The organism is Dinoroseobacter sp. S124A, assembly GCF_049801015.1.
GTDB lineage: Bacteria > Pseudomonadota > Alphaproteobacteria > Rhodobacterales > Rhodobacteraceae > Dinoroseobacter.
Genome location: NZ_JBNAGD010000008.1, coordinates 1 through 55,776, shown reverse-complemented (window position 1 = coordinate 55,776; position 55,776 = coordinate 1). Strand labels below are relative to the sequence as shown.

Sequence of the window (55,776 nt, the reverse complement as noted above, 5' to 3'; positions counted from 1 at the left end):
TGTTTGAGAATTCAATAAGAACAGCATGTTAGCACTCCATGGCAGAGGCTGCTCGTAAATGTCATGCACAACTTGTGCGCAAGATGAAGGTTCTGTTATACTCCAAAGGACTAAATATTGTGCCTCTGACATAGGAGTTCGGCCCACGTGACCGACACCCCGGAACCCCCTGAGAACATGGACGAAACCCCCGGCGGCGGGTCCGATTATACGGGGCCGACCATCTCCATCGCGGAGGAGATGAAGAGCTCCTATCTCGATTATGCCATGAGCGTAATCGTCAGCCGCGCGATCCCGGATCTGCGCGATGGGCTCAAACCGGTGCACCGGCGGATTCTCTATGCCATGCACGAAACCGGGAACTCTCACGAAAAGGCCTATCGCAAGTCGGCGCGGCCCGTGGGCGATGTCATGGGCAAATACCACCCGCACGGGGATGGAGCGATCTATGACGCGCTGGTGCGGATGGCGCAGGATTTCTCCATGTCGCTGCCGCTGCTCGATGGACAGGGCAATTTCGGCTCCATGGACGGGGATAACCCGGCGGCCATGCGGTACACCGAGGTGCGGATGGACAAACCCGCTGCCTCGCTGCTGGCGGATATCGAAAAAGACACCGTCGATTTTCAGGACAATTACGACGGCAAGGATCAGGAGCCGACGGTCCTTCCGGCGCGTTTCCCGAACATGCTGGTCAATGGGGCTGGCGGTATCGCGGTCGGTATGGCCACGAATATTCCGCCCCACAATCTCGGCGAGGTGATCGACGCGACGCTCGCGCTGATCGAGACCCCGGATCTCGAGGTTGAGGACCTGATGCAATACGTCCCCGCCCCGGATTTCCCCACGGGCGGGCAGATCCTCGGACGCTCTGGCGCGCGCAAGGCCTATCTGGAGGGACGCGGCTCGGTCATCATCCGCGCCAAGACCCGGATCGAGGAGCTGCGCAAGGATCGCTACGCCATCGTGCTCGACGAGATCCCCTATCAGGTCAACAAGGCCTCGATGATCGAGAAGATCGCCGAGCTGGTCCGCGAGAAGCGGATCGAGGGCATCGCCCATGTGCAGGACGAGAGCGACCGGATCGGGGTCCGCGTGGTGGTCGAGCTGAAGCGCGATGCGACGCCCGAGGTTGTGCTGAACCAGCTCTACCGTTTCACGCCCATGCAGACCTCTTTCGGCTGCAACATGCTGGCGCTGAATGGCGGGCGACCCGAGCAGCTGACGCTGAAGGATTTTCTCAGCAGTTTCATCACCTTCCGCGAGGAAGTTGTGGCGCGCCGCACGGCCTTCGACCTGCGCAAGGCCCGCGAGCGGAGCCATATCCTCTGCGGTTTGGCCGTGGCCGTGTCCAATGTGGATGAGGTTGTCGCCACCATCCGCGCCTCCGCCGATGCCGCCGAGGCCCGCGAGAAGCTGATGACGCGGCGCTGGCCCGCCGCGGACATCGCCGATTATATCCGTCTCATCGACGACCCGACCCATACGATGAACGACGACGGGACCTACAACCTGTCCGAGACCCAGGCCCGCGCGATCCTCGAGCTGCGTCTGCAGCGCCTGACCCAGCTTGGCGTCAAGGAAGTTACCGACGAGCTGCAGGAACTGGCGGGTAAGATTCAGGAATATCTGGACATTCTGCGCTCCCGCTCGCGGATCATGGCGATCATCTCGGACGAGCTGCGCGAGGTCCGCGCGCAATTCGCCGTGCCCCGCCGCACCGAGATCACCGAGTGGTCCGGCGACATGGAAGACGAGGACCTGATCGAGCGTGAGGACATGGTCGTCACCGTTACCTCGGGCGGCTATATCAAGCGCACCCCGCTGGTCGAATTCCGCGCGCAGAAGCGAGGCGGCAAGGGCCTGTCCGGGATGAACACCAAGGAAGACGACGTGGTCACGACGCTGTTCGTGGCGAACACCCACACGCCGCTTCTGGTCTTCACCACGGACGGAATGGTCTACAAGCTCAAGACATGGCGACTGCCCTCGGGTGGACGCAATGCGCGCGGCAAGGCCATCGTCAACGTGCTGCCGATCCCGACCGGTACCTCGATCGCGGCGATCATGCCCGTGGACCGGGACGAGGAAGACTGGTCCGACCTGCAGATCGTCTTTTCAACCTCTGCCGGAGATGTGCGTCGTAACGCCTTGTCAGACTTCACGAATGTAAAGTCCAACGGCAAGATCGCCATGAAGCTGCCCGAGGGGGTGAGCCTCGTGAAGGCGCGGATCTGTTCCGAGGATGACGATGTGATGCTGATCACCGCCTCGGGGCGTGCGATCCGCTTCCGCACCACGGATGTCCGGGTCTTCAAGGGCCGTGACAGCACGGGCGTGCGCGGTGTGCGTCTGGCCGAGGGCGACGAGGTCGTCTCCATGGCGGTGATCCGGCATTTCGAGGCCGACCCGCAAGAGCGCGCCGCCTATCTCAAGATGCGCCGGGCCGTGGCCGGGCTCGCGGATGAAGCCGAGAGCGATGATGAAGAGACCGTTGAGGCCGGGCAGCTCAGCCCCGAGCGTTATGCCGAGATGTCGGCGGCCGAGGACCTGATCCTGACGATCACCTCCGGCGGGACGGGCAAGATCAGTTCGAGCCACGACTACCCGGTCCGCGGGCGTGGTGGTCAGGGTGTGACGGCCATGGACAAGGCGATGCGGGGCGGCCCTCTTGTCGCCTGCTTCCCGGTGGAGCTTGACGACCAGATCATGCTCGCCACCTCCACGGGCCAGTCGATCCGCTGCCCTGTGGACGGGATCAGCTTCCGCTCCCGCGCGGCAGGCGGCGTGAAAGTGTTCAACACCGCGCCGGGTGAACAGGTCGTCTCGGTCGCCTATATCGCCGATCAGGGCGAGGACGAGGATGGCGCCGAGGACGAATAACCCTCGGCGCGGCCCGCGCGGCGGCGGATCGCACCCGCCGCCCCTCGGCCCGCCGGGGTCGTCAATCTGACATTTCCATCCCGCGCATGAGCCTCTATATCGAGGCCCATGAGCACAGCAGATCACACACTCCACATCATCGGCGGCGGCATGGCCGGATCCGAAGCCGCCTGGCAGGCCGCCCAGATGGGCGTCAATGTCGTCATCCACGAGATGCGGCCCAAGGTCGGCACCTTTGCCCACAAGACCGGGCATCTGGCCGAGATGGTCTGCTCGAACTCCTTCCGCTCCGATGATGACGAGCAGAACGCCGTGGGGCTCCTGCATTGGGAAATGCGCGCCGCAGGCGGTCTGATCATGGAGATGGCGGACCGCCACGCCCTGCCCGCCGGTGGCGCGCTGGCCGTGGACCGCGACCCGTTCGCGGCCTCAGTGACCGAGCGGCTTCTGGCCCATCCGAGGATCACCCTCGATGGGGATGAGATCACCGCCCTGCCCGAGGACGGAACCTGGATCATCGCAACCGGGCCCCTGACCTCGGGCGCGCTGGCCGAGGCGATTGCCGCCGAGACCGGACAGGAAAGCCTCGCCTTCTTCGACGCCATTGCGCCGATCCTCTATTTCGACAGTATCGACATGTCCAAGGCCTGGATGCAGTCGCGCTATGACAAAGGCGAGACCGAGGAAGAGCGGACCGCCTATCTCAACTGTCCCATGGATCGCGACCAGTACGAGGCCTTCATCGATGCCCTGCTGGCCGCCGAGAAGACCGAGTTCAAGCCGGGCGAGACGGCGGGATATTTCGACGGCTGCCTGCCGATCGAGGTGATGGCCGAGCGGGGCCGCGAGACCCTGCGCCATGGCCCGATGAAGCCCGTGGGCCTGACGAACCCGCACCAGCCGGACATCAAGGCCCATGCGGTGGTGCAGCTGCGCCGGGACAATGCGCTCGGCACGCTTTACAACATCGTCGGGTTCCAGACGAAGATGAAATACGGCGCACAAAAAGACGTGCTCCGGATGATCCCGGGGCTGGAGGAGGCGCGCTTTGCCCGCCTCGGCGGGATCCACCGCAACACCTTTATCAACTCGCCGACCCTGCTGGATGCGCAGATGCGCCTGCGCAAACGCCCCAACCTGCGCTTTGCCGGTCAGATCACCGGGGTCGAGGGCTATGTGGAAAGTGCCGCCATGGGCCTGCTTGCCGGTCGGATGGCCGCGGCCGAGATCCTCGGCCAGCCGGTCGAGGGGCCACCGCAGGAAACCGCCATGGGCGCGCTCATCCATCACATCACCGGCGGGGCCGAGGCCAAGACATTCCAGCCGATGAACGTGAATTTCGGGCTCTTCCCGCCCCTAGACGGGGTGCGCGGGGGGCGGCGGGGCCGCAAGGAGCGCTACAAGGGCTATACGGACCGCGCCAAGGCCGCCTGGATGGACTGGCTCGGGCAACCGCTCGCGGCGGAGTGATCCGCGCACCCCGAAACGCCCCATGAAGACGCGCTTTGCCCCCTCGCCCACCGGTCCGCTCCATCTCGGCCATGGGTTCTCGGCCTGCACGGCGGCGGAGATGGCCGAGGCGGCGGGCGGCACTTTCCTTTTGCGGATCGAGGATATCGATCAGAGCCGCGCGCGCCCTGAATGGGAGGCGCTGATCTATGAGGATCTGGCATGGCTCGGGCTGGCATGGCCGACCCCGGTGATGCGGCAGTCCGAGCGACAGGCGGCCTATGACGCCGCGCTCGACCGCCTTTGGTCAGACGGTCTGCTCTATCCCTGCACCTGCACGCGGCGCGATATCGCGGAGGCAACCCGCGCCCCGCAGGAGGGCGCGCCCCTGCTGGGTCCGGACGGGGTGATCTATCCCGGCACTTGCCGAGGGCGCTGCCGCAAGGGCCCCCGGCCTCTGGGCGCGGTGCTGCGGCTGGATATGGCGGCGGCGGTGGCGCGCTGCACACCGGAGGCACTGCGCTTTGTCGAGACCGGTGCGGGCCTAGCGGGCGAACAGGGCGAGATCACCCTCGCGCCCCAAGGGCTTGTGGACCGCGTCGGCGATGTGGTGCTCTGCCGGCGGGACATGGCGACCTCTTATCACCTTTCGGTGGTGGTCGATGATGCGGCTCAGGAGATCACACATGTGGTGAGAGGCCGCGACCTGTTCGAGGCCACGGCGATCCATGTGGTGCTGCAGGCGCTGCTTAGGCTGCAAGTGCCCGTCTATCACCACCACCGCCTGATCCGCGACGCGGTGGGCAAACGGCTGGCCAAGCGCGATGATGCGCGCGCCCTGTCGGCCTATCGGGATGCCGGACTGTCCGTGTCCGAGGTTCGCGCACTCTGGTCCGACCCGCAGGGGTGATGCGCCCGGATCACGGCCTCGCAGCGTTTGGCGAGCTCCTTGCGATTGGCGCAGGCGCGCACCGGGATCGGGTCGTGAAACATCACCTCGACGCGGCCATGGCGGGGTTGGGCCAGCATCTGCAGGAAATGCCCGCCGAACTCCATATCGCCCCACCAGCCGTAAAACCGCGGATCGACCCCGTCCGGCGCGTGATAGACCACCGTCACCGGCTGCACCGCGCTGTCCTCGCGCAGATCCGGTTGGAAGAACGCAGAGAAGAGCGAGGATTTGAAGGGCAGCACGCGGCGGCTGTCGCTGCTTGTGCCCTCGGGAAAGAGGATCAGGTGATGGCCCGCCCGCAGGCGCGCATGAAACGCCTGCGCCTGATCCGCGGTGGCGCTGCGGTCGCGACGGATGAAGAGCGTGCCCGTGGCCCGTGCCAGCCATCCGATGCCGGGCCAGCCCGCCACCTCGGATTTCGAGACGAAGTAGACCTGCTGACAGGAATTTAGGACGAAGATATCGAGCCAACTCGCGTGATTGGCGACCTGCGCCCCCTGGGCGCGCAGCGGGGTGCCGGTCACCTGTCGCGGCAAGCCCATCAGGGCCAGCGCAATGCGGCACACAAATGTGGTGATATGGGGCGTGAGGGGGCGGTGCAGTCCAAAGAGCGGGCGTTCAACCAGGCGCAGCAGAAGCAACAGCACGAGCCCGCCAAACACCACCAGCGCCATGGGCAGCCCGCGTATCACCACCCGCCCCCAGTCCGCAAACCCAAAGCGGCGGGGTGCGGGGGGCGGTCCGTCTCCGTCCCAAGTGCTCATGAGGCGCGCTGGGTGTGGAAGGCCTTGCGTTTGGCGGACATGCGATTGGTGTCCATGACAAGACAGACATCGGTGGTGTTGAAGGCATGGTCGATGAAGGCCCCCTCGCCCACGCCGCCGCCAAGCCGCAGATAGGCCTTGATGAGCGGCGGGATCGCGCGGCTGGCCGCAGCCATGTCTAGCTCGGCCTCGGGGATCAGGTCCATGGGCTGAAAATGCTCCGGCTGCGCCGAGACCCGCAAGCCCGAGGGGGCCAGATGCCGATGGTGCAGCAGGGACAGCGGCGCGCGCAGCGTCTCGATATCCGTGCCGTGAAAGCTGGCCACGCCAAAGAGAACCTCGACCGCGTTTTCCTCCACATAGGTTGCGAGACCGGACCAGAGCGCCATCATGGCCAGTCCGCTGCGATATTCCGCATGGACGCAAGAGCGGCCCAGCTCCAGCAGGTTGCGGCCCGAGCCCCGGAGCCGGTCCAGATTGTACTCTGCCTCGGAGTAGTAAGACCGTCCGGCCGGCAGGCGCTTGCCCTGCAGCAGCCGGTACACCCCGACCACCCGGTCCAGATCATCCGCAGGTCGCGCCAGATCGCGCAACAGAAGATGCTCGCAGATCGTGTCGTATTCGTCCCGTTCCAGCCGCGCGGCGTGATCGACCAGCGCGCCGGTGCCCCCAAGCTCGTCCACGAACACGTCATAACGGAGCCGCTGGGCCGCGCGCATGTCCGCCGCGGTCTCGGCCAACGTGACATCAAAACGGGGCGTATGGCTCAACATGGCACGCTCTTTAACGCATTCCCGAGAACATGCAACGGATCGGCGTCTTGGTTCGTTGACACAACCTCAGGTTGTTGTTAACCTTCACAAGTAGTCGGTTTAGGAAAGTCACTCCATGTCAAAAAGCCGATCCAATGCAATGCGCGTGGCGTCCATCACGACTTTGCCCTCATTTTCGAAATTGACCGTGATGCGACTGTTTATGTTTGACTGCACCTGCCCCACCCCCCACTCGGGTTGGTCGGGATTGCGCACGAACATGCCCGGTTCCAGAAGCGCGTTCATCTCTGACATGGCGGTGCATCCTTTCGTTGGAGGCGATCATGAGTGATCCGGGACAGGCAGGCCAAGCGCAGGATCTCAGCGCGCTCATAGGATCCAGGATCTGTCATGATCTTATTAGCCCGCTTGGGGCAATCGGCAATGGGCTGGAGCTGTTGCAGATGTCCGGCGCGAGCGAAGGGCCAGAAATGGCGCTGATCGCGGAGAGCGTCGAAAGCGCGAATGCGCGGATCCGCTTTTTCCGGATTGCCTATGGCGATGCGCAGGTCAATCAGATGATCAAGGGGGCCGAGTTGCGCGGCGCGCTCCATGGCAGCTATCAGGGCGGGCGTCTCGTCATTGACTGGCAGCCCGAGGATATGCTGCGCTCGGATGCCAAGAAGGCCTTCCTGACCCTGCAATGCCTTGAGACGGCGATGCCTTATGGTGGCACGATCCGGGTCACGGGACAGCCGGGCGCACTGGTCTATACGGGCACGGCGCAGCGCTTTGCCTTTGATGAAATGTTGTGGAACGGATTGGCGGGAACAGCGCCCCTTGATCACCTCCGGCCCGCGCAGGTGCAATTTGCCCTGCTGCGCGAGCTCGGACAGGTCACGGGGCGGCCGATCCGGGTGGTGCGGACCGACGAGACGACGCTGTCGGTCCAGACCTGAGGCAGTGCGACGATCCGGTCAGTTCCGGATCGTGCCATCCCCTTCGACAAGGTATTTGAACGAGGTCAGCTGCTCGGCACCCACGGGGCCGCGTGCATGCATCTTGCCCGTGGCGATCCCGATCTCGGCCCCCATCCCGAACTCACCGCCATCGGCGAACTGGGTCGAGGCATTCCGCATCAGGATCGCGCTGTCGAGCCGCTGAAAGAAGCGGTCCGCCGTGGCGTCATTCTCGGTCAGGATGCAGTCGGTATGCTGCGAGCCATGATCCCGGATATGGGCAATCGCCCCATCCACACCATCGACCACGCGGGCGGCGATGATCATGTCGAGAAACTCCCGGCCATAGTCATCGGCAACCGCCGGCACCGTGCCCGGCACCGCTCGCAGGGTCTCATCCGCGCGCACCTCGACCCCGGCCGCGATCAGATCGTTGAGGACCTGCGCGCCGTTTGCGTCGAACCACGCGCGATCGATCAGAACGCATTCCGCGGCCCCGCAAATCCCTGTGCGGCGGGTCTTGGCGTTGAGGATCACGGCGCGCGCCTTTTCCGCATCCGCGTCGCGGTCGAGATAAATGTGGCAGATCCCCTCGAGATGGGCAAAGACCGGCACGCGGGCTTCGGCCTGCACCCGGCCCACAAGCCCCTTGCCGCCGCGCGGGATGATCACGTCGATCGTATCCGTCATGGTCAGCATCTCGCCCACCGCGGCCCGATCCCGGGTCGGGACCAGCTGGATCGCTGCCTCGGGCAGACCGGCGGCGCGCAGCCCGTCCACGAGACAGGCATGGATCAGCGACGAGGAATGGAAGCTCTCGGAGCCACCGCGCAGGATCACCGCATTGCCGGATTTCAGGCAGAGCGCCCCGGCATCGGCGGTCACGTTCGGACGGCTCTCATAGATCACGCCAATCACGCCGAGCGGTGTGCGCACCCGGCGGATCTTCAGCCCGGTGGGCCTATCCCAGGCCGAGGTCACGGCCCCCACGGGATCGTCTTGTGCCGCCACGGCGCGCAGGCCCTGGACGATGCCGTCGATCCGTCCCTCATCGAGTGCCAGACGGTCCATCATCGCGGGGCTCAGCCCCTTGTTGCGGCCAAATTCCAGATCCGATGCATTGGCGGCGATGATCTCGTCGCGCCGGGCCCAGACAGCATCCGCCGCCTTGGTCAACGCCTCGGCCCGCTGCGCGGCTGGGGCAAATGCCAACTCCGCCGCTGCCTGTTTGGCTGCGGTCCCGATTTCAGTCATCAGGGCGGGGATATCGGCAAAGTCTTTCATGACAGACCCTCTGGGGTTGATTTGAACATTGGGGATACGGGGAAATCCCGTTTCGGGCAAGACCGGCGCTTCGTCCGGTCCCATGGGAACGGCTGGCTTACAGGACCATATCGTCCCGGTGCACCAGCACGGCACGGCCTGGATAGCCCAGCACATCGGCGATCTCGGCGCTGCGCTTGCCGCGAATGGCCCGCGCCTCGGCGGCCGTGTAGCGGGTCAGTCCCTTGCCGAGCGACTGGCCGTCCGGGCCGAGGATCGCCACGGGGTCACCGCGCCCGAACTGGCCCGAGACATCCGTGATCCCCGCGGGCAGCAAGCTCTTGCCCCGGCTCAGCGCCGCATGGGCACCCGGATCGACGGTGATCTCGCCGCGCGGTTTCATCGCCGCGATCCAATGTTTGCGCGCGGCCAGCGGGTCCGTGCGCGGCAGGAACCAGGTGACCGGCGCGCCGTCGATCAACCCCTGCAGGGGCCGCAGGCGCGAGCCTTCGGTGATCGCCATGGCGCAGCCCGCATCGGTCGCCGTGCGTGCGGCCAGAAGCTTGGTCTTCATCCCGCCCTTGGAGATGCCGGAGACCGCATCGCCCGCCATGGCCTCGATCTCGGGCGTGATCTCGTCGATCACGTCGAAGCGCCGCGCCTCCGGGTCAATCGCGGGATTGGCGCTGTAGAACCCGTCCACATCGGACAGAAGGACCAGCTGATCCGCCCCGGCCATGACCGCGACCTGTGCGGCCAGCCGGTCATTGTCGCCATAGCGGATCTCATCCGTGGCAATCGTGTCATTCTCGTTGACGATCGGCGTCACCCCGAGGCCGAGCAGCGTCCCGAGCGTCGCGCGCGTATTGAGATACCGGCGTCGATCTGTGCTGTCCTCAAGGGTCACCAGCACCTGGGCGGTGGTCTGACCATGGGGGGCGAGCACCTCCTCATAGGCGCGGGCGAGCCGGATCTGGCCGACGGCGGCGGCGGCCTGGGCCTGCTCCAACGGCAAGGGCCCGGTCCCGAGGCCGAGCACCCGGCGCCCCAAAGCAATCGAACCCGAAGAGACGAGGATCACATCCGAGCCCCGCGCCCGTGCGTCGGCCACGTCCTGCGCCAGCCCCTTGAGCCAGTCCTGACGCAGTGCGCCGCTCGTCTGATCCACCAGAAGCGCCGAGCCGATCTTGACGACAAGGCAGCGCGCGGTCTCTAGGGCTGCCATGCCTCGGGCTCCTGATTGGCGGCAATCTCGGCCTGCCGCGATCCCTCGATCCGGCGGCGGACGGCGCGCAGCACGTCCTGCACCCCCTCGCCGGTCACGCCAGAGAGTTGCAGCACGGGAAAGCCACTGGCCGCCTGCAGAGCGGCGGCTTTCTCGGCCCGCTCTTCGGCATCCAGCGCGTCGATCTTGTTCAGGGCAGTCACCCGTGGCTTGTCGGCCAAGGCACCGCCATAGGCCTCCAGCTCGTGGACGATCGTCTGATAATCCGCGACCACGTCCTCGGCGGTCCCGTCGATCAGGTGCAGCAGGACCGCGCAACGCTCCACATGGCCGAGAAACCGGTCGCCGATCCCGCGCCCCTCATGGGCCCCCTCGATCAGCCCGGGAATATCGGCCATCACGAATTCCGCCCCGTCGATCCCGACCACACCAAGATTGGGGTGCAGGGTCGTGAACGGGTAATCGGCGATCTTCGGGCGGGCATTGGAGGTCGCTGCGAGAAAGGTCGACTTGCCCGCATTGGGCAGCCCCAGAAGGCCCGCATCCGCGATCAGCTTGAGGCGCAGCCAGAGCGTGCGTTCCACCGCTTCCTGCCCCGGATTGGCCCGGCGCGGGGCCTGATTGGTGGAGGACTTGAAATGCAGGTTGCCGAACCCGCCATTGCCGCCCTTGGCGAGCAGGACACGTTGGCCGATGGTCGTCATATCGGCGATCACGGTCTCCTCGTCCTCTTCGAGGATCTCGGTGCCCACGGGGACGCGCAGCACGATGTCGTCGCCATCCTTGCCCGTGCGCTGCCGGCCCATGCCGTGCTGGCCGGATTTGGCAAAGAAATGCTGCTGGTAGCGGAAATCGATGAGCGTGTTCAGCCCGTCGACCGCCTCGGCCCAGACATCGCCGCCACGCCCGCCATTGCCGCCATCCGGGCCGCCCTGGGCGATGTATTTCTCGCGCCGGAAGCTGATGCAGCCGGCCCCGCCGCCACCGGAGCGGATATAGACTTTGGCGAGATCGAGGAACTTCATGTCTTTGCCTTTATGGGTTGCCGCCGCTCGTACAGGAACACGTCTGCGGGCTCAAGCCGGGCGCGCGAGGTCGCGATACCCTGCCCCACATGGGCAAAGCCGCAGGCTTCGAGGACCTTGCCCGAGCCGGGATTATCGGTGAAGACCTCGGCCCCGAGCACCGGAAGGTCGAACCGGGCCATGACCGCGTCGGCGACAGCACCCACCGCCTCGCGTGCATAGCCGTGCCCCCAGACCGCGGGGTCGAAGAAATAGTAGATATGAGGCTGCGCACTCACCCCGATGGACCCGATGAACCGGCCCGCCTCGGTCAGCACCGCCAGCCGAAACCCCAGCGCGCCGCGCCACATATCGCGCGCGATCAACGCTTCGGCCTCGGCGAGGGGCCAGGGCACAGTAGCCACGAAGATGTTCGGCGCGACGCTCGGATCCCCGGCAATCCGGGCCAGATCCGGCGCATCCCGCATTTCAAGCGAACGCAGGCGCAACCGCGCGGTGCGCAGGTTCGGTAGGTCTTGGTCAGCCATGTGTGCCTCCGCCCCGGGTCGCGTGATAGGTCTCCGGGCCCAGCCACATGCCATGGATGGTCACCACGCGGTCCACGGCGAGCGCATGGATCTCGCGATCCTCGCAAGGTGTGAACCCGAGCTTGCCCAACACATGGGCCGAGCGGTCATTGCCCGTGTGATACCCCGACAGGAGGCCCGGCGCAGCGGGGTCCGCGAAATGCAGGTCGAGCACCGCCTGTCCGGCCTCGGTCGCATAGCCCCGGCCCCAGACAGACCGGGCCAGCCAATAACCGAATTCGCGCTTGCGCCCGATACAACCGACCAGACCGCTGGCATCCTCGATCATCCAGACCTGTCCAGCGTGCCCTGCATTCTTGCCGATGAACGCCAACGCATCCGACCGGGTGTAGGGAAAGGGCGCGCGGGAGAGCCAGCGCACCACGTCGAAATCATTGATAGCCGTGACAATCGCATCGGCATCCGCCTCCAACACGGGGCGCAGGCGGAGCCGGGAGGTTGTCACGATGTGGCCCGGCGCCTGCATGGGATCAGTCCACCCGTTTGAGATAGGTCCAGGTTCGGACCTTGGCGTTACGCGCCACGGAGAAGGCTTCGGCATCGCCGAGATAGTCGAACCCCGCATTGGTCAGCACCCGGGCCGAGACCGGGTTGTCCTGAAAGACCGAGCCGAAGATCGTCTTGTTCGCCAAGGGGTTCGCCGCCACGAGGGCCGCCACGGCCTCGCTGGCAAAGCCCGCATTCCAATAGGCGGGCGCGACCCAGTAGCCGATCTCGGACTGGCCGCGATCCATACGTTGCAGGGACAGAACGCCCAAGAGCTCTCCACCGCCGAAATCCGAGGCGTCGATCACCCAGACGACCTCATCGGTCTCGGGCGCGAGCACCCGCGCGATAAAGGCCTCCGCCGCGCCGGGCGGCAGGGGATGCGGGATCGAGGTCGTCGCCTCGGCCACGCGCTTGTCGCTGGCAAACAGCGTCATGAGCCCGGCATCTGAGGGCCGGATCGGGCGCAAGACAAAGCGCTCGGCATTGATGGTCTGCACGCTCTCGGGCGCGGTCACGTCCATGGTCATGCTTGTCCTCCTCCGAACAAAACATACAGCACACTGGCCAGTGTCAGTCCTGCGAGCGCGTACATCAGGCCACGCTCCGCAGGGGTTCCAGCAACCCGCGACGCCAATGCGGACCCTCCCCAGGCCCAAAGCGGCTGCAACAGGATCTGGCAGGAGATCAGGCAAAGCGCGATCGCCAGAGTTGCCTGAAACGCCGGTGTTCCAGGGTCGGTAAAGCTCGTGAACCCCGCCGTGATCATCGCCCAGGCCTTTGGGTTGAGCGGGTGCACGATCAGCCCGGCGGCAAAGCCTGGGGCCGCGACATCGTCGCCCCGCGCGCCCGGTTGCAACCGGATTTGCGTCACCCGCCAGGCGAGCCAGCAGATATAGGCAGCCGAAATCCATTTCAGGGTCTCGAAGATCCACGGATGCTGGGTCCCCAGCGCCAGAAGGCCAAACCCCATGGGCCAGATGATCAGCTGCTTGCCCGCGATCACGCCCGCCACGAAGGGGAGCGCCCGCCGCAACCCGAACCGGGCCCCGGTCGTCATCAACGCCATGTTCGCCGGGCCGGGGGTTCCGACCTGACTGGCAGCGAAAACGAGGAAGCTGCCTATGGCAACACTCATAGCCTCGAACCCTGATGGGGCAGCGCGATGCTGCGATTGCAAAAAACGGGGCGCAAAACGAAAAAGACCGGCCTGGGAGGCCGGTCCGTCAGGAACCTGGGTCCTGAATTGGGAGCGGCTTACTCAGCGGCCTCTGCGGCTGGCAGAACGGAGACAAAGGTGCGGCCTTTGAAGCCTTTCTTGAAGGAGACATTGCCTTCCGCGGTCGCGAAGAGGGTGTGATCCTTGCCCATGCCAACATTGTCGCCCGGCCACCACTTGGTGCCGCGCTGACGCAGGATGATGTTGCCCGGAATGACGACTTCGCCACCGAACTTCTTGACGCCAAGACGGCGACCAGCGGAGTCGCGGCCGTTGCGGGATGAGCCGCCTGCTTTTTTATGAGCCATACCGTGTGCCTCCTATCAGCTGTTTGCCAGTTCCTGGGCCTGTGCGATCCAGCCTTCACGCTCGATCCGACCCTTGAACGACAGTTTCTCGTCCATAGCAGCCACGTCCTCTTCGGTCCATGCTGCAATCTGCGCGAAGGTGGTCACACCGGCTTCGAGCAGTTTCTTTTCCAGCGCCGGGCCAACGCCCGAGAGCTTCTTGAGGTCATCCGCGCCTGCGGGGGCCTCGGCGGCCTCTGCCTTGGGGGCGGCGGCCTTCTTCTTGGGCGCCGGTGCGGCGGCTTCGACAGCTGCGCTGGAGACCGAGCCCGCGCCGATCGCGGCCTTGACGCCAGAGGCATCGGCACCGGAGGCGAGGATGTCGGTGACGCGCAGCAGCGTCAGCTGCTGACGGTGACCCTTGGTCCGCTTGGAGCTGTGCTTCCGGCGGCGCTTGACGAAGTGGATGACCTTCTTGCCTTTGATCTGTTCGATCACTTCGGCCTGCACCCCGGCGCCCTCGACGAGGGGCGCACCAACGGTGCCGTCAACCATGAGAATCTCGTTGAACTGGACTGTGTCGCCAGCTTCAGCGGCAAGTTTCTCAACACGGAGGATATCTCCGCTGGAAACCTTGTACTGCTTGCCGCCGGTCTTGAGGACCGCAAACATATGAACTTCCTTCATTTTCTACCGCGTCCTGTGGCCCCGGAACCCCGGTGTTCGTGACCCGGTTCCCCGGATCGCCGCGAACAGCGCGCCTTGTCTTTGGCGTCATTCAATGCTCCGCCACCGGAACGGGCCCGGTGCGGATGGCGGCTTATCCTCGACACGCCCTTGCAAGTCAAGGCTATTCCGGGGCTCTATCGGCCCATGCGCGTGCTTTTCTGTCTTGTCGCGCTCGGGGCCTGCGGGACCGAGGCGAACCATCTGGGCAATCCCCTGCTCTGGCCCGTGACCCTGCCGGTCTCGGCGGTCGAGGAGGCGGTCTATGGCGCGCGCCGTGCGGAGGTATCCGACTATGTCGCCGACCAGTACCCTGCGCTTCTGGCCGATATTCGCGCCTCTGGCGGCCCGACGCTCGCCACGGGTTTCGATCTGGCCCGGGTTCCGCCCGAGACACGCGCGCTGGTCACAGCGCGCATGGCCGGGGATATCGCGCTTTACGAGGCCGACCGCGAAGCGCTGGTCGTGGCGCTGATGGTGTCGGGGCCCTGAGCGCTCAGAGCTCTTCGCTTGCCATGAACCGCGAGGCCGCCATGCCAAGCCCGCGCGACACCTCGATGAACATCTCGTCGAACCCGGCAAAGAGCGCGCGGGTAAAGGCCTGCCCGGCCTCGGAACGTGACAGGTCGAGATACGCCTCCATCCGGTCCGCCTCCAGCGGCAGATAGGCGGTCAGCAGAAAGGCATAGAGCCACTCGGTCGTGTTCTGGCGGATCTCGCCCTCCTGGCCCCAGACATCCGCCAGAATGTCCGACTCGCTCAGATCGCTGGGAAAACCGCCCCCCTCCATCAGCCCGACATAGAAGGCGTAGTTGGAATTCAGCGCGCCGACCACGTTTTGGTCCACCAGATCATTGATCTCGATGAAGGCCGTCACCTGATCAAAGGCCTCGGGATTGCTCGCCTGCAGCTCGGGGATCTGGGCCTTGGTCGCGTCCTCCAGATCCCGGTCCAGAAACGCCTCGCGCGCCGCGATCTCCAGCGCCACGATCTCGACCCCGGTCTCGGAGCCGTAGAACGCCTCCAACGGGCTCAGCATGTCTTCGTCGAAGCTGTCGGTGAATCCGGACTTGAGGGTCTCGCGCATCCGATCCGTGTCATAGACCGCGCTCACCGCCGCATCCCAGGATGTGCCTCCCGGCCCGCCCAGAAAATCCGCGGCGAGCTCGTCGCCATAGACAAGGCCCTCGGCCCGCATCAGGTCCAGCATCCGCTCCATGCCGACGGCATCCAGCAGGGCGTCGATCCGGGGCGAGGCCAGCGCGGCCAGCGGGGCGAGAGAGAGACAGGCGCTCAGGGCGATGGCATGACGCAGCATGGGACCTCCATTAGGGTGCTCCCCTAGAAATATGGAGCCGCGCCCGAGTTTCCAATGCAGGATTTGCGCAATTGCGTGAACCCGCTGCATGGGATCGCCCATTCCCTCTTGCACCCGCTTCGCCGCGCCGCTAAACGAGCCGCCACAGACCCTTCGCGGAGAGGTGCCGGAGTGGTCGAACGGGGCGGTCTCGAAAACCGTTGTGGGTGCAAGCCCACCCAGGGTTCGAATCCCTGTCTCTCCGCCACGGGCCGTCCAGAACGGACAACGCCCGACAGGCCCCCACGCAGTCCCCATGTCATTGGCGATAGAAACGCCCCGCGCGGCCTGATAGGTTTGGCGGTGCTGCGACACTGGTCGGCCCCTGAGGCGCAGCTTTGGTCGGGGTCAACGGATGCGCTCCGCTGGCCCCGATCCCACCTCCCGACATAGACGTGGCGCGGGTGAGTTGCCTCAGGCCGCCAGCGCGTCGTCGATCGCCCCCGCAAGCATGTCCACCAGCGCGTCGATCTGGATGTCCTCGATGATGAAGGGCGGTGCGAGCAGGATATGATCCCCGTGCTTGCCATCGATGGTCCCGCCGCCGGGATAGCAGATCAGGCCGCGTGCCATGGCGGCCTTCTTGATCTTCGGTCCCAGCTTGAGGTTCGGGTCGAACGGGGTCTTGGTCTCGCGGTCTGCAACCAGCTCGATCCCGCGAAACAGCCCCCTGCCCCGCAGATCGCCCACATGGGGATGTTGGCCGAGCCGCGCCTCCAGGTGCGCCTGCAGCCGCGCGCCCTTCTCGCGCACGCCGTCCATCATCCCGGGCGCGCGCAGCACCTCGAGCACAGCCCCCCCGGCCGCGGCGGCCAGCGGGTGGCCGTGATAGGTATGGCCATGCTGGAAACTGCCGCTCCCTGCGGCGATGGCATCGTAGATCCGCGACGAGGCCAGCATGGCGCCGATGGGCGCATACCCGGCCCCCAGCCCCTTGGCGATGGTGACAATATCCGGGCGGATTCCGTCCTGTTCGCAGGCAAAGATCGTGCCCGTCCGCCCCATGCCGCACATCACCTCATCGAGGATCAGCAAAACGCCATAAGCGTCACAGACCTCGCGGATCCGCTGGAAATACCCCGGCGCGGGCGGCACCGCGCCAGCGGTCGCCCCGACCACGGGCTCGGCGACAAAGGCCATGACGGTCTCGGGGCCCAGCCGCTCGATCTCGGCGCGCAGGGTTTCGGCGGCGCGCAGGCCGTAGGCCTCCGCGCTCTCCCCCTCCTGCTGCTCGCGATAGGCGTAGCAGGGCGGGATATGGGTCGTCTCGGCCAGAAGTGGCGCGTATTTCTCGCGCCGCCATGCATTGCCGCCGGCGGCCAGCGCCCCCAGCGTATTGCCGTGATAGCTTTGCCGGCGGGCGATGATCCGGTGACGCTTGGGTTCGCCGACCTCAAGGAAGTATTGCCGCGCGAGTTTCAGCGCGGCCTCGACGCATTCCGACCCGCCTGAGAGCAGATAGACCCGCTCGATCCCCTCAGGCGCGCAGTCGATCAGCGCATCTGCGAGCCCTTCGGCAGGCTCGGAGGTGAAGAACCCCGTATGCGCGAAGGCGATCTTGTCGATCTGCGCATGCAGTGCCGCGCGCACCGCAGGGTGGTCATGGCCGAGACAGGACACCGCCGCCCCGCCCGAACCATCGAGATAGCGCCGCCCCTCGGCATCGATGATGTAGCACCCTGCCCCCGCAACCGCGGTGGGCAGCGCGGCGGTACTGCGCCCGAAGACATGACCAGCCATGGTCTTTATCCGTCTCCGCGCACCACAAAGACCGACTGCTTGGCGTGGCGCACCACGCGCGCGGCGTTGGGCCCAAGCAGGTAATCCGCGATGTCCGGGCGATGCGAGCCCAAAACGATCGCGTCCACATCCAACCGGTCGGCGGCGCGGATGATCTCGTCATAGACCCGGCCATGCATCACATGGGGATGCACATCGACCCCCTCGGGGACATGCGCCTGCACCCAAGCGGTCAGCTTCTCGCCGACCTCATGCAGGGCGCGTTTCTCGAACCCCTCTTCGAAAAAGCTCCCCACGACCGAGAGGCCGAAATCCGGCACCACGGTTACGATATGCAGGGCGCAATCCGAATTGCCGAGCCGCAGCGCAGCAGGCAGGGCGTTTTCCCAGCTCTGCGGGCTTGAAAGGTCCACGGGCAAAAGCAGTGTCTTGAACATGGGAGGCTCCTCTCAAAAGGCCGGCGTGGTTTGACGCCGCCGCTGCAGGGCGATCACGCCACCCAGCAACAAGAGCGCCGGGATGTAGAAGACCTGCTCGGGCAGCTGGCGCTGGGGCACCTGGATCGAGGCGATCTCCACGGGCTCATCCGCGTAGAAGTCGAAATCCGCGAGGATCTCGGCGGTCTCCGTACCAAAGGACGGCTCGTCCAGCCGCACGGTCTCGCCCTCGGGGATCAGAAGCAGGCCCGAGGCGGTGATCCGCTCGGCCAGCGAGCCATCCTCGATCTTCATCAACAGCGTGGTCTCCGCGACCTCGCCGGTGTTAAAGTCAGGACCCCGGATCAGCAGCCGCAAGGCATCGCCCGATTGCGCGTCCGCGACCACCTGTTCGAACTCTGCCGGCGGGGCATCGCGGAAGGGTGGCTGCAGCATGTTGAGCCAGACATTCGGCACGAACAGGGTGAAGGCCACCAACAAGAGCGCGAGGCTCTCGTGGATCTTCGACTTGGCGAGGAAGTAGCCCTGCGTCGCGGCTGCAAAGAGCAGCATCGCAAAGGTTGCCACGATAAAGACCCCGATGGCCTGGACCACCCCCTGCCAGGTCCCCAGATCGACCCCGTACAGGATCAGCGTCGGGTTGAAGATGAAGAGGAACGGCAGGGCCACGGTCCGCAGGCTGTAGAAGAAGGCCGTGAAACCGGTCTTGATCGGATCGCCGCCCGAAACCGCCGCGGCCGCGAAACTCGCAAGCCCCACCGGTGGCGTCACATCCGCCATGATCCCGAAGTAGAACACGAAGAGATGCGCCGCGATCAGGGGCACGATCAGGCCTTCCTGCGCCCCGAGCGAGACCACCACCGACGCCATGAGCGACGAGACCACGATGTAGTTCGCCGTGGTCGGCAGCCCCATCCCGAGGATGAGCGAGAAGAGCCCGACGAGGATCAGCATGATGATCAGCACCCCACCGGAGAGCTGTTCGACCAGCCCGGCAAGCTCGGTCCCGATGGGCGTCTTGGTGACCGTGGCCACGATGATGCCCGCCGCCGCCGTGGCGACCCCGATCCCGATCATGTTGCGCGCACCTGCGATCAGACCGTCGATCAGATCCTGGAACCCGCCTTTGAACTCCTCCATCGCCTGGGCCGCAGCCCCCCGGAAGAACGCCTTGAGCGGGCGCTGGGTGAGGATGATGAAGATCATCAGCGATGTCGCGTAGAAGGCCGATTTGGCCGGGCTCTGACGCTCCACCATCAGGAACCAGACCAGCACCACGATGGGCAGCACATAATGCAGACCGGTGGCGTAGACGTCCTTCACCTCGGGCAGCTTGATCTCGGTGGCGTTGGGGTCATCGACCTCCAGGTCCGGACGGCGCGACGCGATGGCCACGAGCCAGATATAGACTGCCAGCAGCACCAACGCCATGAGCGGCCCGGTCAGCGCCGGGGCAACCGCCTTCAGCGCGCCGACCGCGTAGATCAGGATCGTGAACGCCACACCGGCAATGGCGAATCCGACGAAGAACTTGACGATCATCCCGACGAAGCTCTTGGCCTCGCCGAGCGCCGGCATGTCCTTTTTCAGGGCCTCCAGATGCACGATATAGACCAGCGCGATGTAGGAAATCACCGCCGGGATGAAGGCGTGCTTGATGACCTCGACGTAAGAGATCCCGATGAACTCCACCATCAGGAAGGCCGCGGCCCCCATGACGGGGGGCATGATCTGGCCGTTCACCGACGAGGCGACCTCGACCGAGCCCGCCTGTTCCGCGGAAAAGCCCACCCGTTTCATCAGGGGAATGGTGAAGGTCCCGGTCGTCACCACATTGGCGATCGACGAGCCGGAGATCAGGCCGGTCATGGCCGAGCCGACCACGGCCGCCTTGGCCGGACCCCCGCGCAGGTGGCCAAGGCCCGCAAAGGCGAGCTTGATGAAGTAATTGCCCGCGCCCGCCTTATCGAGCAGCGAGCCGAAAAGCACGAAGAGGAAGACAAAGGCCGTAGAGACCCCCAGCGGGATGCCGAACACCCCGGCCGTGTCGAGCCATTGCGCGTTCATCAACGCGGTAAAGGACAGGCCCTCATGCTCGATCAGGTTCGGGATCAGCCAGCCCTGGCCCATATAAGCATAGAGCAGGAACAGCGATCCGACGATGGTCAGCGCCGGGCCAAGCGCGCGTCGGCTGGCCTCCAGCAATGTCAGCAGGCCGACCGCGCCGATGATGATCTGGGTCTGGGTCGGCAGGCCCGACCGCGCCGTCAGCGCCAGCGTGTCCGCAAACCAAAAGATGTAGAAGGAACAGAACCCGCCGACGGCGATCAGCACCCAGTCAAAGATCGGGATGCGGTCGCGGGGGGAGCTTTTAAAGGCCGGATAGGCCAGAAACGCCAGAACGATGGCAAAGGTCAGGTGCAAGGGCCGGGTCTGGGACGAGTTCAGCACCTTGACGTATTCGGCAAACCAGAGCTGCGGCTGCGCGATCCAGAGCTGGAACAGCGACCAGACGAGCGCCAGCCCCGCGATCAGAAGGGCGACATTGCGGTTTGCCGGGTTGCGGGCGCCACTGTCAGTGGAGGCGACGAGATCCTGCAGCTCCTCATCAGTGAACTGGCGGCCGGACTCGGACTGCGGGGGTTTGTCTGCCATCGGTGCAGCCTCTTGAAAATCGGGGACTGAAAAAAGGGCGCCCCGGGTGCGAGACCCGGAGCTGCCGATCTTGGGACGGACCGACTTAGTCGATCAGGCCGGCTTCCTTGAAATACTTCTCGGCACCCGGGTGCAGAGGCGCGGACAGACCGGCTGTGGCCATCTGCTTGGGGTCGAGATTGGCGAAGGCCGGGTGCAGACCGCGGAACTGGTCGATGTTCTCAAAGACGGCCGAGACCACCTCGTAGACCACCTCGTCCGGCACATCCGTGGAGCTGACGAAGGTCGCGCCGACGCCGAAGGTCATCACGTCCTCGTCCGAGCCGCGATACATGCCACCGGGAATGGTGGCCGTACGGTAGAACGGGTTGTCCGCCACAAGGCCGTCCACCGCGTCGTTCGCCACAGTCACCAGAACGCTGTCGCAAGCGGTGGTGGCCTCCTGGATCGAGCCGGAGGGGTGGCCGACGGTGTAGATCATCGCGTCGATATTGTTGTCGCAGAGCGCCTGGGACTGCTCGGCCGCCTGAAGCTCGGAGGCGACGGTGAAGTCATCCATGGTCCAGCCCATGGCGCCCATGAGCACTTCCATCGTGCCGCGCTGACCCGAACCCGGGTTGCCCACATTCACGCGCTTGCCCTTGAGATCCTCGAAGGTCGCGATGCCCGCATCCGCGCGCGCCACAACCGTGAAGGGCTCGGGATGGACCGAGAAAATCGCGCGCAGGCCTTCGAACGGACCCTGCTCTTCGAAGCGGGAGGTGCCGTTGAACGCGTGGAACTGCCAGTCGGACTGGGCCACGCCGAATTCAAGCTCGCCGCCCCGGATCGCGTTGATGTTGAACACCGACCCACCGGTCGATTCCACACCGCAGCGGATGCCATGCTCCTTGCGACCCCGGTTCACCAGACGGCAGATCGCGCCGCCCGTCGGGTAGTACACGCCCGTCACACCGCCGGTGCCGATGGAAATGAAGCTTTCCTGCGCTGTCGCGTTGCCGCCGCCGATCGCAGTTGCTGCCGCAACCACAGCCGCTGTCATATAGTGTTTCATGAGTACTCCCGTTGGAAACTTGTTGTTATGCGATCAGGATGATCGCAATTCACCAAGGCCGTCAAGCGCAGCCTGCGCGCGGTGCGCCAGCTTTCCCATACGTCAAGCACGCCGGTTCCCGCCCGTGCCTCACGGGCAGGCACTCCAACCCGGTCTGCCCTGTCACAGCGCGTCTGCGGGCCCCTCTTCCGGCGCGCGCGGAACGCTTTTCAGCGCCGTGGCCGCCGCGCAGGACTGGGCGACAAAGCGCAATGCGTCGAGGCTCGGCATGAAGAAATAGGCCCCGCCCTTGACGGTGACGAATTGCGGCACGCTCTTGAGCACCCGGCGATAGGGCGTGCGCGGGATGGTGAACCGGTCCACGGGCCCGACCCCGCCCCGGGGCGCGCGCGGGGTGCCGATGATCGGGTCGACCTCCTTTTGCAGCCCCTGAAAGAAGGCGTTGTTGCACCATGTGGATTGCATGAACTCGAACTGCCGCACGATCGAGGCCTGAAAACAGATGAATTGCAGGCCGGTCTCGCCCTCTTCCTCGTAAATCCGCGCGCGGCGCAGGATCCGGTGGCGCTGGGTGACATCCAGCGAGACTTTCTCGTTGCGGATATTCACCGCCCGGTTGTTACCCCGCCGCACATGGGAGCCGATGGGGCAGAATTTTCCGTCCCGGTCATCGGTGAAATCAAAGCTGTTATTGTTGTTCTCGGCATCGGGGTTCGGAGCCAGGGCGCGCCCATCCATGCCCCGCCCCACCATCTTCTCGGCCAGATCGATGGGCGTGTCATTCTCCTCGCCCGTGGCCACCTCGTTCACATAGTCCCAGAACGCGTCCACATGCTGCTCCAGCGTGCGGAACACCAGATAGGAGCCATCCTTGCCGAAATCGCGGCGCTCGTTCCATGTCGGATGCGGCGGCAGGATCCCGTCCGGGTCGAGCCCGGCACTGGTCGCGGGCGTCTCGGGCAGCTTGCCCGTGCCATCGGGATAGCCGAGGATCAGCTCGCCCGGCGGCACGACCATCAGCTTGGCCTCCTTCGGCCGCTCGCGCTTGAGGAAGGTTTCGCGCGGCGTCCCCGCAACCACCGGCTGGCTGACCCCGTCGAGAAACCCGAAGGGCTCTTTATGGGTGCGCTCCAGCCCGCCAAAACTGTGATGCACGCAGTCGGCGCCGTTATTGGCGCACAGGCAGGCCAGAAGCTCGTCCCGCGCGACCTCCTTGGTGGGGGCAAAGGACATCAGCACCCCGTGGATCTCGTCATGCCCGCCCCAATGCCAGTGCCGGGGGTCATTGGCGTCCACATCGCCGAGGATCCGGCTCCGTTCCGGCGCGACCATGCCCCCGGTGAAGGAATGGTCATAGCTCTCGCCGAGAAACCCATCCTCCAAGAGCGCCTTGAGGCCCGGAGCGGTGAAAGCGATGTTCATGCGGTTCTGTACGCTGTCCGCAGGCTGCTTTTCGGCGGCGGAGGTGATCCGCCCGCCCGCGAGCATCCCGTCAAGCCAGCGCTGAAACGCCGCCCGGTCCGTGACCTTGAAGAAGCCATATGCCGCCTGATCGAGCTTGGTATAGCCGCGAAAGAAGATGCCCTGGATGTTCGGGCTCACACTGAGATCGGGATATTCCATGTCAGACAAGCTCCAGCCAGGCGGTGGTCGTGCTGCCCTTGCGGGCCTCTTTCAGGGCCGCGCGCAGGGCGCGGTTGCGGGCAATATTCGTCACGCTCAGCGTCGGATAGGCGTTGTACCAGACCAGGGTCGGATACATGGACCGGCGCGCGAAATCGATGAATTCCGGCCCCATGGAGGCCCCGCCCCAAAGCATCGCCCATGTCTTGGGAAAGCCCGTGGAATGGGCCCAGGCGAGGTTCAGACCGTTGCTGGCCTTGAGCGTGAAGTCGTCGAGATAACTGCGCCATGAGCCGTCATAATTGCTGACGAAGATCAGGCGGCGCTTGTCATTGGCAAAGGCCCAATGGGCGAAATGGATCGTGTTGATCTCGCCCAGAAAGCTCTTGTTGAAGATCAGCGCCACAAGCTGTCGCAGAATGCCGAAGGACATGCGCTTGGCCATCTGCCGCCCGGCATCGGTATGCAGATGCACGACGCTCAGCATGTGATTGGTGGGCACGAGGTCTTCGCCGATCTCAAGGGACCGGCGCAGATCCGGATCCGGCCGGGCCTGATCCATCCGCGCGGTCCGTTCGGGGATCAGGTTGATCAACGCGAGCCCCAGAAACCCGATCCCGTGCCCGAGCAAGCTCGCCACGGCCTTGGCCTTGCCCGCGAAATCCATCTCGACGCCCGGATCCCTGAGGCTGTGCCACCGCTCCTGTGTCTCGGCATCCGCGTCCAGCGCGGCGAGCACGGCCTGTTGCGCCGCAGCCCCGTCCAGCGGCACACCCGCCTCACCCAGGGTGCGATCGACCACCTCATAGACCGCGGCATCCAGCAGGATCTGCTCGCGGGACATGTTCACCGCCGAGATGAAGCCGGCCGCGGGCCTGTGAACCCGCTTGAACATATAGCCATGAAGCTGGTGCAGCGTGCCATCCTCGAACCCCTCGCAAAGCCGGTAGAGCCCCAGAAGGAACGCCCCGCCATCCCGCGCCTCCGCCGTGGCGATCAGCTGGCGCAGGTGATCCCCGATCTCGCCATCCACGTTGTGCTCAAAGAGCAGCGACCAGCCATCGGTGGGATCATCGTAGAGACAGAGCGACGCGAAATGCAGCTCGGGCATGTCCTGAAACCCGAAATCATCGGTGTCAGCCCCGGGAAAGACGTAGTGATTGTCCTTGAGCATCGCGACAAGCGCGCCCTGCTGGCCGGGCCGGACCCGGGCCACCACGGTGAATTTGTTGTGCATGAAAACCTCGCCTGCGGCTGAAAACGGATACAGCCCAAGTGCATAGGCCCCGACCCGCCGGGTCCGGGCTCAGCTCAGAGCTGTCAGATGTGAAAACCGACGCCGGGCGGACCGAGACGGCAGCCCCGGGATCGCGGCGACCCGCCCCCCAACGCGCAATCGTCTGGATTCCATGTGATGCCACCCGGCCCCCTCAAGACAAAACATCGCGCTGAAAAACACCCTGCGCGTCATCAATAATATCGAATTTGGTAGCATAGAGTTGCCATTCCGGCAACAGATGCGCCGGGCCGTACCTGCCCGGATCAGCTGCGCGGATCGAGCAGTTTGCCGAGGATCGAGGCCCGCGTGATCTCGCCCACCACCGCGCCGTTTTCCACCACGCTGGTGGGGGTTTCGGTCTTGCGCGCGGCCTCCATCACCTCGCGGATATCCGCCTCTGCCGCGACCTCGGCTGCGTGCCGGACCGTGCTGGGCTGCATCACGTCGCGCGCGCACAGCACGCCGAGCGGGTTCATATGGGCGACGAACTCTGCCACGTAATCCGTTGCAGGATCTGAGAAAATCTCTTGCGGGGTGCCGCATTGAACGATCCGCCCGCCTTCCATGATCGCGATGCGGTTGCCGATCTTGAAGGCCTCGTCCAGATCATGGCTGACGAAGATGATCGTGCGCTGCAAGGTCTCCTGCAGCTCCAGCAGCTCATCCTGCAGCTTCGTGCGGATCAGCGGGTCGAGCGCCGAGAAGGGTTCGTCCATGAGCAGGATGGGCGCTTCGGTGACAAAGGCGCGGGCGAGGCCCACGCGCTGCTGCATCCCGCCCGAGAGCTCTTCGACCTTGCGATCCGCCCAATCGGCCAGACCGACCAGCTTGAGCTGGGCATCCACGCGCGGCCCGCGCTCGGCGGCCGACAGCCCCGCCAGCTCGAGACCGAGCCCGACATTCTCGTGCACGCTGCGCCAGGGCAGCAGGCCGAATTGCTGAAACACCATGGCCACATGCTGTGCCCGGACCCGTCGCAGGGTCGCCTCATCCGCATGGGTGACATCCACCATGCCCGCGCCGTCATTCACATGGACCGCGCCGCGCACCACCGGGTTCAGGCCATTCACCGCCCGCAGAAGCGTGGATTTGCCCGAACCCGAGAGCCCCATGAGCACGAGGATCTCGCCCGATTGCACCTCCAATGCGCAGTTATGCACGCCGAGCACCTGCCCCGTGTCGCGCTGGATCTCGGCCCGGTCCTGGCCCGCATCCATGAGCGGCAGCGCGGCTTTCGGATCAGCGCCAAAGACGATGGACACATTGTCGAAGGAAACGGCTGTCTCGGTCATTTGCGCTCCACCCGCAGGACGCGGTCGAGAAGGATGGCGACGACCACGATCACGAAGCCGCTCTCGAACCCGAGCGCGGTGTTCACCTGGTTGAGCGCGCGTACAACCGGCACGCCCAGCCCGTCCGCCCCGACCAGCGCGGCGATCACGACCATCGAAAGCGACAGCATGATGGTCTGGTTCAGCCCGGTCATGATCTGCGGCAGGGCATAGGGCAACTCGACCTTCCACAGCACCTGTCGCGATGTGGCGCCAAAGGCCCGCGCGGCCTCCAGCAGCGGCGCGGGCGTGGAGGAGACGCCGAGATGGGTCAGCCGGATCGGTGCGGGCACCACGAAGATCACCGTCGCGATCAGACCCGGCACCATGCCGATCCCGAAAAAGATAATCGCTGGAATGAGATAGACGAAGGTTGGCAGCGTCTGCATCAAGTCCAGAAAGGGACGCAGCGCCCGAAAGAGCCAGGGCCGGTGCGCGGCGGCGATCCCGATGGGAACACCGATCGCCATGCAGACGAGACAGGAGGCCAGAACGAGGGTCAGGCTCTCGGTCGTTTCCTCCCAGTAGCCCTGATTGAGGATGAAGAGGAACCCGAGGACCACCATCGCCGTGGTCGCGCGCGAGCGCTGCAGAAACCATGCGATGGCCGCGAAGACCGCGATCACGATCAGGGGGTGCGGCGTCTGGAAGACCCAGAGCATCCCGTCGATCAACCCCTCCATCACGTCGGAGATCCAGTCGAAGACCGGCGCGGCGCTGACCTGCAGCCAGTCAAAGACCACCTGCGCGGTCTTCCCCACCGGGATCTTAGTATCCGTCAGCCAATCCACGCTGTCCCTCGTCTGTCGTTCCTATCCCGGTCGAAAGGGGCGCTGTCGCGCCCCACCCGGGGATCAGAGCCCGAAGGCCTCTTTCACGGCGGCCATGGCATCGCCGCCATCGGCGGTGGTCACTCCGTCGAGCCAGCCCAGAACCATGTCGCCATTGGCCGAGATCCAGGCCGTGGCCGCGTCCTCGGGGTCTTCGCCGTCATTGAGGATCGCGCCCATGATCTCGTTCTCCATCGCGAGGGAGAATTTCAGGTTGCCCAGCAGCGCGCCCACATTCGGGCATTCCGCCACATAGCCCGCGCGGGTGTTGGTATAGACCGTTGCCCCGCCCAGGTTCGGGCCAAAGAACTCGTCCCCGCCGGTCAGGTAACCCATCTCGAAATTTGCGTTCATCGGGTGCGGCTCCCAGCCGAGGAAGACGATCGGATCGCCGCCCCGGGTTTCGCGCGCCACCTGCGCCAGCATCCCCTGCTCGGAGCTTTCGACCACTTCGAATTCTTCGAGGCCAAAGGCATTGGCGTCGATCATGGACTGGATCAGGCGGTTGCCGTCATTGCCCGGCTCGATGCCATAGATCTTGCCGTCCAGCGCATCCTCATGGGCCGCGATATCCGCGAAATCCTTGATCCCCAGCGCCAAGGCCGCGTCGTTGACCGCCAGCGTGTATTTCGCCCCTTCGAGGTTCTCGCGCACGGTGTCCACTGTGCCCGCCTCGCGGTACGGCGCGATATCGGCCTCCATCGTGGGCATCCAGTTGCCGAGAAACACGTCGATATCGCCCTCTGCCATGGCCGTGTAGGTCACCGGCACCGACAGGACCTTGATCTCGGTCTCATATCCCAGCGCCTGCAGCAGCTCGGTCGTGGCCGCCGTGGTCGCGGTGATGTCGGTCCAGCCCACATCCGAGAAGGTCACGGAGGTGCAATTGGCAAAGGCGGGCATGGCGCTGCAGATCGCGAGCACCGAGATGGCAGAAGTAAGTTTCATGAGACGGACTCTCCCGAGGCGTTTTTCTTGATTGACTAATCAATAAAGAGAGGTTCTTGATCGACCAGTCAACAAAAAACACGCCGCCCGCAAGGAAAGAGATCCGCGTGCCAAAACTGGGAATGGAACCGATCCGCCGCGAGGCGCTGGTTCAGGCCATCATTGACGAGATCGGGGCCTCCGGCTCGCTGGACGTGCCGGTCAGCCGGATCGCGCGCCGGGCCGGTATGTCGAGTGCGCTGGCCCATCACTACTTTGGCAAGAAGGACCAGATGTTCCTCGCCGCCATGCGCCATATCCTGCGCGAATATGGCCGCGAGGTGCGCTCTGCCCTCGCCGAGGCAACGACACCCCGGGCGCGCCTGACGGCAATCATCATGGCCAATTTCGCCGACAGTTGCTTCACCCAGCCCACGGTCAATGCCTGGATGTTCTTTTACGCGCAGGCGCAATCTTCGCCCGAGGCCGCGCGCCTCTTGCGGCTGTACCAGCGCCGGTTGCATTCCAACCTCGTGGACGCCCTGCGCCCCCTGACCGATGCGCCCGTGCGCGTGGCCGAGGCCACCGCCGCCACCATCGATGGCATCTACCTGCGCGCGGCCTTTGATGGGCTGCAGCTCTCCAGTGCTGCGCCGCAGATCGTTCTGTCCGTTGTCGAGTCCATGCTCGGAGACCAAAAATGAGATACGACACCCAGCCCACCGCCAGCCATTTCATCAATGGCGCCTATGTCGAGGACAGCGCGGGCGCGCCCATCGACGTGATCTACCCCGCCACGGGCGCGGTGATCGGGCGAGTCTACGCGGCGACACCTGCGATCATCGAGCAGGCGCTGACCTCCGCCAAGGCAGCGCAGGCGGATTGGGCTGCACGCAGCGGAACCGAGCGCGGGCGCGTGCTGCGCCGGGCCGCCGATCTGATCCGGGCGCGGAACGAGGCGCTCAGCGTGCTTGAGACCTATGACACCGGCAAGCCGATCCAGGAGACCAGCGTGGCCGACGCCACCAGCGGGGCCGACGCGCTGGAATATTTCGGCGGTCTCGCCGGGAGCCTGACGGGCGAGCATATCCAGCTCGGCCAGGACTGGGCCTATACGCGGCGCGAGCCCCTCGGGCTTTGCGTCGGGATCGGGGCGTGGAACTACCCGACCCAGATCGCCTGCTGGAAGGCCGCGCCCGCGCTGGCCTGCGGCAATGCGCTGGTCTTCAAACCGTCGGAGACGACGCCGCTCTGCGCCCTGAAAATCGCCGAGATCCTTGTGGAAGCCGGGCTGCCGCCGGGTGTCTTCAACGTGGTCAACGGGGCGGGCGCGGTTGGCGGTGCGCTGGTCGCGGATCCGCGCGTGGACAAAGTCACACTGACCGGTTCGGTGCCCACAGGACGCAAGGTCTATGCCGCCGCCGCCGAAGGCATCCGCCATGTCACCATGGAGCTTGGGGGCAAATCGCCGCTGATCATCTTTGACGATGCGGATCTCGAGAACGCCGTGGGCGGCGCGATCCTCGGGAATTTCTATTCCTCGGGGCAGATCTGCTCCAATGGGACGCGGGTCTTTGTCCAGCGCGGCATCAAGGAGGTATTTCTTGCCCGCCTGACCGAACGCCTGAAGGGTGTAGTCATGGGCGATCCGCAGGATCCGGAGGTGAATTTCGGCCCCATGGTCAGCGCGGCACAGCGCGAGATCGTGCAGGGCTACATCGCCAAGGGCGCGGCCGAGGGCGCGCGGCTGGTCTGTGGCGGCGCGCCGGAGGATCGTCCGGGCTTCTTCCTGCCGCCCACGGTCTTTGCCGATGTGACCGATGACATGGCCATCGCCCGCGAAGAGATCTTCGGCCCGGTCATGGCTGTACTGGATTTCGACGACGAGGCCGAGGTGCTCGCCCGCGCCAATGCGACGGAGTTCGGCCTCTCGGCGGGGGTGTTCACCCGGGACATCTCGCGCGCGCACCGGATGATCGCAGGGCTTGAGGCCGGGACCTGTTTCATCAACTCCTATAACGACGCGCCGGTGGAGATGCCCTTTGGCGGGGCCAAGCAGTCCGGCGTCGGTCGCGAGAACGCCAAGGCCGCGATCGCGCACTACTCGCAACTGAAATCCGTCTATGTCCGCATGGGCGATGTGGAGGCCCCCTATTGATGGAAGCCGATTATGTCATCGTAGGCGCGGGCAGCGCGGGCTGCGCCATGGCCTTCCGGCTGGCCGAGGCCGGTCGCTCGGTTCTGGTGATCGAGCATGGCGGCACCGATGCAGGGCCGCTCATCCAGATGCCGGGCGCGCTGAGCTATCCCATGAACATGCCGCGCTACGATTGGGGCTACCGGACCGAGCCGGAACCCCATCTGGGCGGACGGCGGCTGGCCGCGCCCCGGGGCAAGGTGATCGGCGGATCCTCTTCGATCAACGGCATGGTCTATGTGCGCGGGCATGCCAAGGATTTCGACCATTGGCGCGACAGCGGTGCCGATGGCTGGGGCTATGCGGATGTGCTGCCCTATTACAAACGGATGGAGGCCTGGGATCCGCGCGGCCATGGCGGAGATACCGATTGGCGCGGCACGAACGGACCGCTCCATGTGCAGCGCGGCAACCTGTCGAACCCGCTGACCCGCGCCTTTATCGAGGCCGGGCGCGAGGCGGGCTATCCGGTCAGCGCCGACTATAACGGCCAGCAGCAGGAAGGCTTCAGCCCCTTCGACATGACCGTTCACAAGGGCCAGCGCTGGTCCGGCGCCAACGCCTATCTGCGCCCGGCGCTGAAGCGCGAGAACTGTGACCTGATCCGGGGGTTTGCCCGCAAGATCACGGTCCAGAACGGTCGCGCCACCGGCGTCGAGATCACCCGGGGCGGCAAGATCGAGACGATCAAGGCGCGCGAAGAGGTCATCCTCGCCGCCTCGGCCTTCAACTCGCCCAAGCTGCTGATGCTGTCGGGGATCGGCCCCGCCTCCCATCTGGCCAAGCACAGGATCCCTTTGATCGCGGACCGACCCGGCGTGGGTCAGAACCTGCAGGATCATCTGGAGCTCTATCTGCAGATGGCGGCGAGCCAGCCGGTGAGCCTCTATTCCTACTGGAACCTGCTGGGCAAAGCCTATGTCGGCGCGCGCTGGCTCTTCACCCGCTCGGGTCCCGGCGCGTCGAACCAGTTTGAAAGCTGCGCCTTCATCCGCAGCAAGCCGGGCGTCGAATACCCCGATATCCAGTATCATTTCCTGCCGATTGCGGTGCGTTATGACGGGCAGGCCGCCGCCGAGGGCCACGGGTTTCAGGCCCATGTGGGCCCCATGCGCTCCCCCTCGCGCGGGGCGGTCACCTTGCGTTCGGCGGACCCGATGGACGCCCCGAAGATCCTCTTCAACTACATGAGCACCGATCAGGACTGGGAAGATTTCAGGCGCTGCATTCGCCTGACGCGCGAGATCTTTGCCCAGGACGCCTTCAAGCCCTTCTCGAAACATGAGATCCAGCCGGGCGTGGATGTGCAATCGGATGACGACCTGAACGCCTTCATCAAGGAACATGTGGAGAGCGCCTATCACCCCTGCGGCACGGCCCGGATGGGGCGGCGCGACGACCCCATGGCGGTGGTCGATCCCGAATGCCGGGTGATCGGGGTCGAGGGGCTGCGCCTTGCTGACAGCTCGATCTTCCCGCGGGTGCCCAATGGCAATCTCAACGCGCCGTCGACCATGGTGGGCGAAAAGGCGGCCGATCATATTCTCGGGCGCGCGCCCCTGCCCCCGGAAAATGTCGAACCCTGGATCAACCCGAACTGGCAGACCAGCCAACGCTGAGCCCGAGGACATCGCCCATGACCGCGCCGCAGACACGCCCGAATATCCTGATCCTGATGGTGGACCAGCTCAACGGGACGCTCTTTCCCGACGGCCCGGCGGAGTGGCTGCATCTGCCCAACCTCAAGGCGCTGGCCGCGCGCTCCACCCGGTTTGCCAATGCCTATACGGGCTCGCCGCTCTGCGCGCCGGGCCGGGCGGCGTTCATGTCCGGGCAATTGCCTTCGGCCACGGGGGTCTACGACAATGCCGCCGAATTCCCCTCTGCCGTGCCGACCTTTGCGCATCATCTGCGCCGGGCGGGCTATCAGACCTGCCTGAGCGGCAAGATGCATTTCGTCGGGCCAGATCAGCTTCATGGCTATGAAGAGCGGCTGACCACGGATATCTATCCGCCGGATTTCGGCTGGACCCCGGATTACCGCAAGCCGGGCGAACGGATCGACTGGTGGTATCACAATATGAGCTCGGTCACCGGCGCGGGCGTGGCCGAGATCACCAATCAGCTGGAATATGACGATGAGGTCGCCTTTCACGCACAGCGCAAAATCCAGGACTACGCGCGCAGCAAGGACAGCCGGCCCTGGTGCCTCACCGTGAGCTTCACCCACCCGCACGATCCTTACGTGGCACGGCGGAAACACTGGGATCTCTATGAGGAGTGCGCGCACCTCCTGCCCCAGACCCCGGCCATGGATTACGGCGATCACGACCCCCATTCGCAGCGGATCTTTGATGCCAATGACTGGCGCAGCTATGACATCACCGAGGACGATATCCGGCAGGCCCGCCGCTCCTATTTCGCCAATCTCAGCTATCTCGACGACAAGATCGGCGAGATCCTCCGCACACTGGAGGAGATGGAGCAGGAGGCGGTGATCCTCTTTGTCTCGGACCATGGGGATATGCTGGGCGAGCGGGGTCTGTGGTTCAAGATGTCCTTCTTCGAGGGCTCCGCGCGGGTGCCTTTGATGATCGCCGCCCCCGGCATGGCCCCGGGCTGCGTGGGCACTCCGGTCTCGACCATCGATGTCTGCCCGACCCTCTGCGATCTGGCGGGGGTCGATCTGGCAGAGATCGCACCCTGGCTCCAGGGCGAGAGCCTCGTGCCCCTTGGCCAGGGGGCCGAACGGACCGCACCCGTGGCCATCGAATACGCGGCTGAGGCGTCCTATGCCCCCATGGTCGCCCTGCGTTATGGCAAGTGGAAATACACCCGCTGCGCGCTCGACCCCGATCAGCTCTTCGATCTGGAGGCCGACCCGCAGGAGCTGCGCAACCTGGCCGAGGACCCGGCCCATCAAGGCACGGTGACCAGCCTGCGCGCGAAATCCGAGGCGCGCTGGGATCTGGCAGCATTCGACGCCGCGGTGCGCGAAAGTCAGGCGCGACGACTGGTGGTCTATGACGCGCTGCGGCAGGGCGGCTACTTCCCGTGGGATTTTCAGCCGCTCCAGAAAGCGTCGGAGCGCTATATGCGCAATCATCTCGACCTCAATGATCTGGAAAGCGACCGCCGCTACCCCCCGGCGGACTGATCCCACCGCACCATAGGGATCAGCCGGGGATGGCCGGGTCGAGAGGCTGGCAGAACGTAGCGTGAAAGAAATTGTCCGGTCCACCGCCTGCCTGCGGGCGCAGTGGAGAGGCACACTGAGTCAGAGGGCCGCAAGAACACCATGGCCGCGTCCACGCCGAGGGGCCTGTACCCGGGATAACCGGGATGAGCGGATCAAACGAATAGGCGCAGAGCGTCGGCCAGAGCATCGGCGGGCGATGGTTTTGGGACCTCGCCGTCCCCGGCCTTCGAAGCCGCCACATGCCTTCGACGTCGTCCCACCGAAGGCCGCGTCGAAGTTAAGGGTTCAGACCATCCCAGCCGAGAGCAGCGTATGACTGTCGCGATTGGTGGCGGATGGGTGTTCGGCACTGTTGATGTGTTCTGCGTCCACGGCGTAGTGGCGCGCCCCCGCAAAAGCCGTCACGGCCTCTGACGGGTTAAATTCCTGCAGGGCAAGGAGCGATGCGGTTCGACGCGCGCGTCGTCCAAATAGGGTTGTTGTTTGGGATGTTTGGTTTGCTGGAAATGGTTTGGCGTTTGCGATGGTAGCAGGGGTTGAGCAAAACAAGCCTGATGACTCGGTCAATTCGAGCATTTTCGAGCGGTCAGATACCGCTACGAATACGCTTCGGACAAACGCAAGTACCTCTAACCGTTTGATTATATGGTGCCCCCACACGGACTCGAACCGCGGACCTACTGATTACAAATCAGTTGCTCTACCAGCTGAGCTATAGGGGCTTCCGAGCGGGTGATTATCGTCGTGGGCGCGCCGTGACAAGCCCTCTCGCGCGCTCGCCTGCGATTTTCCCGTGCGCCAGGCCCGCGCGAACAAAGTGCAATCCGGTGCGGAACCGGTTAACACTTGCTCAACCAGAACCGGCGAAACTCGGCGCAGGATCCAGCGGACGAAGACACATGCATATCGCTTACCATATCGGCGCGCATAGCACCGACGACGACCTTCTTCTGACAAGCCTGCGGGCCAATGCGCCGATGCTGGAACGCAATGGCGTGATCGTGCCACCGGGCGACGTGTATCGCCCGATCCTGCGGGAGACCGTGCGCCGCCTGCAAGGGGCCCATTCCGATCGGGACGCGGAGGAAGCCGTGCTCGAGGCGATCGTCGACGGCAAGGACGGGCATCGCCTGATCATGGCGAGCGAAAACTTCATCTGCACCCAGCAGAAGATTTTTGACGAGGGCAGCTTCTACGGCAAGATGGGGCAGAAAGCCGTCTGGCTTCGCAATGTGTTCCCGCATCATCCGGTCTCGTTTCATATCGGTCTGCGCAGCCCGTCAAGCTTTCTGCCCGCGATCTTTGCTCGCCGGCAGAACATCAGTTTCGAAGACTTCCTTGCGGAAATAGATCTGGAGACGGTCAGTTGGCATGACGTGATCGAACGGCTGCGCTTTGCCGTCCCGGATGCCGAGATCACCGTCTGGTGCAACGAGGATACGCCCCTGATCTGGCCCGAGGTCATGACCTCGATCACCAATCTGACCGACAATTCGGCGCTGCATAAACGCCATGCGCGGCTGCGTGAAGTCATGACTCAGGACGGGTTCGAGCAGTTCATTGCCTATCTCGACAGCCATCCCAAGATCACCGTGGCCCAGAGACGCTGGGCCGCCGTGAATTTCCTCGATCGCTTCGCCAAAGCAGAGGAAATGGACGAAAGCTATGACCTGCCCGACTGGTCGCAAGGACGGATCGACGATCTGGACGCGGCCTATGAAAAGGATCTCGAGCGGATCGCGACCCTTCCGGATGTGCAGGTTCTTGCTGTTGGCGGAACCATCTGCGCCCCGCAGCCAAGCGAAGACAGCATGTCGGTCGGCTTCGCCTGAACCGGGTGCCGCCGGACGCCTGCGCCGGGGCTCAGGACATGCCAAGCGCTTCCTTGTAGAGCTCGAGCACGGCCTCTTCTTCGGAGATGTCGTCCGGGTCGCGCTTGCGCAGCGCGATGAGCTTGCGCATCACCTTGGTGTCGTAGCCGCGGGACTTGGCTTCGGCCATCACCTCTTTCTGCTGCTCGGCGATGTCCTTCTTTTCCTGATCAAGGCGCTCGATCCGCTCAACGAATTGCCGCAACTCGCCCGCCGTCACCCGGTAGCTGTCCGGTGTCCCTGAGGTGTTGTCCGTCACCGCGTCATCCATCTCGCGCATTCTCCCTGAGTGTCTTTGAGGCCTTGCGGTAGCCCGTCTCCGACCGGGCATCAAGACCGTTTCGCACCGCGCCCACTTGTGCCCCTGCCACAGGCGCGCTACCCCGCCGCAACAGATCGCATAATCGGAGACAGAGGATGGACATGCTGGTGCCCGCCGGGGCCGTGATCACCGTTCTGGGCCTGCTGGGTCTCATCTATTGCATCATCGAAGTGGCCCGCGCCAAACGTGCCGGACTGGACGAGGATGCCTTGCGCGCGCGCCTACAAAAGGCGGTCGCGCTCAATCTCGGCGCGCTTGCGGTCTCTGCGCTCGGCCTGATGATCGTCATCGTAGGCGTCTTTCTCGCCTGACCCCGCTCACGGGCTAGGCGGGGTCTTTTCGCCGCGGTCAAACGCCTCCCAGCCCTCGCCAGCAAAGACATCATGCCCCAATTGGGCCAGCACATGGGGGAAATCCACCATGACCCAATTGTCGACGATCTTGCCGTCCACGACCTTCCAGAAATCCATGTAGCGGATCTCCACCCGCTTGCCGGTCGCTTCGATCCCCATGAAGGGGCCGGTATGCACAGCCTCCTGCCGCCCGAAAGCCGCCGCCCATTCGCCCATATAGAGCCGCGCCTCGTCAACGCAGACCTTGTCGGAGAAGGCGGCCTGAAAGGGCTTTTGCCAGTTCTCCTGAAACTCCCGGAGGCCGGTCTTGGTCCCACAGCCCTGGTTGCCGTACCAGCCGAACCCTTCGGAAAAGAACTCGCCGATATCGGTGATGCGGTGATCGTTGAGCCCGTCGACCATGCCCTCGATGACCGCGCGCGTGGCAGCCGTCTTGGTCATGTCCGTATCACGGCTCAACACCGCCTGTTCGGGGCGCGCCCCGCTCACAGATGCGCTCCGGTCTCGGCATCGAAGAGATGGCAGATCTCGGATGGCACGCTGAATTGCACCGGCGCGCCGATCTCCGACCGGTAATCCTTGGCCGCTTTCACCGCGAGCAGCGTGCCCCCCGCCTTGACCGTGACCATGGTCGCATCGCCGAGAAGCTCCATGGAGTAGACCGGGGCCGCGATTTGCCCGCCCGCGCCCGTCACTGCCGCATCCTCGGCCCGGAAGCCCAGCGTCACCTTGCCGGAGACAGAGTCGAACCCGGCGATCTCGACATTCTCAGCCCGGAACACGCCATCGGCAATCTCGCCCTCCATCAGGTTCATGGCGGGCGAGCCGATAAAACTGGCGACAAATGTGTTGGCGGGCCGGTCATAGATATCCGTCGGCGTGCCCACCTGCTGGACCACACCCGCCGACATCACCACCACGCGATCGGCAAGGGTCATGGCCTCGATCTGGTCATGGGTCACGTAGATCGTCGTCACCTGCAACTCATGGCTCAGGTTCTTGATCTGCGCCCGTGTGCTGACCCGCAGCTTGGCATCAAGGTTCGAGAGCGGCTCGTCCATCAGGAACACATTCGGCTCACGCACGATGGCCCGCGCCAGGGCGACGCGCTGCCGCTGCCCACCGGACAAGGCCGCGGGCTTGCGGTGCAGGAAATCGTCCAGCTCGACCATGGCCGAGGCCCGCATCACGCGCTCCTTATGCTCCGCCTCGGGCACCTTCCGCACCTTCAGCGGGAACCGGATATTCTCGTAGACATTCATGTTCGGATAGAGGCCATAGCTCTGGAACACCATCGCCACATCGCGGTCCTTGGGATCGAGCCTGTTGACCATCCGGTCCCCGATCCAGATCTCGCCATCGCTCGGATCCTCCAACCCCGCGATCATCCGCATGGTTGTGGTCTTGCCGCAGCCCGAGGGACCCAGCAGCACCAGAAACTCCTTGTCCGCGATGGTCAGGTGGAAATCATCTACCCCGATGAAGGAGCCCCAGCGCTTCTTCACATGGTTCAGCCGGATCTCAGCCATTCTGGCCGCCCCCCTCATTGTTCTGAAAATACTCACCCGCGGGCCGCAGGCCCGCGCCGGGCCCAACCCGCCAAGACCGCAGGTCGCGCGGGGCGGGAGAGCGCCCTGCCCGCCTCATCCTTTCACCGCCCCGGCGGTCAACCCGCTCACGATCTGGCGCTGGAAGAACAGCACAAGAATGAAGAGCGGCGCCGTGGCCGACACCACTGCCGAGACCGCGAACATCACATTGCCCTCCTGCTGCGTCGTGCCCAGGAAACTGGCGATCTTGGGGATCATGGTCTGATTGTCCTGGCTGAGCAGCGTCGCCGTCACCGCGAAATCGTTATAGGCCAGAAGGAACGAGAACAGACCCGTGGTGATCACTCCCGGCCACATGACCGGGATGATCACCCGGCGAAAAGCCTGAAACCGGGTGCAGCCATCGACCATGGCGCTCTCATCCAGATCCTTCGGAATGTTCATGAAGAACGAGCGCAGCATCCACAGGGTGAAGGGCTGGTTGATCGCCACCAGAACGATGATCGTCGTCGGCAGGATCCCCCAGATGTTCAGCTCGAAAAAAGGCAACAGATAGCCCGAGACCAGCGTGATATGCGGCATGGCGCGAAAGATCAGCGCCGCCATCAGGATCCAGAACGTGTATTTGAAGCTCGACCGGCTCAGCGCATAGCCCCCGAGCGTTCCGAAGGTCAGCGAGATCGCGACCACGCAGAGGGTCACGATCATCGTGTTCAGCCCCGCCCGCCAGAACTCCTCCTGAACCCAGGCGCCCTCATAGCCGCCACCGGTGAAATACCCGCCGGTCTCGGCAATCGTCCGCACCCCCGAGAGCGCGTTGCGCCAATCCTCTCGGCTAAAGAAATCGCCCTGAACCTTGAACGAGCCCCAAAGGGTCCAAAGGAACGGGAACGCCGCCAGCACCAGCCAGACCAGCACGAACCCCCAGAGGAACAGCCGCAGGGGCAAGGATCGTTGCGTCGCGATATTGGTCGCCATCTCAGTGCCCCGTCTTCGAGAAATCGCGCCAGGTCCGGATCAGAACCGGCGTCAGCAGGATCGCGACACCCAGGATCGTCAGCATCGACGTGGCGGCTGCAGAGCCGAACAGGGACACCTCGCTCCCCCTGAGATCGTTATAGATGATCCAACTGAGCGAGGTCGCATTCGCCTCGGCGTTGAACCCGACGATCGGCTCGAACACCCGGAAATTGTCCATGAGCTGGATGAGCGCGATGAAGGTCACCAGCGGCATCAGATACGGGAGCACCACGTACCGGATCCGCTCCCACCGGGTGGCCCCGTCGATCATCGCGGATTCCAGCGTGTCCTGCGGGACTGTCTGGAGGCCCGCATAGAACACCACGAAGGCAAAGGGCGCCGAGGACCAGACACCATAGACCATCAACGTGATCCAGGTCAGCGTCGGCGAGGCCTTGAGGCTGAGATCCGGGTCCTCAAAGATGAATTGCAGGGTTTTCCCGATCACCCCGCGACTGTCGATCATCCAGAACAGGATCAGCGAGCCGACAAGCGGCGTGATAATCATCGGCAGAAGCGAGGTGAAGATCACCGGACCCTTCAGAATCTTGGGCAGCGCGTTCACCGCCACCGCGATCAGGAACCCCAGCGCGATGATCAGGGGCGTCACGATGAAGGTATAGGCCAGCGTGAAGGTCAGCGCCTTGTAGAATGGCAGGCCATAGACTTGCTTGATGAAGGCGCCGAGACTGTCACTGCTGCGCCAGAACGCCCCGATCTCGGCAAAGGCCAGGTGGTTGCGGTTCGTATAGGTGGCCAGCCCGTTGAACTGACCCAGCGGCTGCGCAGCGTTCAGGGCCGCCGTCGCCTCCTCATCGACCATCACCTGGGTGGTACTGCCAAAGGGGCCACTCGTTGTGACCTCGACCAGCACCTTCTCGTTCTCGACAAAGAGGGATTGAACGAAGACCGATGCGATGGGCAGTGCGATGAAAAGGAGCATCGCGAAGGCCGACGGCAGCATGAACCAGAAAAACGTCTTGTGCTTCATCTCGGTCTCCGGGGTACGGGATTATCCGGGGCGCGCACCCGCCCCGGACCTGCGCGCGCGCTTAGTTGAGAAAGCCTGCTTCCTTGGCCGCCGCGATATAGGAAGCCTCCACATCCGCGAGCGCCTGGGCCGCGCTCTCGCCGCCCTGCAGGAACTCGACGATTTCCGTGCCGAGCGCCGTATGCAGCAGGCTCATATAGGGCAGCATCGGATAGGGCGCCGTGCCCGCCTGCGCGGTGGCCAGTACCCCGGTCGCGGCGGCACCGGGCGTGTACCCGTCAATCAGCCAAACCGCAGCATCCGGATTGGCATTGGCCACATCTGTCGATGCGCCATTGAGCATGGCGATGAAGCTCGCGGTCGCGTCCTCGTCGCTGATATTCGAGGCGATGGTGAAGCCATCCCACCACAGGGTGGAGGCCGGACGCCCGCCATCCCCGATGGTCGGGGCGGCGGCGAACTTGATCGCGCCGGCAATCTCGGGCGCGGCCCCTTCCGCATCTGTCACACCGCCGGTCCGTGAGCCCCAGAAATTGGCGAGCGCCACGTTTCCGGCTTCAAATTCCGCCTGCAATGCATTGGAATCATATGTCAAATAGTCCGGGTTCATGTATTCTGTAAGCGCCTTCATCATCTCCAGCGCGGCTTCACCTTGCGCATTGGCGATGGCAGGGGCCGCCGAGCCCGGCTCGAAGAATGCACCACCCGTGCCCAGATACATGTTCACGAATTCCTGCGCCACGTTCCAGCCCGCCTTGTAGGTGCCCCCCACGGGGAACTCCATCAGGCCGGCCTCCTTGATCGCCTTGGCCGCCGCGAGGACCTCGGCATAGGTCTCGGGCACATCAAGGCCGACCTCCTGCAGGATATCCTCGCGATAATAAAGATGCTGGGCATTGGCCTGGAAGGCGATCGCCTTGGTTTCGCCATTGATCACGATCCGCTGGTTCGGGGACACCGTCGCGCCATGGGCCGCAATCAGATCATCGAGCGTCCGCACCAGACCATCCGTCAGCAGCGGCACGAGAGAGCTGTTGGACACGACCGCCACGGTATATTCCGCCGGGTCCGCGGTCAGGGCAGGCACCTGAATGTTCCGATGCTCGGTCGTCATGTTCGCCGTAACCGTCACGCCATCGGCGGCGCATTCAGCTGCCGCGCCATTCACCGCCTGCAATGCCGGAAAATCATTGGACAAAATGCGAATTGAGCCAGCCGAGACATCACAGGCCCAAGCCCCACCGGTTCCCAATAGCACGCATGCGGACGTGGCCAGTGCCGATTTCATCAAAGTCATCTCTGTCTCCCTGTCATGACCTGGGGTCGTGACGCCCCGTTTTGGGAGCACGCTGACAGCAGTCGCATAGGTTTGCAATAGGGTTAACAGGTGCGGATTGGCCGCTCCGCCGCAACAACAGCCTTGCCCGGGAAACGGGCGTTCTTACAGGAAATTCGCGGAAACCTGATGCAGCCGCCAGAGCCCGCCACCGCGCGGGACAGAAAGGCTCAAACCGAAAAAGGCGACCCTTGCGGATCGCCTTTGAGCTGGATCTGGACCTATGCAGATCGGTCCGGCATGCGGATCAGATCGGCATATTGTCGAACGCGTCTTCCTGCGCTTCAAAGGCCCGCTTCTCGGCACGCAGACGCGCGCAGAGATCGACAAGCGACGAGGGCACTTCGACATTCTTGGCCTCGAGCTCCGTGACAGCGCGGGCAAGCTCGGCCTCGCAGACAAATCCGCGGGCCGGGTCGGCCTGCACCCGGTCGAGAAGGGTGAAGACCTTGGTGAGGGCTTGGTCAGTTGTCATCGCGTTGCTCCCTAGCGATCTGGTGAACCAAAGGGCCATTGCACAGGTTGGGATTAACCTTCCCCTTTGCAAGAGGCGCAGAGTGTCGTGGAGGGATCCGCGTTCAGCCGTGCCGCGCTGATCTGGCCGCCGCATTGCATGCAGATTCCGTAGCGTCCATCGGCGACCCGGTCGAGTGCGGCCTGAAGCCGACGTAATTGCCGGACCGTTCCCTGCGTCGAAAGCGCAGGTCCGGAGGTCGGACTCCCTGCCCCGTGCTCCCGTATCTGCCGGCGCGGTTCGGCGCTGAGCCGGGTCTCCCGCAACCGGTTGATCAGATCGCGGCGTCGCGCGCGCAATGCCTGTTGGCGCTCCATCAAATCAATCATTGTCACCCCCCGTGACGTCCTTGTCAGCACATTAGACACTTCAAACCGTCACGGCCTTGATACAGGTCAACGGTGACGGATTTGCGACGCACGACCGCGCGTTTTTGCAGACTCGACGCCGTTGCGCGGGCCTTCTACATACGCGGTCATGGATATCCGTTCGCTCTCGCCCAATTTCGCCGTCTCCCCTCAGATCGCGCCGGAAGACATCCCGGCTCTTGCCGAAGCGGGGGTCGCCGCAGTGATTTGCAATCGCCCGGACATGGAAAACCCCGTGGAGCTGCGGGCCGATGTGCTCCGCACCGCTGTCGAGGCCGCAGGTCTCGCGTTTTACGACAACCCCGTCATGGGCGGCGGTCTGTCCCTTGAAGATGTTCAGGCACAGGCCAAAGTGATGGCCGAAACCGATGGCGCGGTGCTGGCCTATTGCGCGTCGGGCACACGCTCTGCGATCCTCTGGGCCTTTGCTATGGCCGGAGAGATGTCCACCGATGACATTCTCGCAGCGCTATCCGGGGCGGGATACGCGCTGGATGGAATGCGTCCGCAACTGGATGCGCTTGCCGCCCAACGCTGAACAAGCGGCACGTCGGGGCGTGGGCCAATGCTGACATCGTTCCGACGTTGGAGCAGACGGCGGGTCAGCTCGGGTCCGATGTTATGGCGAGGCCCGCGCCGTCTTCGAACCCTTCGGGATTATGGGCAAGCGCCTGGGGCGGTGTTTCCGCCTTGGCGGTCGCCTTGGGCGCGCGTTGCGCGCTGATCTCGTTGAGGCGCAGGGCGCGCACGCCGCGGGCCTGCCCGAGCCGTGCCGTCGCCACGCAGGGCCCGTTGCGCCGCCCGATCGTCACCGACGAGAGCGCAGAGGCCGGGATCGGCACCTGATCGCCCACGGCCCAACGGCGCACTTCGTCCAGGGTCAATTCGAGCTTGCACAGGACCGCTTCGAGTTCCGCCGGGCTTTCGAGGACGGCGGCGCGCCAATCCTTGGCCCAATCCTCGACCCCGCGTTCCGTTTCTTCGGGGACAGCGACGCCTCCGGCTTGCGGACGCGCTTGCGGCAGGGCCGCCCAGAACGTCACCGCGCGGCTGCCATCGAATTTCGCTTCGATGGTGTGGATCTTATAGGGCACATCCACCGCAGACATGCCGATGATTTCGGGTGGGATCATGCAATCGGCGGGGGCGAAATCAGCCAGCCAGGCTTCATGGGCGCTCCCCTCCATCAGCTCGCGCCAGGCTTCGAGGAACCGCTCCAGAAATCCGTGGCACAGCAAGCGGTCAATGGTGCTCGCAGAGCGCGGCTCCCCTTCCCCGTCGGAAATACGTCCTGTCGTGGTTTTCTCCACCAGCGCGGTCAAGCCGCCCGGAGACAGGGCCAGATAGCCTTCGGCCTCGTCCGGCGCGGGACAGGGAATGATCAGGCCGGCCTCGGCCATGACATCGCCCAATTCCAGCCCGCCAGAAACATCGGTCACCTCGACCGTCTGCGCCGACACCTTGAGCCCGGCGGCGATAAACCCGGCCCGCGCCATTGCTTTCATGCAGCCGGTCTCCAGCGTGACCGCGAGGGACCCGGCCGCGGGCGCAGGCGTGGTCTCCATCTTGCGCCGTAGGAGGCTGGTCTGATCGGGATTGGACATGGGGCGACTCGCGTTCTGCAATTCGGGACGCCTTGTTGTCGCGCAGAACCCGTTAATGCCCGGTAACTGATCGCCGCCAAAACCGCGACAATTCAGGCAACAGCCCGGGAAATCCGCATCGGGAACGTCACGCGGAAGGCCGCCCCCTTCTGACCGCGCAGATAGCTGATCGAGCCCCCCAGCTTGACCATCACCTCGCGGCAGATCGCCAGCCCCAGCCCGGCGCCTCCGGCCTTGGACTGATCATCGAGCCGGGCGAATTTCTCGAAGATGACGCTCTGGCTGCGCGCGGGGATGCCCGAGCCATTGTCGATGAAGTCGAGCGCCAGGGCAGCGCCCGTGGTGCCGACACGGATAGTCAATTCAGGCTCGTCGGCATCGCAATACTTGATGGTATTGGCGATGATATTGATGAACACCTGCACCAGCCGATCCGTATCCGTATGGATCAGGTGATCCTCGCGTTCCGGGTCGCGCAGCACCTTGAGCGGCCGGTTGCGCCCCGCCGCCGTGGCCGACAGCGCGCGGTCGAGCAGGTCGGCCAGCACCTCTTCCTGCGGGTTGAGGACCACCTGCCCGTTTTCCAGCACGCTGAGATCCAGAAGATCGTCCAGCAACCGGGTCAGGCGCAGGCTCTCATCATGGATGATCGTGGAATACCGGGTCTGCGCGCCGCTCTCGAGGGTGCCCTCCATCAGGATCTCGGAAAAGGAGCGGATCGAAGTCATTGGCGTGCGCAATTCGTGGCTGATCTGGCTGAGAAAGGCGTCCTTCTGGATCGACAGCTCGGTCAGCTTTTCATTGGCCTCGCGCAGCTTGGAGGCGGTCGCCTCCAGCTCGCGGGACTTCGCCTCGAGCTGGCTCGAATACTCCATCATCTGCGCGGTTTCATCGGCCACGGCCATCAGCTCGCGCACAGAGACCGCAGCCCCGCCGTTGATCTGCGCGATCATCGCATGGGCAGTGGCGGCCCCGACCGACCCGGCCAGCTCGCGCTCCAGGTCCACGAGGAATTCCGGCGTGGTATCCGGCAGGTAGCCCGTCTTGCCCTGTTCGGCGGCGGCGCGGACAAAGACGCTCTGGGCGTGCTGGGGCCCGAGGATCCGCTGCGCCATGATGAGCAGGTCCTCGGCCTCGGCCCGCCCGCCGGCCCAGCTGCGCGGGGTGGAGGAATGCTCGAACACATTGACGAATTGCGCGCCCTGCAGCCGCTCCATCGGGGACGGGAAAGACAAGAGAGAGACCCCGAGGAACAGCCCGCCATTCACCACCATGGACCACAAAAGCGTATGGACCAGCGGATCGAGCCCGGTCAGACCGAACAGGGCGTGGGGCTTGAGAAAGCCGATCCCAAGAGGTCCATGGGCGACGATATCGGCAAAGAGCGATTGCGGCACCGCCAAGCTCGGCAGGTAGAGCGTGTATCCCCAGAGCGCGAACCCCGCGACCAGCCCCGCCACCGCGCCGCGCCGGGTCGCGCCCCGCCAGAAGATCCCGCCCAGAAGCGCAGGCAGGATCTGCGCCGCGCCGACAAAGGAGATCAGACCGATTGCCGCCAGCGCCTCGCCGCTCTCGGACACCGCGTAATAGGCAAAGCCGAGCCCCAGCACCGCCGCGATGGACACCCGGCGCGACAGCAGCATCGCGCGGCGCACATCGCCCGAGACACTCGCCTTGCCGCCATCCTGAAAGCTCAGCCAGACTGGCATGATCAGGTGGTTCGACACCATGGTCGAGAGTGCGATCGCCGCCACGATCACCATGGAGGTGGCCGAGGAGAACCCCCCGAGAAAGGCCAGCGCCGCCAGGGTGTTCTGGTCTTGGGACAGTGGCAGTGTCAGCACGAAGAGATCCGGGTTCGCCCCCTCGGGCATGATGTCGAGTCCGACCACCGCAATGGGGATCACGAAGAGGCTCATCAGCATCAGATAAGCCGGGAAGGCCCAGCTCGCCGTGCTCAGATGGCTTTCATCGGCATTCTCGACGACGAGCACCTGGAACATGCGTGGTAGACAGATGACCGCCGCGGCGGAGACGAAGATCAACCCGACCCAGCGGCCGCCCTGCACCTCCCATGCGGAGACGGGCGAGGCGTCGATCCGGGCCAGTACATCCGCGACACCGCCGCCAATGCCCCAGACCACGAAGACACCCACGGCCAGCAGGGCCACGAGCTTGACGATGGCTTCCACGGCAATGGCCATGACCACGCCGTGATGCCGCTCGTTCACATCGAGGTTCCGGGTCCCGAAGAGCACCGTGAAAATCGCAAGACCGATCGCCACCCAGAGCCCATCGGTCACCCCGTCCACCGGGTTGGCGAGATCGGCCATATCCTCGGCCCCGAAGACCGCCAGCGAGAGCGAGACCGATTGCAACTGCAACGCGATATAGGGCGCGGAGGCAATCACCGCGACCACGGTCACGATCACGGCCAGCCCGTTCGACTTGCCGTAGCGTGACGAGATGAGATCCGCGATCGAGGTGATCCGCTGGGCGCGACCGATCCGCACAAGCTTGCGCAGGAGCCACCACCAGCCCACGAAGACGAGCGTAGGACCGAGATAGATCGTGACGAATTCCAGCCCCGAGCGGGCCGCGTACCCCACGGCGCCGTAGAAGGTCCAGGCCGTGCAATAAACCGAGAGGCTGAGCGTGTAGATCATCGGCGCGCGCAGCCAGCCGATCTTGCCCTGTGAAGCCCGACGCTCGGCCACGAAGGCCACCGCGAAGAGGAACACCACATAGGCAAGCGAGATCACCACCAGCAGGTTCAGCGAGAGCATTACCCGTCTCCGTTCCGATCAGGATTGGCGGGCGGGGTCTGCCCGCCCAGGGCGCGACCGAGCGTGCTGTCGGGCGGCGGTGCCAAAAGGTCGATCTCGGCGCCCTCGGTCGCGGTCGCAGGGGATGGCGCGAAGCCCGGAGCACGCGTGGTCGTCTGCTCTGCGCGCCGGATATAGCGGGTGAGCAGCGCGCTGAAGACAATCAGCAACAGCCAGAGCAGGAAGACATAGATCATCGCCTCTGCGGTCGACCCCGCCTGCCCCTTGGGCAGAAGCAGCATCGGCACCACGAACAGGAATGTCCCGAACACCGGCAAGAGCCGCGCGGCATCGATCAGCCGCCGATGGCGGTACGGCTCAGGCTGCAGGAACAGAGGCGGCCGTCCCCGGGCCATCTCAGGCGCTCAGATCCCGCACGCGATCGAGAATTTCGCGGTTCGAGAAGGGTTTCGTCATGAAATGGGACACGCCATAGCTCTCGGCGAGCTCGCGATCCTTTTTCTGACCTTTCGCCGTCAGCATCAGAACCGGCATCTCGGCGGTCTCCGGGTTCTCCCTCAGATCGCGCAGGATATCGAACCCGCTCCGGTTCGGCAGCATCACGTCGAGCATGACCAGATGCGGCGCCTCCCGGGCGATGGCGTCCAGGGCCGTGGCCCCGTCGGAATGTGTGCGCACGTGCCAACCCTCGCGCGACAGTATGAAACTGATCGCCTCGATGATATTCGGCTCGTCCTCGATAACCAGAACGGTTTTCGCCATGATCGGGTCCTCCTCCGCTCTGGCGATTCTCAGGCGCACCACAATCACCCGCTTGACGGCGCATGTCAAAGCACTACCGACCGTGACTGCCGTATTTTCGGGCGCCGGGAGGACGGGTTGCGGTTTCAGCCCGCAAGGATCGAGGGTTCGCGCCTTGCGCTGCAGGCGTCCCGGGGACAGATGCGGCAGGTGGTCCCGATGGCCCGGGCCTCGGCCGCATCCCGTTCCGGGCGATCTACTTCCATCACCAGCATCCAGGCCCGGGGGATCTGCGGCACGTCAAAGGCCACGGGCGCGCTCACCTCGCTGATTGCATAGGTCACAAAGCGCCGCCCGGGCGGGGTTACGACCTCGACCTTGAGGGGCTGGGTCGGGTGGCTCAGGGACTGATAGACCGGCCAGAGCGAACAGGCCGCCCCGAAGCGTGGGATCGGGAAGCCGTCGATGCCCTTGCGGTGCAGCAGGCTGCCGGAGCTGTCGGCCACCACCAACCCCACATCCACTGCCCCCGTCGATTGCGGCAGACAGGCGAGCCGGTGCATGACCTGGGGCAGCGGCACCTGGAATTGCTGGGCCAGACGCGCCGGATCCCGTTCCTTGGCGAAGGCGGCCTGCAAGGGCTTGAGCGGCAGCCGCTCCGCGTCCCGGATATAGGTCCGGAAATAGCTGAGCGCGAGGGCGCGGGCCTGGGGCGTGGTCAGCTGGGGTGCGTGGTCGATCAGATCCTCGGCGGCGGCAATCCCGCCGGTCTCGAGCGGCGCCAGATGGTGCTCATGCTCGGCGAGCACGGATTCCAGCGCTTCCTGCGCCGTGGCGAAGGTCACCTCCGAGGCGACCTGCGTGTCGAAATACGACACCAGCGCCTGACTGCCCTGGGCCAGCCGGTCGCTTTCCTCCAGCATGTTGCGGTGGAAGCGGTCGCGCCAGGCGGCCTCGATCTCGGGGGTCTGGGCGAGGATCGCGGCGGTGGACCGGATCGCGGTCACATTCGAGACCAGATCATGCATCGCCTCGGCCAGGAACGGGTCATGGGTCAGCCGGTCATTCAGCGCCTCGATGGTGCGTTCCTGATTGACCATGCGCCGTCGCTGGGCGGCGACGAGCTGGGCCCAGCCGGGGAAGCGGGCCACGAACTCCTCGATGCGGTCCAGCTCGGCCGCGCTGCGCCGGGCGGAGGCCGCCGCCTCCCGCAGCCCTTCGAGCAAGGTTTCCTCTGCGCCCTGGGTCAGGGCGTTCACATCGACCCGCAGGGCCGTGGCGATATCAAGCAGGACTTTTCCGCCGATTCTGCGCCGGTTGTGTTCGATCAGGTTCAGGTAAGATGCGGATATTCCAACATCGCGGGCCAGATCGGCCTGCTTCATGCGCAAAGACTGCCGCCTTTCGCGGATGCGGCTGCCGGTCAGAGAGCTCTTGGGCATGGATAAACCTGAGTGTTATCACGGGTTTTCTGCAACCGCGCGAGAATAACTTTACACATACTGCAACTGCATTGTCCAATCCTTTACAAATAAACCCTTCAAATCGAACGACTTGTTGCGCCGCGCTGCAAATTTGTAATTTCTTTGGGGCGGGTTTGCACGCCAGTGCGACCCGCGCGGGGCGGGAGTGAGGATCAGCCCCCGAACAAAAATATTGGGAGGACTTCAATGTCTAAATCTGAGATCAGTCGCCGTCGCGTCCTGAAAACAGGCGCGGCCACAGGTGCGGGCCTTGCCCTGCCCACGATCTTTACCGGCGCCGTATGGTCGGATGGTCACAGCGGCTTCACCAACGCGCCCCAGGGCAGCAGCGTCACACTGGGCTTCAACGTGCCCCAGTCCGGCCCCTATGCCGACGAGGGTGCGGACGAACTGCGCGCCTATGAGCTGGCTGTCGAGCACCTGAACGGTGGCGGCGATGGCGGCATGATGAGCACCTTTAGCTCCAAGGCGCTGCAAGGCAACGGCATCCTGGGCAAGAAGGTCGAGTATGTCACCGGTGACACGCAGACCAAATCCGACGCCGCGCGCGCATCCGCCCGCTCGATGATCGAGAAGGACGGCGCGGTGATGGTCACCGGCGGCTCCTCCTCGGGTGTGGCCGTGGCCGTGCAGGCACTCTGCCAGGAAGCCGGCATCATCTTCATGGCGGGTCTGACCCACTCGAACGACACCACCGGCAAGGACCGCAAGGCCAACGGGTTCCGTCACTTCTTCAACAGCTACATGTCCGGCGCCGCACTGGCTCCGATCCTGGCGAAGAACTACGGCACCGACCGGAAGGCCTATCACCTGACGGCGGACTACAACTGGGGCTACACCACGGAAGAAGCCGTGAAGTCCTCGACCGAAGCCATGGGCTGGGAGACGGTGAACACCGTTCTGACCCCGCTGACCCAGACCGACTTCTCGGCCTATATCACGCCGGTTCTGCAGTCTGACGCAGACGTGCTCGTGCTGAACCACTATGGCGGCAACATGGTCAACTCGCTGACCAACGCGGTGCAGTTCGGCCTGCGCGATCGTCTGGTCAACGGCAAGAACTTCGAGATCGTCGTGCCGCTCTACTCGCGCCTGATGGCCAAGGGTGCCGGTGCCAACGTGAAGGGCATCTTCGGCTCCACGAACTGGCACTGGTCGCTGCAGGATGCAGGCAGCCAAGCCTTCGTCCGCTCCTTCGGCACCAAGTACGGCTTCCCGCCGTCCCAGGCCGCGCATACCTGCTACGTGCAGGCGATGCTCTATGCGGATGCGGTCGAGCGCGCAGGCTCGTTCAACCCCTGTGCCGTGGCAGAGGCCCTCGAAGGCTTCGAGTTCGACGGGATGGGCAACGGCAAGACGCTCTATCGTGCCGAAGATCACCAGTGCTTCAAGGACGTGCTCGTCGTGAAGGGGAAAGAGAACCCGACCTCCGAGTTCGACCTTCTGGAGATCGTGGAAGTCACCCCGGTCGAGCAGGTGACCTACGCCCCCGACCACCCGCAGTTCGGCGGCGCAGACGCGACGCTCGGGACCTGCAACCCGGGCGCCTGATCCGCACCGATCTGACCCCTAGACCGGGGCGGGCGTGTCTGCGCCCGTCCCTCCTCTGCGCCCCGGACAGGCGCAGTCCGCATCAGCCGAGGTGGGAGCCATGGACGCAATCATCCTTCAAATTCTCAACGGTCTGGACAAGGGATCGGCCTATGCGCTGATCGCGCTGGGTCTGACCTTGATTTTCGGCACCCTGGGTGTCGTCAATTTCGCCCATGGGGCGCTGTTCATGATGGGCGCGTTCTGCGCCGTGACCCTGAGCCGGATCCTCACCTTGAGCCATCAGGTGGTGGACGAGACCCGGACAGACTTTCTCGGCAACCCGCTCAAGGTCGATGTGCCGTATGTCTACGACATATTCGGGCAGTCGGCGGGCGATACGATCATCGACTGGGCGGTGCCACTGGGCATCCTCTTTGCCCTGCCGATCATGGCCGGCATCGGCATCGCCATGGAGCGCGGGCTGATCAAGCACTTCTACAAGCGCCCCCATGCGGACCAGATCCTCGTGACCTTTGGCCTCGCCATCGTGCTGCAGGAAGTGATCAAGTATTTCTACGGCGCCAACCCCATCCCGACCCCCGCCCCCGAGGCCTTTGTCGGCTCCTTCGACTTCGGCGCGATGCTGGGCTTCGATCCGGGCTCGATCATCTATCCCTACTGGCGTCTGGTCTATTTCGTCTTCGCGATGGTGATCATCGCCGCCGTCTTCGCCTTCCTGCAATTCACCACCTTCGGGATGGTCGTGCGGGCCGGGATGGCTGACCGCGAGACCGTGGGCCTTCTCGGCATCAATATCGACAAGCGCTTCACCATCATGTTCGCGATTGCCGCCTGTGTGGCGGGGCTTGCCGGGGTGATGTACGCGCCGATCAACTCACCAAATTACCATATGGGGATGGACTTCCTCGTTCTGAGCTTCGTGGTGGTGGTTGTCGGCGGCATGGGCTCCCTGCCCGGCGCCGTGGCCGCAGGGTTCCTGCTCGGCATCCTCGAAAGCTTTGCGTCGATGTCCTGGGCGATCAACCTCGTGCCCGGCATCAACCAGATCATCATCTACCTTGTCGCAATCATCATCTTGCTGACCCGGCCGCGTGGCCTGATGGGACGCAAGGGCGTGATGGAGGACTGATCCATGTTCGGACTTGAGAAAAAAGACACCGTCCTTCTGATTATCGTCGCCTGCCTGACGATGTTCGCGCCCTTCCTGCTCAACCCGTTCCCCGAGGGATCCGGTCTGGCGCAGTTCAATGCGGGCTATCCGGACCTGATGCAGCGCTTCGTGATCTTCGGGATCTTCGCCATCGGCTTCAACATCCTGTTCGGCCTGACCGGCTACCTCTCCTTCGGCCACGCGGCCTTCCTCGGAGTGGGCAGCTACGCGGCGATCTGGATGATGAAGCTGCTGACCATGAATGTGATCCCGGCGATCATCGGGGCGGTCATCCTTGCGGGCATGTTCTCGCTACTGGTGGGCTGGATCTCGCTGCGGCGCTCGGGGATCTACTTCTCGATCCTGACCCTGGCCTTTGCCCAGATGTCCTATGCGCTGGCCTATTCGGTTTTGACGCCGATCACCGGCGGGGAAACCGGCCTGCAGCCCAAGGTCAATGACCCGCGTCTGCTGGACCCGGCCCTGGCAGAGGGGGCAACGCCCTCGGCCAACCTCTTTGGACTGACCATGAAATCCAGCTACGAGCTGAATGTCGGCGGCTGGCTCTTTACCTTCAACGCGGGCTATTACCTCGCGGCCGTGGTCATGCTGATCAGCTTCTACGTGGCGATCCGCATCTTCCGCTCGCCCTTCGGGATGATGCTGCGGGCGGTGAAATCCAACCAGCAGCGGATGAACTATACCGGCCTGAACTCCAAGCCCTACACCCTCGCCGCCTTTGTGATCTCCGGCATGTATGCCGGTCTCGCAGGCGGGCTGATGGTGGCGATGGACACCCAGGTGGGGCCGGAACGGATGTTCTGGACCGCCTCCGGCGAGGTCGTTCTGATGACCATTCTCGGCGGTGCGGGCACGCTGATCGGTCCGGTTCTGGGCGCAGGCATGATCAAGTACATGGAGAACATCATCTCCAAGATCAACGAGACCATCCTGCACCAGTGGTTCGCCTTCCTGCCCGACGGGATGGAGGACGCGCTTGTCGCCATGGTCTATCCCTTCATCGGCAAGGGCTGGCACCTGACGCTCGGCATCATCTTCATGCTGGTGGTGATCTTCCTGCCCGGTGGCCTCGTTGAGGGCGGCCAGCGCATCGCGCGCCTCTTTGGCCGCGGCAAGAAGGCCGACAGCGATGACGGCAAGAAATCTGCCGAAACTACCCCCGCGGAATAAGGAGAGAGACCCATGGGAATTCTCGAAGTGAAAGGGGTGGGCAAACGCTTCGGCGGCCTCCAAGCGCTCGGTGACGTGAACCTCTCAGTCAAGGAACAGACCGTTCACGCCATCATCGGCCCTAACGGGGCGGGCAAATCCACCCTGCTCAACTGCCTTGTGGGCAAGCTGATCCCGGATACCGGCTCGGTGATGTTCGATGGCCAATCGGTGCTGGGGCGCTCCCCGCATGAGATCTGCCAGATGGGGATCTCCCGGGTGTTCCAGACGCCCGAGATCTTCAGCGATCTGACGGTGATGGAGAACGTGCTGATCGCGTGTTTCGCCAAGCGGGACGGGTCGTTCGAGCTCAACGCGATCGTCTCGGTGCGCAGCCAGGCGGATATGCGCGAGATGGCCGAAAGCATCCTCAAGGATGTGAACATGCTCGACAAGCGCAACATGCATGCGGCCTCGCTCAGCCGGGGCGACAAGCGGCGGCTCGAAATGGCCATGTGCCTCGTGCAGCAGCCGCGGATGCTGTTGCTGGACGAACCGACCGCGGGCATGGCGCGGGCCGATACGAACAACACGATCGACCTGCTCAAAGAGATCAAGAACACCCGCGATATCACCATCGCGATCATTGAGCATGACATGCATGTGGTGTTCTCGCTCGCCGACCGGATCACGGTTCTGGCCCAGGGCACGCCCCTGGTCGAGGACAGCCCGGAAAACATCAAGGGCCATCCCAAGGTGCGCGAAGCGTATCTCGGCGAAGCGCACTAGGAGGGGATAGAGATGAATGTGAAGCCTGACTTCTCCAAAGGCGTGAACCACGCCGAAACCGCCCCCGCCTATCTGAGCGTCTGGGACATGCACGCCTATTACGGCGAGAGCTACATCGTCCAAGGCATCAGCTTCAACGTCCATGAGGGCGAGATCCTGGCACTTCTGGGCCGGAACGGCGCGGGCAAGACAACGACCCTGCGGGCCATCGCGCGACTGGCGGATCCGCAAGTGACCCATGGCGAGATCTGGCTCGACCACCAGCGCCTCCACGAGATGGAAAGCCATGAAGCCTCGGTCGCGGGTCTGGGACTCGTGCCCGAAGACCGTCGGATCATCCCCGGCCTGACGGTCGAAGAGAACCTGCAACTTGCGCAAATCGTCGAGCCCAAGGGCTGGTCCATCGAGCGTCTCTATGACCTCTTCCCGCGCCTCGGCGAACGCCGCAAGCAGGAGGGCGTGACCCTGTCGGGCGGCGAGCAGCAGATGCTCTCGATTGCCCGGGCGCTGGCACGCGACATCAAGGTCCTGCTTCTGGACGAGCCCTATGAGGGCCTCGCCCCGGTGATCGTGGACGAGATCGAGAAGACCCTGCGCATCATCAAGGAGCAAGGCATCACCACGGTCATCGTCGAGCAGAACGCCGTGCGCGCCCTGCAACTGGCGGACCGGGCGGTGATCCTCGATACCGGCTCCATCGTCTTCGACGGCACTGCCGCCGAAGTGCTCGAGAACGCAGAACTGCGCGCCGAGTACCTGGCGATCTGATCGCCATCCCCCCGCCCGGGGCGCTTCCTAAGGGCGCTCCGGGCTCCCTGCCGCATTCGGCGCGCGCCCTGCGTGAGATCAAGTCTCGGGCCTGCGCTCTTGATCTCGCGCAAGCGGGACGGCTCGCTGCGACGGCATCTACGACCAAAGCACAAGGCGACAGCGACCGCTGCGGCAACCCGCAGCCTTGATCGCCGCCCCACCCGCTTGCACAGTTTTCCAAATATTCCGAACCCGGGGGAGCCCAATGCTTGACGAAAAAGACGGTGTATACACACCCAGCGCCGACTTCGTGAAAAACGCCCATATCAACTCGGACACCTACGACGCGATGTATTCTGCGTCGGTTTCTGATCCTGAGGGGTTTTGGGGGGAGCATGGTCGGTCTTTGGACTGGATCAAGCCCTATACGAAGGTGAAGGACACGTCCTTTGCGCATGATGATGTGCATGTGAAGTGGTTCGAGGATGGCACGCTGAACGTGGCGGCCAATTGCATCGACCGGCATCTGGCCACGCGCGGGGATCAGACCGCGATCATCTTCGAGCCCGATGATCCTGCCGAGCCGGCCCAGCACATCACCTACAAGGCGCTGCACGCTTCGGTCTGCAAGATGGCCAATGTTCTTGAAGAGATGGGCGTGCGCAAGGGCGACCGGGTCATCCTCTATCTCCCGATGATCCCCGAGGCGGCCTATGCGATGCTCGCCTGCGCGCGGATCGGCGCGATCCATTCGATCGTCTTTGCGGGCTTCTCCCCCGATGCCCTGGCCGCCCGTGTGAACGGCGCCGATGCCAAGATTGTCATCACGGCCGATTACGCCCCCCGTGGCGGCCGTCAGACCCCGCTCAAGTCCAATGCGGATGCGGCCCTGCTGCACACCAAGGACAGCGTCAAGATGCTGGTGGTCAAGCGCACCGGCGGTCAGACCACCTGGGTCGACGGGCGCGATTTCGACTATAACGAGATGGCGCTGGAGGCCTCGGACCACCACATGCCCGTCGAGGTCGAGGCCGAGCATCCGCTGTTCATCCTCTATACCTCCGGCTCCACCGGTCAGCCCAAGGGCGTGGTGCACAGCTCGGGCGGGTATCTTCTCTATGCGGCGATGACCCAGAAATACGTCTTCGACGTGCATGAGGGCGACATCTACTGGTGCACGGCCGATGTGGGCTGGGTCACCGGCCACAGCTACATCGTCTATGGCCCGCTCGCCAATGGCGGCACCACGGTGATGTTCGAGGGCGTGCCGACCTATCCGGACGCGTCCCGCTTCTGGGAGGTCTGCGACAAGCACAAGGTCACCCAGTTCTACACCGCCCCCACCGCGATCCGCGCGCTGATGGCGAAGGGGCCGGAGTTTGTCGAGAAATGCGATCTGAGCACGCTCAAGGTGCTGGGCACCGTGGGCGAGCCGATCAACCCCGAGGCCTGGAACTGGTACAATGACCATGTGGGCAAGGGCAAATGCCCGATCGTCGACACCTGGTGGCAGACCGAGACCGGTGGGCACCTGCTGACGCCGCTGCCCGGGGCCACGGCCCTGAAGCCCGGCTCGGCCACGACGCCCTTCTTCGGCGTCCAGCCCGTCGTGCTCGAGCCCACCACGGGCGAAGAGATCACCGCGACCGAATGCGAGGGCGTGCTCTGCCTCAAGGACAGCTGGCCGGGCCAGATGCGCACGGTTTACGGCGACCATGAGCGCTTCGTGAAGACCTACTTCTCGGACTACAAGGGCTACTACTTCTCGGGCGATGGCTGCCGCCGGGACGCGGATGGCTATTACTGGATCACCGGCCGGGTCGATGACGTGATCAACGTCTCGGGCCACCGGATGGGCACCGCCGAGGTCGAAAGCGCGCTCGTGGCCCATGCCAAGGTCGCCGAGGCCGCCGTGGTCGGCTACCCGCACGAGATCAAGGGCCAGGGCATCTATTGCTACGTGACCCTGATGAATGGCGAAGAGCCCTCCGAGGAGCTCCGCAAGGAGCTGCGCACCTGGGTCCGCACCGAGATCGGCCCGATCGCCGCGCCGGACCTGATCCAATGGGCCCCGGGCCTGCCGAAAACCCGCTCCGGCAAGATCATGCGCCGCATCCTGCGCAAAATCGCCGAAGACGACTTCGGCGCCCTCGGAGACACATCAACCCTCGCAGACCCCTCCGTCGTCGACGACCTCATCGAAAACAGAATGAATAA

54 protein-coding genes and 2 tRNA genes are annotated in these 55,776 nt (G+C 64.4%); 19 read left to right on the top strand and 37 right to left on the bottom strand.

Going from position 1 to position 55,776, the window contains the following annotated elements; translation table 11 throughout:
* The first annotated feature begins 147 nt into the window (after positions 1–147).
* The 3 genes from gyrA (at position 148) to gluQRS (ending at position 5,242) form a co-directional block, all read left to right on the top strand.
* On the top strand, positions 148–2,883 hold the full coding sequence (gyrA, locus tag ACP15I_RS17945) for a DNA gyrase subunit A (RefSeq protein WP_424976130.1): 2,736 nt from the start codon (positions 148–150) through the stop codon (positions 2,881–2,883).
* A gap of 108 nt (positions 2,884–2,991) precedes the next feature.
* The gene (gene trmFO, locus ACP15I_RS17940; RefSeq protein ID WP_424976129.1) at positions 2,992–4,353 is read left to right on the top strand and encodes a methylenetetrahydrofolate--tRNA-(uracil(54)-C(5))-methyltransferase (FADH(2)-oxidizing) TrmFO; all 1,362 of its coding nucleotides are present in this window, start codon (positions 2,992–2,994) and stop codon (positions 4,351–4,353) included.
* 22 nt (positions 4,354–4,375) lie between these two features.
* On the top strand, positions 4,376–5,242 hold the full coding sequence (gene gluQRS, locus ACP15I_RS17935; protein WP_424976128.1) for a tRNA glutamyl-Q(34) synthetase GluQRS: 867 nt from the start codon (positions 4,376–4,378) through the stop codon (positions 5,240–5,242).
* Here gluQRS and ACP15I_RS17930 read toward each other — a convergent pair.
* The 3 genes from ACP15I_RS17930 to ACP15I_RS17920 all read right to left on the bottom strand — a co-directional run bounded on the left by ACP15I_RS17930 (position 5,179) and on the right by ACP15I_RS17920 (position 7,115).
* Positions 5,179–6,048 carry a lysophospholipid acyltransferase family protein gene (locus tag ACP15I_RS17930; protein WP_424976127.1) on the bottom strand — a complete coding sequence of 290 codons (870 nt, stop codon included), beginning with the start codon at positions 6,046–6,048 and terminating at the stop codon, positions 5,179–5,181. The two genes, gluQRS and ACP15I_RS17930, sit on opposite strands and share 64 nt — an antisense overlap.
* Positions 6,045–6,821 (bottom strand): GNAT family N-acetyltransferase, encoded by a 777-nt coding sequence (locus tag ACP15I_RS17925; protein WP_424976126.1) that lies wholly within the window; start codon positions 6,819–6,821, stop codon positions 6,045–6,047. The genes ACP15I_RS17930 and ACP15I_RS17925 overlap by 4 nt, the downstream gene beginning before the upstream one ends.
* 108 nt (positions 6,822–6,929) lie before the next feature.
* Positions 6,930–7,115: a DUF3553 domain-containing protein gene (locus ACP15I_RS17920; protein WP_424967277.1), complete on the bottom strand. Its 186-nt coding sequence runs from the start codon at positions 7,113–7,115 to the stop codon at positions 6,930–6,932.
* A 29-nt stretch (positions 7,116–7,144) separates the two neighbouring features.
* Here ACP15I_RS17920 and ACP15I_RS17915 point away from each other — a divergent pair, with 29 nt between their 5' ends.
* The gene (locus tag ACP15I_RS17915; RefSeq protein ID WP_424967276.1) at positions 7,145–7,759 is read left to right on the top strand and encodes a histidine phosphotransferase family protein; all 615 of its coding nucleotides are present in this window, start codon (positions 7,145–7,147) and stop codon (positions 7,757–7,759) included.
* Positions 7,760–7,777: 18 nt separating this feature from the next.
* On the opposite strand, the gene ACP15I_RS17910 is transcribed toward ACP15I_RS17915, so the two are convergent.
* The 9 genes from ACP15I_RS17910 to ACP15I_RS17870 all read right to left on the bottom strand — a co-directional run bounded on the left by ACP15I_RS17910 (position 7,778) and on the right by ACP15I_RS17870 (position 14,523).
* Positions 7,778–9,043: a glutamate-5-semialdehyde dehydrogenase gene (locus ACP15I_RS17910; protein WP_424976125.1), complete on the bottom strand. Its 1,266-nt coding sequence runs from the start codon at positions 9,041–9,043 to the stop codon at positions 7,778–7,780.
* Positions 9,044–9,140: 97 nt separating this feature from the next.
* The gene (gene proB, locus ACP15I_RS17905; RefSeq protein WP_424976124.1) at positions 9,141–10,247 is read right to left on the bottom strand and encodes a glutamate 5-kinase; all 1,107 of its coding nucleotides are present in this window, start codon (positions 10,245–10,247) and stop codon (positions 9,141–9,143) included.
* Complete coding sequence (obgE, locus tag ACP15I_RS17900; protein WP_424976123.1) at positions 10,235–11,272, bottom strand: GTPase ObgE; 1,038 nt, start codon at positions 11,270–11,272, stop codon at positions 10,235–10,237. Before obgE ends, proB begins: the two co-directional genes overlap by 13 nt.
* On the bottom strand, positions 11,269–11,799 hold the full coding sequence (locus ACP15I_RS17895) for a GNAT family N-acetyltransferase (RefSeq protein ID WP_424967272.1): 531 nt from the start codon (positions 11,797–11,799) through the stop codon (positions 11,269–11,271). The genes obgE and ACP15I_RS17895 overlap by 4 nt, the downstream gene beginning before the upstream one ends.
* Positions 11,792–12,325, bottom strand: coding sequence for a GNAT family N-acetyltransferase (locus ACP15I_RS17890; RefSeq protein ID WP_424976122.1), 534 nt, complete (start codon positions 12,323–12,325; stop codon positions 11,792–11,794). The genes ACP15I_RS17895 and ACP15I_RS17890 overlap by 8 nt, the downstream gene beginning before the upstream one ends.
* Before the next feature lie 4 nt (positions 12,326–12,329).
* A complete protein-coding gene (locus tag ACP15I_RS17885) occupies positions 12,330–12,875 on the bottom strand; it encodes a GNAT family N-acetyltransferase (RefSeq protein ID WP_424976121.1) in 546 nt (181 codons plus the stop codon).
* Positions 12,872–13,483, bottom strand: coding sequence for a LysE family translocator (locus ACP15I_RS17880; protein ID WP_424967269.1), 612 nt, complete (start codon positions 13,481–13,483; stop codon positions 12,872–12,874). Before ACP15I_RS17880 ends, ACP15I_RS17885 begins: the two co-directional genes overlap by 4 nt.
* A gap of 119 nt (positions 13,484–13,602) precedes the next feature.
* Positions 13,603–13,872: a 50S ribosomal protein L27 gene (gene rpmA / locus ACP15I_RS17875; protein ID WP_424967268.1), complete on the bottom strand. Its 270-nt coding sequence runs from the start codon at positions 13,870–13,872 to the stop codon at positions 13,603–13,605.
* Between the two features lie 15 nt (positions 13,873–13,887).
* A complete protein-coding gene (locus ACP15I_RS17870; protein ID WP_424967498.1) occupies positions 13,888–14,523 on the bottom strand; it encodes a 50S ribosomal protein L21 in 636 nt (211 codons plus the stop codon).
* Between the two features lie 201 nt (positions 14,524–14,724).
* Between ACP15I_RS17870 and ACP15I_RS17865 the strand changes: the two genes are divergently transcribed.
* Positions 14,725–15,069, top strand: a complete 345-nt coding sequence (locus ACP15I_RS17865) for a hypothetical protein (RefSeq protein WP_424976120.1) — start codon at positions 14,725–14,727, stop codon at positions 15,067–15,069.
* A 4-nt stretch (positions 15,070–15,073) separates the two neighbouring features.
* Here the strand turns inward: ACP15I_RS17865 and ACP15I_RS17860 are convergent, their stop codons facing one another.
* Positions 15,074–15,895 (bottom strand): DUF2059 domain-containing protein, encoded by an 822-nt coding sequence (locus ACP15I_RS17860; protein WP_424976119.1) that lies wholly within the window; start codon positions 15,893–15,895, stop codon positions 15,074–15,076.
* A gap of 157 nt (positions 15,896–16,052) precedes the next feature.
* On the opposite strand from ACP15I_RS17860, the gene ACP15I_RS17855 reads away from it, so the two are divergent.
* Positions 16,053–16,142 (top strand) — tRNA-Ser (locus ACP15I_RS17855).
* 206 nt (positions 16,143–16,348) lie between these two features.
* On the opposite strand, the gene ACP15I_RS17850 is transcribed toward ACP15I_RS17855, so the two are convergent.
* The 9 genes from ACP15I_RS17850 to choX form a co-directional block, all read right to left on the bottom strand.
* The gene (locus tag ACP15I_RS17850; protein WP_424976118.1) at positions 16,349–17,674 is read right to left on the bottom strand and encodes an aspartate aminotransferase family protein; all 1,326 of its coding nucleotides are present in this window, start codon (positions 17,672–17,674) and stop codon (positions 16,349–16,351) included.
* A gap of 5 nt (positions 17,675–17,679) precedes the next feature.
* Positions 17,680–18,111, bottom strand: coding sequence for a universal stress protein (locus tag ACP15I_RS17845; protein WP_424967264.1), 432 nt, complete (start codon positions 18,109–18,111; stop codon positions 17,680–17,682).
* A 12-nt stretch (positions 18,112–18,123) separates the two neighbouring features.
* Positions 18,124–20,766, bottom strand: coding sequence for a TRAP transporter permease (locus tag ACP15I_RS17840; protein WP_424976117.1), 2,643 nt, complete (start codon positions 20,764–20,766; stop codon positions 18,124–18,126).
* 85 nt (positions 20,767–20,851) lie between these two features.
* The gene (locus tag ACP15I_RS17835; protein ID WP_424967262.1) at positions 20,852–21,820 is read right to left on the bottom strand and encodes a TAXI family TRAP transporter solute-binding subunit; all 969 of its coding nucleotides are present in this window, start codon (positions 21,818–21,820) and stop codon (positions 20,852–20,854) included.
* Between the two features lie 162 nt (positions 21,821–21,982).
* Positions 21,983–23,443 carry a Dyp-type peroxidase gene (locus tag ACP15I_RS17830; protein ID WP_424976116.1) on the bottom strand — a complete coding sequence of 487 codons (1,461 nt, stop codon included), beginning with the start codon at positions 23,441–23,443 and terminating at the stop codon, positions 21,983–21,985.
* Between the two features lies 1 nt (position 23,444).
* Positions 23,445–24,680 carry a hypothetical protein gene (locus ACP15I_RS17825; protein WP_424976115.1) on the bottom strand — a complete coding sequence of 412 codons (1,236 nt, stop codon included), beginning with the start codon at positions 24,678–24,680 and terminating at the stop codon, positions 23,445–23,447.
* 305 nt (positions 24,681–24,985) lie between these two features.
* Positions 24,986–26,014, bottom strand: coding sequence for a choline ABC transporter ATP-binding protein (gene choV, locus ACP15I_RS17820; RefSeq protein ID WP_424976114.1), 1,029 nt, complete (start codon positions 26,012–26,014; stop codon positions 24,986–24,988).
* A complete protein-coding gene (gene choW, locus ACP15I_RS17815; protein ID WP_424967258.1) occupies positions 26,011–26,844 on the bottom strand; it encodes a choline ABC transporter permease subunit in 834 nt (277 codons plus the stop codon). The genes choV and choW overlap by 4 nt, the downstream gene beginning before the upstream one ends.
* A 63-nt stretch (positions 26,845–26,907) precedes the next feature.
* Positions 26,908–27,831 carry a choline ABC transporter substrate-binding protein gene (choX, locus tag ACP15I_RS17810; protein WP_424967257.1) on the bottom strand — a complete coding sequence of 308 codons (924 nt, stop codon included), beginning with the start codon at positions 27,829–27,831 and terminating at the stop codon, positions 26,908–26,910.
* 107 nt (positions 27,832–27,938) lie between these two features.
* On the opposite strand from choX, the gene betI reads away from it, so the two are divergent.
* The 4 genes from betI to betC are packed head-to-tail and all read left to right on the top strand — an operon-like array spanning position 27,939 to position 33,164.
* Entirely contained in the window at positions 27,939–28,514 is a 576-nt protein-coding gene (gene betI, locus ACP15I_RS17805) for a choline-binding transcriptional repressor BetI (RefSeq protein ID WP_424967256.1), read from the top strand.
* Positions 28,511–29,968, top strand: a complete 1,458-nt coding sequence (gene betB / locus ACP15I_RS17800; RefSeq protein WP_424976113.1) for a betaine-aldehyde dehydrogenase — start codon at positions 28,511–28,513, stop codon at positions 29,966–29,968. The genes betI and betB overlap by 4 nt, the downstream gene beginning before the upstream one ends.
* Positions 29,968–31,626, top strand: a complete 1,659-nt coding sequence (gene betA, locus ACP15I_RS17795; protein WP_424976112.1) for a choline dehydrogenase — start codon at positions 29,968–29,970, stop codon at positions 31,624–31,626. Before betB ends, betA begins: the two co-directional genes overlap by 1 nt.
* Positions 31,627–31,643: 17 nt before the next feature.
* Complete coding sequence (gene betC, locus ACP15I_RS17790; RefSeq protein ID WP_424976111.1) at positions 31,644–33,164, top strand: choline-sulfatase; 1,521 nt, start codon at positions 31,644–31,646, stop codon at positions 33,162–33,164.
* 327 nt (positions 33,165–33,491) lie between these two features.
* Here betC and ACP15I_RS17785 read toward each other — a convergent pair whose 3' ends face one another.
* A complete protein-coding gene (locus ACP15I_RS17785) occupies positions 33,492–33,782 on the bottom strand; it encodes a hypothetical protein (RefSeq protein WP_424976110.1) in 291 nt (96 codons plus the stop codon).
* A 70-nt stretch (positions 33,783–33,852) separates the two neighbouring features.
* Positions 33,853–33,928 (bottom strand) — tRNA-Thr (locus ACP15I_RS17780).
* 177 nt (positions 33,929–34,105) lie between these two features.
* On the opposite strand from ACP15I_RS17780, the gene ACP15I_RS17775 reads away from it, so the two are divergent.
* Positions 34,106–35,038 carry a hypothetical protein gene (locus tag ACP15I_RS17775; protein ID WP_424976109.1) on the top strand — a complete coding sequence of 311 codons (933 nt, stop codon included), beginning with the start codon at positions 34,106–34,108 and terminating at the stop codon, positions 35,036–35,038.
* A gap of 31 nt (positions 35,039–35,069) precedes the next feature.
* Here ACP15I_RS17775 and ACP15I_RS17770 read toward each other — a convergent pair whose 3' ends face one another.
* Positions 35,070–35,348: a DUF2312 domain-containing protein gene (locus ACP15I_RS17770; RefSeq protein WP_424967250.1), complete on the bottom strand. Its 279-nt coding sequence runs from the start codon at positions 35,346–35,348 to the stop codon at positions 35,070–35,072.
* 146 nt (positions 35,349–35,494) lie between these two features.
* Here ACP15I_RS17770 and ACP15I_RS17765 point away from each other — a divergent pair, with 146 nt between their 5' ends.
* Positions 35,495–35,710: a hypothetical protein gene (locus ACP15I_RS17765; RefSeq protein ID WP_424976108.1), complete on the top strand. Its 216-nt coding sequence runs from the start codon at positions 35,495–35,497 to the stop codon at positions 35,708–35,710.
* 6 nt (positions 35,711–35,716) lie between these two features.
* Here ACP15I_RS17765 and ACP15I_RS17760 read toward each other — a convergent pair whose 3' ends face one another.
* The 7 genes from ACP15I_RS17760 to ACP15I_RS17730 form a co-directional block, all read right to left on the bottom strand.
* Positions 35,717–36,241, bottom strand: coding sequence for an ester cyclase (locus tag ACP15I_RS17760; protein WP_424976107.1), 525 nt, complete (start codon positions 36,239–36,241; stop codon positions 35,717–35,719).
* Positions 36,238–37,281, bottom strand: coding sequence for an ABC transporter ATP-binding protein (locus ACP15I_RS17755; RefSeq protein WP_424976106.1), 1,044 nt, complete (start codon positions 37,279–37,281; stop codon positions 36,238–36,240). Before ACP15I_RS17755 ends, ACP15I_RS17760 begins: the two co-directional genes overlap by 4 nt.
* Positions 37,282–37,395: 114 nt before the next feature.
* Complete coding sequence (locus ACP15I_RS17750) at positions 37,396–38,280, bottom strand: carbohydrate ABC transporter permease (RefSeq protein ID WP_424967246.1); 885 nt, start codon at positions 38,278–38,280, stop codon at positions 37,396–37,398.
* A 1-nt stretch (position 38,281) separates the two neighbouring features.
* Positions 38,282–39,313: a carbohydrate ABC transporter permease gene (locus ACP15I_RS17745; RefSeq protein WP_424967245.1), complete on the bottom strand. Its 1,032-nt coding sequence runs from the start codon at positions 39,311–39,313 to the stop codon at positions 38,282–38,284.
* Positions 39,314–39,374: 61 nt separating this feature from the next.
* A complete protein-coding gene (locus tag ACP15I_RS17740; protein WP_424976105.1) occupies positions 39,375–40,610 on the bottom strand; it encodes an ABC transporter substrate-binding protein in 1,236 nt (411 codons plus the stop codon).
* 286 nt (positions 40,611–40,896) lie between these two features.
* On the bottom strand, positions 40,897–41,124 hold the full coding sequence (locus tag ACP15I_RS17735) for a hypothetical protein (protein WP_424967243.1): 228 nt from the start codon (positions 41,122–41,124) through the stop codon (positions 40,897–40,899).
* A 53-nt stretch (positions 41,125–41,177) separates the two neighbouring features.
* The gene (locus ACP15I_RS17730) at positions 41,178–41,492 is read right to left on the bottom strand and encodes a TraR/DksA family transcriptional regulator (protein ID WP_424976104.1); all 315 of its coding nucleotides are present in this window, start codon (positions 41,490–41,492) and stop codon (positions 41,178–41,180) included.
* Positions 41,493–41,640: 148 nt separating this feature from the next.
* Here ACP15I_RS17730 and ACP15I_RS17725 point away from each other — a divergent pair, with 148 nt between their 5' ends.
* Positions 41,641–42,069, top strand: a complete 429-nt coding sequence (locus ACP15I_RS17725) for a TIGR01244 family sulfur transferase (protein WP_424967241.1) — start codon at positions 41,641–41,643, stop codon at positions 42,067–42,069.
* A 64-nt stretch (positions 42,070–42,133) separates the two neighbouring features.
* Here the strand turns inward: ACP15I_RS17725 and ACP15I_RS17720 are convergent, their stop codons facing one another.
* From ACP15I_RS17720 to ACP15I_RS17700, 5 genes are all read right to left on the bottom strand, one after another.
* Positions 42,134–43,135, bottom strand: a complete 1,002-nt coding sequence (locus ACP15I_RS17720; protein WP_424976103.1) for a FliM/FliN family flagellar motor C-terminal domain-containing protein — start codon at positions 43,133–43,135, stop codon at positions 42,134–42,136.
* A 92-nt stretch (positions 43,136–43,227) separates the two neighbouring features.
* Positions 43,228–45,921 (bottom strand): ATP-binding protein, encoded by a 2,694-nt coding sequence (locus tag ACP15I_RS17715; RefSeq protein ID WP_424976102.1) that lies wholly within the window; start codon positions 45,919–45,921, stop codon positions 43,228–43,230.
* Positions 45,921–46,316 carry a hypothetical protein gene (locus tag ACP15I_RS17710; protein ID WP_424967238.1) on the bottom strand — a complete coding sequence of 132 codons (396 nt, stop codon included), beginning with the start codon at positions 46,314–46,316 and terminating at the stop codon, positions 45,921–45,923. The genes ACP15I_RS17715 and ACP15I_RS17710 overlap by 1 nt, the downstream gene beginning before the upstream one ends.
* Position 46,317: 1 nt before the next feature.
* Positions 46,318–46,683, bottom strand: coding sequence for a response regulator transcription factor (locus ACP15I_RS17705; RefSeq protein ID WP_424967237.1), 366 nt, complete (start codon positions 46,681–46,683; stop codon positions 46,318–46,320).
* 125 nt (positions 46,684–46,808) lie between these two features.
* Positions 46,809–48,104: a short-chain fatty acyl-CoA regulator family protein gene (locus tag ACP15I_RS17700; protein ID WP_424967236.1), complete on the bottom strand. Its 1,296-nt coding sequence runs from the start codon at positions 48,102–48,104 to the stop codon at positions 46,809–46,811.
* A 228-nt stretch (positions 48,105–48,332) separates the two neighbouring features.
* On the opposite strand from ACP15I_RS17700, the gene ACP15I_RS17695 reads away from it, so the two are divergent.
* From ACP15I_RS17695 to acs, 6 genes are all read left to right on the top strand, one after another.
* Positions 48,333–49,697 carry an ABC transporter substrate-binding protein gene (locus ACP15I_RS17695; RefSeq protein ID WP_424967235.1) on the top strand — a complete coding sequence of 455 codons (1,365 nt, stop codon included), beginning with the start codon at positions 48,333–48,335 and terminating at the stop codon, positions 49,695–49,697.
* A gap of 100 nt (positions 49,698–49,797) precedes the next feature.
* Entirely contained in the window at positions 49,798–50,829 is a 1,032-nt protein-coding gene (locus ACP15I_RS17690) for a branched-chain amino acid ABC transporter permease (protein ID WP_424967234.1), read from the top strand.
* 3 nt (positions 50,830–50,832) lie between these two features.
* A complete protein-coding gene (locus ACP15I_RS17685; protein WP_424967233.1) occupies positions 50,833–52,041 on the top strand; it encodes a branched-chain amino acid ABC transporter permease in 1,209 nt (402 codons plus the stop codon).
* A gap of 12 nt (positions 52,042–52,053) precedes the next feature.
* Positions 52,054–52,809 carry an ABC transporter ATP-binding protein gene (locus ACP15I_RS17680; protein WP_424976101.1) on the top strand — a complete coding sequence of 252 codons (756 nt, stop codon included), beginning with the start codon at positions 52,054–52,056 and terminating at the stop codon, positions 52,807–52,809.
* Positions 52,810–52,821: 12 nt separating this feature from the next.
* Complete coding sequence (locus ACP15I_RS17675; RefSeq protein ID WP_424967231.1) at positions 52,822–53,577, top strand: ABC transporter ATP-binding protein; 756 nt, start codon at positions 52,822–52,824, stop codon at positions 53,575–53,577.
* 247 nt (positions 53,578–53,824) lie between these two features.
* Positions 53,825–55,776, top strand: a 1,952-nt coding sequence (acs, locus tag ACP15I_RS17670; protein WP_424976100.1) for an acetate--CoA ligase, incomplete at its 3' end; no start/stop codon positions are given.

Coding starts and splice junctions, on each gene's coding strand:
- ACP15I_RS17865 (WP_424976120.1), top strand. CDS start 14,725: ATGCGCGTGCTTTTCTGTCTTGTCGCGCTCGGGGCCTGCGGGACCGAG.
- ACP15I_RS17860 (WP_424976119.1), bottom strand. CDS start 15,895: ATGCTGCGTCATGCCATCGCCCTGAGCGCCTGTCTCTCTCTCGCCCCG.
- ACP15I_RS17850 (WP_424976118.1), bottom strand. CDS start 17,674: ATGGCTGGTCATGTCTTCGGGCGCAGTACCGCCGCGCTGCCCACCGCG.
- ACP15I_RS17745 (WP_424967245.1), bottom strand. CDS start 39,313: ATGAAGCACAAGACGTTTTTCTGGTTCATGCTGCCGTCGGCCTTCGCG.
- ACP15I_RS17715 (WP_424976102.1), bottom strand. CDS start 45,921: ATGCTCTCGCTGAACCTGCTGGTGGTGATCTCGCTTGCCTATGTGGTG.
- ACP15I_RS17755 (WP_424976106.1), bottom strand. CDS start 37,281: ATGGCTGAGATCCGGCTGAACCATGTGAAGAAGCGCTGGGGCTCCTTC.
- ACP15I_RS17685 (WP_424967233.1), top strand. CDS start 50,833: ATGTTCGGACTTGAGAAAAAAGACACCGTCCTTCTGATTATCGTCGCC.
- ACP15I_RS17680 (WP_424976101.1), top strand. CDS start 52,054: ATGGGAATTCTCGAAGTGAAAGGGGTGGGCAAACGCTTCGGCGGCCTC.
- gluQRS (WP_424976128.1), top strand. CDS start 4,376: ATGAAGACGCGCTTTGCCCCCTCGCCCACCGGTCCGCTCCATCTCGGC.
- ACP15I_RS17895 (WP_424967272.1), bottom strand. CDS start 11,799: ATGGCTGACCAAGACCTACCGAACCTGCGCACCGCGCGGTTGCGCCTG.
- ACP15I_RS17700 (WP_424967236.1), bottom strand. CDS start 48,104: ATGCCCAAGAGCTCTCTGACCGGCAGCCGCATCCGCGAAAGGCGGCAG.
- ACP15I_RS17840 (WP_424976117.1), bottom strand. CDS start 20,766: ATGGCAGACAAACCCCCGCAGTCCGAGTCCGGCCGCCAGTTCACTGAT.
- ACP15I_RS17915 (WP_424967276.1), top strand. CDS start 7,145: ATGAGTGATCCGGGACAGGCAGGCCAAGCGCAGGATCTCAGCGCGCTC.
- ACP15I_RS17690 (WP_424967234.1), top strand. CDS start 49,798: ATGGACGCAATCATCCTTCAAATTCTCAACGGTCTGGACAAGGGATCG.
- ACP15I_RS17710 (WP_424967238.1), bottom strand. CDS start 46,316: ATGGCCCGGGGACGGCCGCCTCTGTTCCTGCAGCCTGAGCCGTACCGC.
- ACP15I_RS17735 (WP_424967243.1), bottom strand. CDS start 41,124: ATGACAACTGACCAAGCCCTCACCAAGGTCTTCACCCTTCTCGACCGG.
- proB (WP_424976124.1), bottom strand. CDS start 10,247: ATGGCAGCCCTAGAGACCGCGCGCTGCCTTGTCGTCAAGATCGGCTCG.
- ACP15I_RS17890 (WP_424976122.1), bottom strand. CDS start 12,325: ATGCAGGCGCCGGGCCACATCGTGACAACCTCCCGGCTCCGCCTGCGC.
- ACP15I_RS17725 (WP_424967241.1), top strand. CDS start 41,641: ATGGATATCCGTTCGCTCTCGCCCAATTTCGCCGTCTCCCCTCAGATC.
- ACP15I_RS17910 (WP_424976125.1), bottom strand. CDS start 9,043: ATGAAAGACTTTGCCGATATCCCCGCCCTGATGACTGAAATCGGGACC.
- ACP15I_RS17920 (WP_424967277.1), bottom strand. CDS start 7,115: ATGTCAGAGATGAACGCGCTTCTGGAACCGGGCATGTTCGTGCGCAAT.
- ACP15I_RS17765 (WP_424976108.1), top strand. CDS start 35,495: ATGGACATGCTGGTGCCCGCCGGGGCCGTGATCACCGTTCTGGGCCTG.
- choX (WP_424967257.1), bottom strand. CDS start 27,831: ATGAAACTTACTTCTGCCATCTCGGTGCTCGCGATCTGCAGCGCCATG.
- ACP15I_RS17740 (WP_424976105.1), bottom strand. CDS start 40,610: ATGACTTTGATGAAATCGGCACTGGCCACGTCCGCATGCGTGCTATTG.
- ACP15I_RS17885 (WP_424976121.1), bottom strand. CDS start 12,875: ATGACCATGGACGTGACCGCGCCCGAGAGCGTGCAGACCATCAATGCC.
- betA (WP_424976112.1), top strand. CDS start 29,968: ATGGAAGCCGATTATGTCATCGTAGGCGCGGGCAGCGCGGGCTGCGCC.
- ACP15I_RS17870 (WP_424967498.1), bottom strand. CDS start 14,523: ATGTTTGCGGTCCTCAAGACCGGCGGCAAGCAGTACAAGGTTTCCAGC.
- ACP15I_RS17925 (WP_424976126.1), bottom strand. CDS start 6,821: ATGTTGAGCCATACGCCCCGTTTTGATGTCACGTTGGCCGAGACCGCG.
- choV (WP_424976114.1), bottom strand. CDS start 26,014: ATGACCGAGACAGCCGTTTCCTTCGACAATGTGTCCATCGTCTTTGGC.
- ACP15I_RS17880 (WP_424967269.1), bottom strand. CDS start 13,483: ATGAGTGTTGCCATAGGCAGCTTCCTCGTTTTCGCTGCCAGTCAGGTC.
- ACP15I_RS17750 (WP_424967246.1), bottom strand. CDS start 38,280: ATGGCGACCAATATCGCGACGCAACGATCCTTGCCCCTGCGGCTGTTC.
- betC (WP_424976111.1), top strand. CDS start 31,644: ATGACCGCGCCGCAGACACGCCCGAATATCCTGATCCTGATGGTGGAC.
- ACP15I_RS17770 (WP_424967250.1), bottom strand. CDS start 35,348: ATGGATGACGCGGTGACGGACAACACCTCAGGGACACCGGACAGCTAC.
- trmFO (WP_424976129.1), top strand. CDS start 2,992: ATGAGCACAGCAGATCACACACTCCACATCATCGGCGGCGGCATGGCC.
- ACP15I_RS17775 (WP_424976109.1), top strand. CDS start 34,106: ATGCATATCGCTTACCATATCGGCGCGCATAGCACCGACGACGACCTT.
- ACP15I_RS17845 (WP_424967264.1), bottom strand. CDS start 18,111: ATGTTCAAGACACTGCTTTTGCCCGTGGACCTTTCAAGCCCGCAGAGC.
- ACP15I_RS17835 (WP_424967262.1), bottom strand. CDS start 21,820: ATGAAACACTATATGACAGCGGCTGTGGTTGCGGCAGCAACTGCGATC.
- ACP15I_RS17930 (WP_424976127.1), bottom strand. CDS start 6,048: ATGAGCACTTGGGACGGAGACGGACCGCCCCCCGCACCCCGCCGCTTT.
- rpmA (WP_424967268.1), bottom strand. CDS start 13,872: ATGGCTCATAAAAAAGCAGGCGGCTCATCCCGCAACGGCCGCGACTCC.
- ACP15I_RS17830 (WP_424976116.1), bottom strand. CDS start 23,443: ATGGAATATCCCGATCTCAGTGTGAGCCCGAACATCCAGGGCATCTTC.
- ACP15I_RS17675 (WP_424967231.1), top strand. CDS start 52,822: ATGAATGTGAAGCCTGACTTCTCCAAAGGCGTGAACCACGCCGAAACC.
- betB (WP_424976113.1), top strand. CDS start 28,511: ATGAGATACGACACCCAGCCCACCGCCAGCCATTTCATCAATGGCGCC.
- ACP15I_RS17785 (WP_424976110.1), bottom strand. CDS start 33,782: ATGCTCGAATTGACCGAGTCATCAGGCTTGTTTTGCTCAACCCCTGCT.
- ACP15I_RS17730 (WP_424976104.1), bottom strand. CDS start 41,492: ATGATTGATTTGATGGAGCGCCAACAGGCATTGCGCGCGCGACGCCGC.
- obgE (WP_424976123.1), bottom strand. CDS start 11,272: ATGAAGTTCCTCGATCTCGCCAAAGTCTATATCCGCTCCGGTGGCGGC.
- ACP15I_RS17695 (WP_424967235.1), top strand. CDS start 48,333: ATGTCTAAATCTGAGATCAGTCGCCGTCGCGTCCTGAAAACAGGCGCG.
- ACP15I_RS17825 (WP_424976115.1), bottom strand. CDS start 24,680: ATGCACAACAAATTCACCGTGGTGGCCCGGGTCCGGCCCGGCCAGCAG.
- ACP15I_RS17720 (WP_424976103.1), bottom strand. CDS start 43,135: ATGTCCAATCCCGATCAGACCAGCCTCCTACGGCGCAAGATGGAGACC.
- ACP15I_RS17705 (WP_424967237.1), bottom strand. CDS start 46,683: ATGGCGAAAACCGTTCTGGTTATCGAGGACGAGCCGAATATCATCGAG.